Annotated in this window: 49 protein-coding genes and 1 pseudogene; 32 read left to right on the top strand and 18 right to left on the bottom strand. The window is 66.5% G+C overall.

All coding sequences use genetic code 11. The features are described 5' to 3' along the window. Window positions 1–62: 62 nt before the first annotated feature. Window positions 63–1,958, bottom strand: a complete 1,896-nt coding sequence (locus tag EFAMC1_RS06765) for a TerB N-terminal domain-containing protein (protein ID WP_154053545.1) — start codon at window positions 1,956–1,958, stop codon at window positions 63–65. A 192-nt stretch (window positions 1,959–2,150) separates the two neighbouring features. Here EFAMC1_RS06765 and EFAMC1_RS06760 point away from each other — a divergent pair, with 192 nt between their 5' ends. Beyond that, on the top strand, window positions 2,151–3,410 hold the full coding sequence (locus EFAMC1_RS06760; protein ID WP_222838664.1) for an O-acetylhomoserine aminocarboxypropyltransferase/cysteine synthase family protein: 1,260 nt from the start codon (window positions 2,151–2,153) through the stop codon (window positions 3,408–3,410). Between the two features lie 125 nt (window positions 3,411–3,535). Next, window positions 3,536–4,540 (top strand): 4Fe-4S binding protein, encoded by a 1,005-nt coding sequence (locus EFAMC1_RS06755; protein WP_154053544.1) that lies wholly within the window; start codon window positions 3,536–3,538, stop codon window positions 4,538–4,540. A gap of 185 nt (window positions 4,541–4,725) precedes the next feature. On the opposite strand, the gene EFAMC1_RS06750 is transcribed toward EFAMC1_RS06755, so the two are convergent. Then, window positions 4,726–5,043 carry a thioredoxin family protein gene (locus tag EFAMC1_RS06750; RefSeq protein ID WP_154053543.1) on the bottom strand — a complete coding sequence of 106 codons (318 nt, stop codon included), beginning with the start codon at window positions 5,041–5,043 and terminating at the stop codon, window positions 4,726–4,728. Window positions 5,044–5,047: 4 nt separating this feature from the next. Further along, entirely contained in the window at window positions 5,048–5,308 is a 261-nt protein-coding gene (locus EFAMC1_RS06745; protein ID WP_154053542.1) for a sulfurtransferase TusA family protein, read from the bottom strand. Window positions 5,309–5,538: 230 nt separating this feature from the next. On the opposite strand from EFAMC1_RS06745, the gene thiS reads away from it, so the two are divergent. From thiS to EFAMC1_RS06685, 12 genes are all read left to right on the top strand, one after another. Continuing rightward, a complete protein-coding gene (thiS, locus tag EFAMC1_RS06740; RefSeq protein ID WP_154053541.1) occupies window positions 5,539–5,745 on the top strand; it encodes a sulfur carrier protein ThiS in 207 nt (68 codons plus the stop codon). Continuing rightward, window positions 5,745–6,566, top strand: coding sequence for a thiazole biosynthesis adenylyltransferase ThiF (gene thiF / locus EFAMC1_RS06735; RefSeq protein ID WP_154053540.1), 822 nt, complete (start codon window positions 5,745–5,747; stop codon window positions 6,564–6,566). Before thiS ends, thiF begins: the two co-directional genes overlap by 1 nt. 131 nt (window positions 6,567–6,697) lie before the next feature. Continuing rightward, window positions 6,698–7,162, top strand: a complete 465-nt coding sequence (locus EFAMC1_RS06730) for a M67 family metallopeptidase (RefSeq protein ID WP_154053539.1) — start codon at window positions 6,698–6,700, stop codon at window positions 7,160–7,162. A 2-nt stretch (window positions 7,163–7,164) separates the two neighbouring features. Continuing rightward, window positions 7,165–8,589: a sirohydrochlorin cobaltochelatase gene (locus tag EFAMC1_RS06725; RefSeq protein ID WP_154053538.1), complete on the top strand. Its 1,425-nt coding sequence runs from the start codon at window positions 7,165–7,167 to the stop codon at window positions 8,587–8,589. Then, window positions 8,582–9,121 (top strand): uroporphyrinogen-III C-methyltransferase, encoded by a 540-nt coding sequence (locus EFAMC1_RS06720; RefSeq protein WP_187324601.1) that lies wholly within the window; start codon window positions 8,582–8,584, stop codon window positions 9,119–9,121. The genes EFAMC1_RS06725 and EFAMC1_RS06720 overlap by 8 nt, the downstream gene beginning before the upstream one ends. Beyond that, window positions 9,009–9,800 (top strand): ABC transporter substrate-binding protein, encoded by a 792-nt coding sequence (locus EFAMC1_RS06715; RefSeq protein ID WP_154053537.1) that lies wholly within the window; start codon window positions 9,009–9,011, stop codon window positions 9,798–9,800. Before EFAMC1_RS06720 ends, EFAMC1_RS06715 begins: the two co-directional genes overlap by 113 nt. Window positions 9,801–9,816: 16 nt before the next feature. Further along, a complete protein-coding gene (locus tag EFAMC1_RS06710) occupies window positions 9,817–10,830 on the top strand; it encodes a FecCD family ABC transporter permease (RefSeq protein ID WP_154053536.1) in 1,014 nt (337 codons plus the stop codon). Then, on the top strand, window positions 10,823–11,614 hold the full coding sequence (locus EFAMC1_RS06705) for an ABC transporter ATP-binding protein (RefSeq protein WP_154053535.1): 792 nt from the start codon (window positions 10,823–10,825) through the stop codon (window positions 11,612–11,614). Before EFAMC1_RS06710 ends, EFAMC1_RS06705 begins: the two co-directional genes overlap by 8 nt. Before the next feature lie 118 nt (window positions 11,615–11,732). Further along, a complete protein-coding gene (locus EFAMC1_RS06700; RefSeq protein WP_154053534.1) occupies window positions 11,733–11,996 on the top strand; it encodes a PqqD family protein in 264 nt (87 codons plus the stop codon). Continuing rightward, window positions 11,993–12,526, top strand: a complete 534-nt coding sequence (locus EFAMC1_RS06695) for a S24/S26 family peptidase (protein ID WP_154053533.1) — start codon at window positions 11,993–11,995, stop codon at window positions 12,524–12,526. Before EFAMC1_RS06700 ends, EFAMC1_RS06695 begins: the two co-directional genes overlap by 4 nt. Then, window positions 12,523–14,385, top strand: a complete 1,863-nt coding sequence (locus EFAMC1_RS06690) for an ABC transporter ATP-binding protein (protein ID WP_154053532.1) — start codon at window positions 12,523–12,525, stop codon at window positions 14,383–14,385. Before EFAMC1_RS06695 ends, EFAMC1_RS06690 begins: the two co-directional genes overlap by 4 nt. Further along, window positions 14,385–15,707 carry a nucleotidyltransferase family protein gene (locus EFAMC1_RS06685; protein WP_154053531.1) on the top strand — a complete coding sequence of 441 codons (1,323 nt, stop codon included), beginning with the start codon at window positions 14,385–14,387 and terminating at the stop codon, window positions 15,705–15,707. The genes EFAMC1_RS06690 and EFAMC1_RS06685 overlap by 1 nt, the downstream gene beginning before the upstream one ends. Window positions 15,708–15,945: 238 nt before the next feature. Here the strand turns inward: EFAMC1_RS06685 and EFAMC1_RS06680 are convergent, their stop codons facing one another. Both EFAMC1_RS06680 and EFAMC1_RS06675 read right to left on the bottom strand, forming a co-directional pair. Beyond that, window positions 15,946–17,256, bottom strand: a complete 1,311-nt coding sequence (locus EFAMC1_RS06680) for an ATP-binding protein (RefSeq protein WP_154053530.1) — start codon at window positions 17,254–17,256, stop codon at window positions 15,946–15,948. Between the two features lie 443 nt (window positions 17,257–17,699). Continuing rightward, window positions 17,700–21,296, bottom strand: a complete 3,597-nt coding sequence (locus EFAMC1_RS06675; protein WP_154053529.1) for a LamG-like jellyroll fold domain-containing protein — start codon at window positions 21,294–21,296, stop codon at window positions 17,700–17,702. A gap of 445 nt (window positions 21,297–21,741) precedes the next feature. Here EFAMC1_RS06675 and EFAMC1_RS06670 point away from each other — a divergent pair, with 445 nt between their 5' ends. The 4 genes from EFAMC1_RS06670 (at window position 21,742) to EFAMC1_RS06660 (ending at window position 26,081) form a co-directional block, all read left to right on the top strand. Further along, on the top strand, window positions 21,742–24,153 hold the full coding sequence (locus EFAMC1_RS06670; RefSeq protein ID WP_154053528.1) for a hypothetical protein: 2,412 nt from the start codon (window positions 21,742–21,744) through the stop codon (window positions 24,151–24,153). Window positions 24,154–24,182: 29 nt separating this feature from the next. Further along, window positions 24,183–24,314 (top strand): hypothetical protein, encoded by a 132-nt coding sequence (locus EFAMC1_RS11220; protein WP_261981810.1) that lies wholly within the window; start codon window positions 24,183–24,185, stop codon window positions 24,312–24,314. Between the two features lie 90 nt (window positions 24,315–24,404). Beyond that, window positions 24,405–25,091 carry a hypothetical protein gene (locus EFAMC1_RS06665; RefSeq protein WP_154053527.1) on the top strand — a complete coding sequence of 229 codons (687 nt, stop codon included), beginning with the start codon at window positions 24,405–24,407 and terminating at the stop codon, window positions 25,089–25,091. 468 nt (window positions 25,092–25,559) lie between these two features. Then, window positions 25,560–26,081 carry a hypothetical protein gene (locus tag EFAMC1_RS06660; RefSeq protein ID WP_154053526.1) on the top strand — a complete coding sequence of 174 codons (522 nt, stop codon included), beginning with the start codon at window positions 25,560–25,562 and terminating at the stop codon, window positions 26,079–26,081. A 155-nt stretch (window positions 26,082–26,236) separates the two neighbouring features. Here the strand turns inward: EFAMC1_RS06660 and EFAMC1_RS06655 are convergent, their stop codons facing one another. From EFAMC1_RS06655 to EFAMC1_RS06645, 3 genes are read right to left on the bottom strand one after another with little or no spacing between them, the layout of a single operon-like run. Continuing rightward, window positions 26,237–27,637, bottom strand: coding sequence for a hypothetical protein (locus tag EFAMC1_RS06655; protein WP_154053525.1), 1,401 nt, complete (start codon window positions 27,635–27,637; stop codon window positions 26,237–26,239). A 54-nt stretch (window positions 27,638–27,691) separates the two neighbouring features. Next, window positions 27,692–28,420, bottom strand: a complete 729-nt coding sequence (locus EFAMC1_RS06650; protein WP_154053524.1) for a DUF554 domain-containing protein — start codon at window positions 28,418–28,420, stop codon at window positions 27,692–27,694. Between the two features lie 9 nt (window positions 28,421–28,429). Then, window positions 28,430–28,735, bottom strand: a complete 306-nt coding sequence (locus tag EFAMC1_RS06645) for an AzlC family ABC transporter permease (protein ID WP_154053523.1) — start codon at window positions 28,733–28,735, stop codon at window positions 28,430–28,432. Between the two features lie 708 nt (window positions 28,736–29,443). Here EFAMC1_RS06645 and EFAMC1_RS11215 point away from each other — a divergent pair. Both EFAMC1_RS11215 and EFAMC1_RS06640 read left to right on the top strand, forming a co-directional pair. Then, window positions 29,444–29,578: a hypothetical protein gene (locus EFAMC1_RS11215; RefSeq protein ID WP_261981809.1), complete on the top strand. Its 135-nt coding sequence runs from the start codon at window positions 29,444–29,446 to the stop codon at window positions 29,576–29,578. A gap of 15 nt (window positions 29,579–29,593) precedes the next feature. After that, complete coding sequence (locus EFAMC1_RS06640; RefSeq protein ID WP_154053522.1) at window positions 29,594–29,881, top strand: hypothetical protein; 288 nt, start codon at window positions 29,594–29,596, stop codon at window positions 29,879–29,881. Between the two features lie 123 nt (window positions 29,882–30,004). On the opposite strand, the gene EFAMC1_RS06635 is transcribed toward EFAMC1_RS06640, so the two are convergent. Then, window positions 30,005–33,802: a phosphoribosylformylglycinamidine synthase gene (locus EFAMC1_RS06635; RefSeq protein ID WP_154053521.1), complete on the bottom strand. Its 3,798-nt coding sequence runs from the start codon at window positions 33,800–33,802 to the stop codon at window positions 30,005–30,007. A gap of 200 nt (window positions 33,803–34,002) precedes the next feature. Here EFAMC1_RS06635 and EFAMC1_RS06630 point away from each other — a divergent pair, with 200 nt between their 5' ends. The 4 genes from EFAMC1_RS06630 to EFAMC1_RS06615 all read left to right on the top strand — a co-directional run bounded on the left by EFAMC1_RS06630 (window position 34,003) and on the right by EFAMC1_RS06615 (window position 37,030). After that, window positions 34,003–34,173 (top strand): hypothetical protein, encoded by a 171-nt coding sequence (locus EFAMC1_RS06630; RefSeq protein WP_187324593.1) that lies wholly within the window; start codon window positions 34,003–34,005, stop codon window positions 34,171–34,173. Window positions 34,174–34,403: 230 nt separating this feature from the next. Next, entirely contained in the window at window positions 34,404–35,693 is a 1,290-nt protein-coding gene (locus tag EFAMC1_RS06625) for a peptidase U32 family protein (RefSeq protein ID WP_187324592.1), read from the top strand. Then, entirely contained in the window at window positions 35,686–36,477 is a 792-nt protein-coding gene (locus EFAMC1_RS06620) for a U32 family peptidase (protein ID WP_154053519.1), read from the top strand. The genes EFAMC1_RS06625 and EFAMC1_RS06620 overlap by 8 nt, the downstream gene beginning before the upstream one ends. A gap of 163 nt (window positions 36,478–36,640) precedes the next feature. Then, entirely contained in the window at window positions 36,641–37,030 is a 390-nt protein-coding gene (locus tag EFAMC1_RS06615; protein WP_154053518.1) for a hypothetical protein, read from the top strand. Window positions 37,031–37,356: 326 nt separating this feature from the next. On the opposite strand, the gene EFAMC1_RS06610 is transcribed toward EFAMC1_RS06615, so the two are convergent. Both EFAMC1_RS06610 and EFAMC1_RS06605 read right to left on the bottom strand, forming a co-directional pair. Then, complete coding sequence (locus tag EFAMC1_RS06610) at window positions 37,357–38,679, bottom strand: homoserine dehydrogenase (RefSeq protein WP_154053517.1); 1,323 nt, start codon at window positions 38,677–38,679, stop codon at window positions 37,357–37,359. Window positions 38,680–38,903: 224 nt separating this feature from the next. Next, complete coding sequence (locus tag EFAMC1_RS06605) at window positions 38,904–39,176, bottom strand: hypothetical protein (RefSeq protein WP_154053516.1); 273 nt, start codon at window positions 39,174–39,176, stop codon at window positions 38,904–38,906. 36 nt (window positions 39,177–39,212) lie between these two features. Between EFAMC1_RS06605 and EFAMC1_RS11465 the strand changes: the two genes are divergently transcribed. Further along, window positions 39,213–39,344 (top strand): zinc-ribbon domain-containing protein, encoded by a 132-nt coding sequence (locus EFAMC1_RS11465; protein WP_187324591.1) that lies wholly within the window; start codon window positions 39,213–39,215, stop codon window positions 39,342–39,344. Between the two features lie 55 nt (window positions 39,345–39,399). Here the strand turns inward: EFAMC1_RS11465 and recQ are convergent, their stop codons facing one another. The 6 genes from recQ to EFAMC1_RS06570 all read right to left on the bottom strand — a co-directional run bounded on the left by recQ (window position 39,400) and on the right by EFAMC1_RS06570 (window position 44,929). Beyond that, window positions 39,400–41,376 (bottom strand): DNA helicase RecQ, encoded by a 1,977-nt coding sequence (recQ, locus tag EFAMC1_RS06595; protein ID WP_154053515.1) that lies wholly within the window; start codon window positions 41,374–41,376, stop codon window positions 39,400–39,402. Window positions 41,377–41,421: 45 nt separating this feature from the next. Further along, window positions 41,422–42,096 (bottom strand): NUDIX hydrolase, encoded by a 675-nt coding sequence (locus tag EFAMC1_RS06590; protein WP_187324590.1) that lies wholly within the window; start codon window positions 42,094–42,096, stop codon window positions 41,422–41,424. A gap of 20 nt (window positions 42,097–42,116) precedes the next feature. After that, entirely contained in the window at window positions 42,117–42,500 is a 384-nt protein-coding gene (locus EFAMC1_RS06585; protein WP_154053513.1) for a hypothetical protein, read from the bottom strand. Then, on the bottom strand, window positions 42,493–43,830 hold the full coding sequence (locus EFAMC1_RS06580) for a DNA repair protein (RefSeq protein ID WP_154053512.1): 1,338 nt from the start codon (window positions 43,828–43,830) through the stop codon (window positions 42,493–42,495). Before EFAMC1_RS06580 ends, EFAMC1_RS06585 begins: the two co-directional genes overlap by 8 nt. A 180-nt stretch (window positions 43,831–44,010) precedes the next feature. Next, on the bottom strand, window positions 44,011–44,580 hold the full coding sequence (locus EFAMC1_RS06575; protein WP_154053511.1) for a 6-pyruvoyl trahydropterin synthase family protein: 570 nt from the start codon (window positions 44,578–44,580) through the stop codon (window positions 44,011–44,013). Between the two features lie 52 nt (window positions 44,581–44,632). Continuing rightward, complete coding sequence (locus EFAMC1_RS06570; RefSeq protein WP_154053510.1) at window positions 44,633–44,929, bottom strand: helix-turn-helix domain-containing protein; 297 nt, start codon at window positions 44,927–44,929, stop codon at window positions 44,633–44,635. 213 nt (window positions 44,930–45,142) lie between these two features. Here EFAMC1_RS06570 and EFAMC1_RS06565 point away from each other — a divergent pair, with 213 nt between their 5' ends. From EFAMC1_RS06565 to EFAMC1_RS06535, 7 genes and pseudogenes are all read left to right on the top strand, one after another. After that, window positions 45,143–46,393 (top strand): exonuclease SbcCD subunit D, encoded by a 1,251-nt coding sequence (locus tag EFAMC1_RS06565; RefSeq protein WP_154053509.1) that lies wholly within the window; start codon window positions 45,143–45,145, stop codon window positions 46,391–46,393. Then, the gene (locus EFAMC1_RS06560) at window positions 46,394–49,201 is read left to right on the top strand and encodes an AAA family ATPase (RefSeq protein WP_154053508.1); all 2,808 of its coding nucleotides are present in this window, start codon (window positions 46,394–46,396) and stop codon (window positions 49,199–49,201) included. Window positions 49,202–49,384: 183 nt separating this feature from the next. Beyond that, a complete protein-coding gene (locus EFAMC1_RS06555; RefSeq protein ID WP_154053507.1) occupies window positions 49,385–50,008 on the top strand; it encodes a restriction endonuclease subunit S in 624 nt (207 codons plus the stop codon). 96 nt (window positions 50,009–50,104) lie between these two features. Further along, on the top strand, window positions 50,105–50,425 hold the full coding sequence (locus tag EFAMC1_RS06550; protein ID WP_154053506.1) for a hypothetical protein: 321 nt from the start codon (window positions 50,105–50,107) through the stop codon (window positions 50,423–50,425). Between the two features lie 12 nt (window positions 50,426–50,437). Next, window positions 50,438–50,644 (top strand): annotated as a pseudogene (locus EFAMC1_RS06545) (ABC transporter ATP-binding protein); the annotation flags it as partial. Between the two features lie 369 nt (window positions 50,645–51,013). After that, window positions 51,014–52,054 carry a methionine ABC transporter ATP-binding protein gene (locus EFAMC1_RS06540; protein ID WP_154053505.1) on the top strand — a complete coding sequence of 347 codons (1,041 nt, stop codon included), beginning with the start codon at window positions 51,014–51,016 and terminating at the stop codon, window positions 52,052–52,054. Beyond that, complete coding sequence (locus EFAMC1_RS06535) at window positions 52,044–53,654, top strand: MetQ/NlpA family ABC transporter substrate-binding protein (RefSeq protein ID WP_222838661.1); 1,611 nt, start codon at window positions 52,044–52,046, stop codon at window positions 53,652–53,654. The genes EFAMC1_RS06540 and EFAMC1_RS06535 overlap by 11 nt, the downstream gene beginning before the upstream one ends. 528 nt (window positions 53,655–54,182) lie before the next feature. Here the strand turns inward: EFAMC1_RS06535 and EFAMC1_RS06530 are convergent. Continuing rightward, a complete protein-coding gene (locus tag EFAMC1_RS06530; protein ID WP_154053504.1) occupies window positions 54,183–54,518 on the bottom strand; it encodes a helix-turn-helix domain-containing protein in 336 nt (111 codons plus the stop codon). Between the last annotated feature and the right edge of the window lie 108 nt (window positions 54,519–54,626).

The raw sequence follows: 54,626 nt of genomic DNA, 5'->3' as shown, positions 1-54,626 counted from the left end.
GTACGAGACGATGCGACGGCATTGCGCTGGCGTGCCACATGTTGGGCGGCTCCGTCCCTTCGCTACCCCTCGTCCAGCGCCGCCCTGACGTCCTCGACGTAGTCCTCCACGAGCCGCAGCTCGGCATCGTCGAACTCCAGAGCCGTGTCGCCCAGCAGGTCGAACAGCTTCTCGTTGATGCCGTCTACCAGCATGTCCATGGACGTGCCCTGCGCCGCGTGGGCGGGCTTGCCGACAAGGAGCGACCGCAGCAGGGAGAGCTCGTCCGGCGTGAGGCCAAGCGGGGCGGACGCGCCGACCTCCGCCTGCGGGGTCTGCGTGGGCGGCTCCAACGTGCCCTGCGAGGTCTGGGTCGATGGCCCTGGCGTAACGTGCGGCGGGGTTTCCAGGTCCAGGGTCGCCTGTTCGGTCACCGTCGCCCCTGCATGTCCTGCTGCCTCCTCGGATGTGCTCTCGGCCTCGCTCTCGTCTGCCGCACCGCTGCCCTCCACGTCCTCACTCGACGAAACGGGCACTCCCTCGGACGCCTCGCCAGCCGCCGGCCCCTCCTCGCGCTCCTCGTCCACGAGCAGCGCCTCCTGCGTGAGGCTCGCCGCCGCGCGGATGCCCGCCAGTTGCGAGAGGTCCACGTGGATGACGCGCGCCTCCTGCTCCCGCTCCCAGGCAAGCCGGGCCTCGATCTCGCGGTCGATGATCTTGGCGAGGTACTTGGGCACCGTCTTCTCCACCAGCGGGTGCTCGTAGCTGATGGCCGCCCTCAGACGCTGGTCGGATGCGCGCAGCACTGCCCCCAGCTTGGTGCTCTTGGTGTGTGACCCGTGGTAGCCCTCCCAGTACCACCTCCCGCGCGCGCAGGTGTAGCGGTTGATGGCATCGAGCTCGTAGGTGGTGTCGGGGTGCGGCTGCTCGCTCCAGAACACCGCAGAGTAGAACATGTCGTAGGGCATGGCGAGCGGGCTGCCGAAGAGGCTCTCCATAAGGCCGCTCTTGCGGTGGGCATCGTAATGGCGGGCCAGCTGCACCACGACCGAGCAGCACACGTGGCGAAGCGTCTCCGGCCGGTCGCGGTAGAGGCGGCTCACGCGCGGCCGGTAGCTGGAGAGCACGTCGAACGACGAGAAGAGCCGCTCCTCAGTCGGGTTGTCCGCCCCGTCCCCCGCGTTGGCACCCCGCTTGCGCCTCCTCTTGGCGGAGGCGTCCTGGGCCGGGGGCGCAGGGTTCGGCAGCGCCGGCGCCACGCCACTCGGGGCGATGAGCGAGGCGGGCGTGGAGAAGCGCGGGGGCACCTGGCGGCCCTCCCAGGCGGCGATGCCGTCGCGCATCGCGATGAGGCCCTGGTCGAACTCGAGGTCGACGTAGGGGGCCACGAGCCTGGGGTCGAGCCCGTGGTAGACCACGTAGTCGCGAAGCCAGAGCCTGACGTGGCGGTCGAGCTGGGGCGCGTGGCCCCTCAAGCTCTGCCAGAAGTGCTCTATGTCATGAAAGCCCTGCTCGCCGGGGGTGGTGCCAACGCCTATGAGCAGCTCATAGAGATGGACGAAGGCAAACGAGAGCGGTGCCTCCTCCATCACGCCCGCGCGCACGGCCGTCCTCCACGTGAAGTAGCCGCGCAGCTGGCGGTCGCTCATGGCCTGGTAGGTGGGGAAGTACTGCTCGAAGTAGCCGTGGTAGGGGACGTCGTCCGTGTAGTCCTCCATGAGGCGCGCCTGGTGGTAGAAGACGCAGGCCTCGGGCTTGGTGCGGAGCTCTGGCGAGCTGGCGAGCGCGCGCATCTCCTGGCAGCGCTTGGGGAGGTAGCCCGCCATCTGCGAGCCGCGCCTGATGATGGGCTCGTCGGCGAAGGTGCGGCCGGCAAACGCGCTGTTTGCCCGCGCGCGGGGGCTTGCGAGGATGCGGTCGATGATCTGCTGAACTGCCTGCGGGCTCAGGGCGTCCGTTCGTCCCGCTCTTGGATTCACGTCGCACCTCCCGGGCCGTCGCTGACAGTATTTGGACTATACCATAGGGCGAACAGACGTTTGAGCTCGTAGTGTGAGGCCTTTTTGTATTCCTACCAACCCAGTAGGATGGTAGTATTGGAAACAACAAGTGGCAGCGACGGAGCACACGTCCCGAGCGGCCGGGCACCACGCAAACGAGGAAGCGAGACCATGACGTCCACGCCATCGGCTGACCCCAAGAAGATGCACCTCGCGACCGCCTTGCTCCACGCGGGCGGCCCGGACGGCGGCGTGACCCCCGCGGCCACGATGGTCCCCGTCTACCAGACGAGCGCCTTCCAGCAGGAGAGCGCCGAGCGTCTCGAGGGCATCTTCCACAACACGCAGCCGGGCTACTGCTACACGCGCGTGGGCAACCCCACCGTCTCGAGCTTCGAGCGCCGCATGGCCGCGATCGAGGGCGGCGTTGGGGCCCTGGCCTGCGCCTCCGGCATGGCGGCCACCTTCAACACCATCATGGGCCTCTGCCAGGCGGGCGACGAGCTCGTTGCCAGCAGCTGCCTGTACGGCGGCACCATCGAGCTGTTCGAGGACCTCGAGCGCATGGGCGTCACGGTGCGCCGCGTGAACGAGGTTACCCCGGCCGAGCTCGAGGGCGCCGTCACCGACCGCACGCGCCTCGTGTTCGCCGAGACCATCTCCAACCCGCGTCTCGGCGTGCTCGACGTGCCGGCCATCGCCGCCTGGTGCCACGAGCGAAGGCTGCCGCTCGTGGTGGACAACACCGTGGCCTCGCCCTACCTGTGCCGCCCGCTCGAGCTGGGTGCCGACATCGTGGTGGAGTCCACCTCCAAGTACGTGAACGGCGGGGGCAACGCCATCAGCGGCATCATCGTCGACTCCGGGCGCTTCTCGTGGGACGCCGAGCGCTATCCCGCGCTTGCCAAGTGGCGCAAGATGGGGCCGTTTGCCCTGCTCGCGCGCCTGCGCAACGGGCTTTGGCGCGACACGGGCGCTTGCCTCGCCCCGTGGACGGCGTTTCTCAACTGCGTGGGCCTCGAGACGCTCGACGTGCGCATGGAGCGCGCGTGCGACAACGCCCTCAGGCTCGCCACGTGGCTTTGCGACAGCGGCCTCGTGAGCGAGGTCGGCTATCCCGGCCTTCCCGATGCGCCCGACCACGAGCTGGCGGCTCGTCAGTTCGGTGGCAGGTACGGCGCGCTCATGACCTTCCGCGCCGGCTCGCGCGAGCGCGCGTTCAAGTTCGTCAACAGCGTGCGCTACGCCTACCGGGCCAGCAACATCGGCGACGTCAAGACGCTCGTGCTGCACCCCGACTCGACGATCTTCGCCGACAACACGCCCGACGAGCGAATGCTTGCCGGCGTCTTCGAGGACTCCATCCGCGTGAGCGTGGGCATCGAGGACGCCGGGGACCTGATCGAGGACTTTAGGCAGGCGCTTTCCTAGTGCGACCGCCTCGGGGACGGCTCTTCCCCGGGCCATGGCTCGCATGGCTCGGAGAAGAGCCGTCCCCAGGAGGATCGGGGAGGCGCCAAACGGGGCGTGGGGACGCCCCAGGAGAGGTGAGTGACATGGCAACTGCAACCGAGGACACGGCGGCGGCAACCGCCGCGCCCAAGAAGCCGACGAACAAGCTCAGCAGCGCCGCGCTCAAGAAGGGCGGCTTCATGGCGCAGAAGCAGAAGGGCTTCTACGCGCTGCGCATCCGCGTGGTGGGCGGCGACCTCACCACGCAGCAGTTCGAGGCGGTGGCCCGCGTCGCAAAGAAGTACGGCCGCGGCTACGCGCACCTGACGAGCCGCCAGGCCATCGAGATCCCGTTCATCAACATCGCCGACGCCGACGAGGTCAAGGCCGTGCTTGCCAAGGGCGGCGTGGAGCCGGGCTGCTGCGGCCCGCGCGTGCGCACCGTCACGGCCTGCCAGGGCTGCCGCATCTGCCCGTCGGGCAACATCGACACCTACGACATCGCCAAGAAGCTCGACGAGCGCTACTACGGCCGCGACCTGCTGGGCAAGTTCAAGTTTGGCGTGACTGGCTGCCAGAACAACTGCCTCAAGGCAGAGGAGAACGACCTCGGCATCAAGGGCGGCCGCAAGGTCAGGTGGCTGCCCGATGCGTGCATCCACTGTGGCATCTGCACCAAGGTGTGCCGCTTCGACGCCTGCCACGACGTGGACGGCAAGATCGTGGTGGACTACGACAAGTGCGTGAGCTGCGGCAAGTGCGCCCAGAAGTGCCCCGTGGACTCCTGGGAGAGCAGGCCGGTCTTCAACCTGCTGTTTGGCGGCCTCTTTGGCAACCACATCACCAAGGGCAAGGCAATCCTTCCGCCGTGCGAGACGGAGGAGCAGCTCTTCCGCGTGGCCGATGCCACCATCCAGTGGTTCGACGACCACGCCAAGCCCGGCGACCGCTTCAAGTTCACGCTTGACCGCGAGGGCTGGGATTCCATGGTCGAGGCCGTGACCAAGGCGTACAACGAGCCCGACACCGGCAAGGGCGAGGTTGTCGAGGTGCGTTACGTGCCCAACCAGGACGATCCCATCCCGATGGACTCGCCCGAGTGGCAGTAGGTGCCCACGGCACCTGCCTGCCTGGCTGACCCTGTTCTTCGGGCCGCCCCGTTCCTCGTGCCGAGGACGGGGCGGCCCGTTCTTTGAAGGCGGGCGTGAATCCATCCGGGTCAAAACAGGTGGCCCCGCCCAATCCTTCGATCGGGCGGGGCCACCTGGGGCACTTCGATGTGGCTTGGCTGTTCCTAGAGCGCCTTCTCCACGAGCTTGGCGAGGTCTCCCTTGGCCATGGTCCCCTGGTTTCTGGCAACCTCCTGGCCGCCCTTGATGAGCACGAACGTGGGGCTGGCCATCACGGCGTAGCGCTGGGCCAGGTCGAGGTCGAAGTTTACGTTGACCTTCACGAACTTGGCGCGCCCCTCGAACTCGGGCTCGAGCTTGCTGATGATGGGGTTCATGCGCTTGCAGGGAACGCAGGAGTCGGAGTAGAAGTCTACGAGCACGGGCACGGGGCTCTCGAGCACCTCGGCCTGGAAGGTGTCGTCGCTTACGCGCAAAGACATGGCCCTACGCCTCCTCGAGCTTGCGAACGTCGAGGTCATAGGTGTCGTCCCCCTCGTCGGACGGCTTGAGGGCAAGCACCTGCTGGCCATCGTCGCGGAAGCTCCTCGGCACGTTCTGCATCGGCTCGCCGGCGTTGAGGTGAACGCGCAGCACCTGGCCAATCTCGAGCTCCTCGAGCGCCGCCTTCGCGGTCACGAACGTCATGGGGCACACGAGCGGCGTGATGTCGACGGTGTCGTCAATCTTGTAGTCGGTTTCGGCCATGGTGAACCTCCGTTGGGTTGTGGGGCCTGCGGTCCCTCGTATGGGGACGAAGAAAACCGCGAGTTTGGCCTTGCGTCTCAAAAGGTGGTGCTAGTATATCCCTAAAACCTAGTAGATAGATAGGTTAAAGTGGAATCACGGGTGGGATAAGCGACAATGCCCCGCACGGGAGCAAAGCCAGCCTGCCCGCAAGGCGGGAAGACCAGGCCGTGAGGCCGAGGGGAGAGAACATGAACATCACCGTTGGCGGAGACAAGAAGACCGTCGAGGACGGCCTTACCGTGGCCCAGCTCATCGACCAGGAGAAGGTCGAGAACCCCGACTACGTGACCGTTGCCGTGAACGACGCCTTCGTCGACCACGCCGAGTTTGCCTCGCACAAGCTTGCTGACGGCGATACGGTGGAGTTTCTCTACTTCATGGGCGGTGGGCGCTAATGGCGTTCACCGGCGAGCAGCTCGAGCGCTACAGCCGCCACATCATCCTCAAGGAGGTCGGCGTCAAGGGCCAGAAGAAGCTCTGCGCCGCCAAGGTCCTCATCATCGGCGCGGGCGGCCTCGGCGCGCCTGCGGCGCTCTATCTCGCCGCGGCCGGCGTGGGCACCATCGGCATCGTCGACGCCGACGAGGTGGACCTCTCCAACCTGCAGCGCCAGGTCATCCACACCACGCCCGACATCGGCAAGCCCAAGGTGGACTCCGCGGCCGAGACCATGGAGGCCATCAACCCCGATGTCACGGTCAAGACCTACCAGGAGTTCGTGGACTCCACGAACATCATGGACCTCATCGCGGACTACGACTTCGTCATCGACGGCGTGGACAACTTCCCGACGAAGTTCCTCATCAACGACGCCTGCGTCATGGCCAAGAAGCCCTTCGTGCACGCGGGCATCATCCGCTTCAGGGGCCAGCTCATGACCTACGTGCCGGGCGAGGGCCCATGCTACCGCTGCGTCTTCAAGACCATGCCGCCCAAGGACGCCGTGCCCACCTGCAAGCAGGCCGGCGTGATCGGCGCCATGGCCGGTGTGATCGGTTGCCTGGAGGCGCTCGAGGCCATCAAGTACGTCTGCGGCATCGGCGAGCTGCTCACCGGCAAGCTCCTCACCTTCGACGCGCTCAAGGGCGAGTTCCACACCATCAAGCTACCGCCCGCGGACCCGAACTGCGCCATCTGCTCCGACCACCCGACGATCCACGAGCTGATAGATTACGAGCAGCCCGAGTGCGCGGAAGCGCACCACGGCCTCGCATAGCACGTCGTCTTGGTGCTCAATCGTCGGTTGCGTACCTAGTGCGCTTCCCTCCTCTTTCGGGCCAATACGACGCACGCTGCGAACCCGTGTTGGCTTCCGCGACGAACAGGCAAGAAGGACTGGTTGTGACAATGGTCGACAAGCTGACGCTCTTGCGGGCGGACTATGAGCGCATCCTGGGGCATGCCCGGTCGGGGCTGCCCAACGAGATGTGCGGGCTCATCGCGGGCACGGTGGAGGAGCTGGCCCCCGGCGAGCTCCTGGGTGCGGCTGGCGAGCACAAGGTGGGCCACATCAGGCACGTCTACCTGCTCACCAACACCGACGAGAGCAACGAGCACTTCACGATGGACCCGCGCGAGCAGCTCGCAGCGGTGAAGGACGCCCGTGCCAACGGCTGGGAGCTTTTGGGTAACTGGCACAGCCACCCCGAGACGCCGGCGCGTCCGTCCGACGAGGACAAGCGCCTCGCCTATGACCCGACGACCTGCTACCTTATCCTCTCACTCGAGGATGCGGAGCATCCGGCGCTCAATGCGTATCACATCGGCAAGGACGGCTTCGCGCCGCGCGTGTTTCTGGAGATAGAGGAGTAGCTGTGGCTGACGAGGGAACCGGCGCGGCGTCCTGTGGGAAGGCGGCCGCGCCTTCCCTCGACGCCGTGCTCTTTGCAAGCTACGGAACCTCGCGCGAGGAGGCACGGGCGGCGAGCATCGCGCCTGTAGCCGAGATGTTGCGCGAGGGCCTCGGGTGTGCGGCGGCAGGCGAGGCCGCCGATGCGGATGACACCGGTGTTGCCGTCGCCCGCTCGGCGAACGCCTTAGCTCGCCCGGCCTTTGCCGAGGCCTACACGAGCGCGAAGGCCCGCCGCGTGCTCGCGCGCCGCGGCGTCCGCGTCCCGGACGTCTCGGAGGCGCTGCACGAGCTGGCCCGTGCCGGCGTCCGCCGCGTACTCGTGCAGCCGGGCCACCTTGTCCACGGCACAGCGTTCGCGCAGGTCGAGCGGGCGGTGGCGTCCTGCCGGTTCCTCTTCTCCCGCATAGCGCTCGGCGAGCCGCTGCTCTCCTCGGAGGACGATCTTGCCCGTATTGCGCAGATCCTCGACGCTCGGCATCCGCGCCGCCCGGGCGAGGCGCTCGTGCTTGTGGCGCATGGCGTCGACGAGGGGTCGGCCGTGACGGGCTCCACCTATGCTTCGCTGGCGCTTCACCTGCGCGAGCTTGGCCGCGACGACGCGTTCGTCGGCTCCATGCACGGCTACCCGGGTGTCGACACTGTGCGGCGGCTCCTCGCGCTCGACCGCGAGCGCCTGGGCATCACCCGCGTCCGCCTCGTCCCGCTCATGCTTACGGCGGCCGCCCACGCCTCGCGCGATATCGCGGGCGAGGCGCCCGGCAGCTGGCGCACGGCCCTTGCGGCCGAAGGGTACGACGTCTCCTGCGAGCTCGAGGGCCTCGGTGCGTTGCCGGCGGTCCGCGAACTCTACCTCGAGCATGCGCGTGCGGCCCTGCGGGCGCTGGAGTCGAAGCCGGCCGGGCCCGATGCCTCCGCCACTCCCACCCACACCAAGTTCCCGCTCTTCAGGGACCTCTCGGGAGCCCGCTGCATCGTGGTGGGCCTGGGCTCCGTCGGCCTGCGCAGAGCCCGCATGCTTGTGCGTTTCGGCGCCAAAGTCACGGCCATCGACCCTTCGCCTGCCGAGGCGCGCGCCCGCGAGGCGGCGGAGACGGGCATTGCCCTCGAGCGCCGAGAGTGGCTTCCGGCGGACGTCGAAGGGGCGAGCCTCGTCGTGGCCGCGACGGACTGTCGACCGGTGAACTCGGTTATCGCCCGAGCCTGCTCGCGCACCCATGTGCCGGTGAGCGTGGCGGACAATGCCGAGGAGAGCACGTGCTTCTTCCCGGCCGTCTGCGAGACGGAGCGGCTCGTGGCTGGCATCGTCTCGGACGGGCACGACCACGAGCTCGTGGCACGTGCTGCGGCCGAGGTTCGCACGGCGCTCCGGGAGGTCGACCGTGCCTGAGGCAGTGAGCTACGGGCTCGTCGCGCTCGTCGGCGCCGGCCCCGGCAGGGCAGACCTCATCACCGTGCGTGGCCGCTACCTGCTCGAACATGCCGACGTGGTCGTGCACGACCGGCTCGACACGGAAGAGTTGCTGGCACGCGCCGGCTCCGCGACGCCGGCCGGTCGTGCCCGGCTCGTCAACGTCGGCAAGCAGGCCGGTGCCCACCCCGTCCCGCAAGGTGAGATCAACCGGATCCTCATCCGCGAGGCGGCAGCGGCGCGGCTCGTCGTCCGGCTCAAGGGCGGCGACCCGTACGTCTTTGGGCGCGGCGGGGAGGAGGCGTCCGCACTCGCCGAGGTGGGCGTGCCCTTCGAAGTGGTGTCCGGCGTCACGAGTGCGCTCGAGGCCTTCTCACCCGCAGCGTGTGGTGGTTGGCATGGGCAGCCTCGCCGACATCTGGCGCGACGCGGGCGGCTCGGTCGTGGGCGTGTCAGACGACGCGTTCAAGAACTTCGGCTTCGACCAGTCCCAGGTCGCGAGCATCGGTGACCACACGTCCATCAGCATCGAGCAGATCCTCGCCCTCAACCCGGACTTCGTGATCCTCTCCGGTAATTCCGACGATGACAGCTCCAACAAGGGCCCCAGCCAGGACCAGCTCAGGCGGTCGCTCGAGGCCTCCGGCATCCCCGTGGCCTTCTTCAAGGTCGACACCTTTGACGACTACCTGCGCATGCTCAAGACCTGCACCCAGGTCACCGGCCGTGACGACCTTTACAAGCAGAACGGTACCGACGTGCAGGACCGTGTGAACCAGGCGCTCTCGCAGTACTCCGTGGCCGACAAGCAGCCGACTGTCCTCGTGATGAACGCCTCCTCCAAGGGCGTGAGTGCCCAGAAGCCCGACCACATGGCCAGCGAGATGGTGAAGGCCCTCGGCGCCAAGCTCCTCACCGAGGAGAACCCGAGCCTGCTCACTGACTTCAGCATGGAGGCCGTGGCGGAGCTCGACCCCGACTACATCTTCGTGCTGCCGGCCGCCAAGGACGATGCGACGGCCAAGCGCAACTACGAGCAGGCCGTCGAGGGCAATGCCGCCTGGCAGGGCATCGGCGCCGTGCAGCAGGGCCACGTCACGGTGCTCGACATCGAGCACTTCTTCCGCAAGCCCAACGCCGAGTGGGACCAGGCCTACGTGACCCTGGGCCAGGCCCTTGCCACGCTGTAGCGGAAGGCCCGGACGGATGCGACTCCGCAGGTTGCCGCTGGCGCCCGTCCTCGCGGGCTCCCTCGTCTGCCTCGCCCTCGTGGCGGGGGTCGGGCTCATGGTGGGCGCCAGCAGCGTCGGCCCGTCTGAGCTGTGGGGCTTCCTCACGGGCGGGGAGATCACCCCGGTGGCCCGCAACATCCTCGTGAACATGCGCATCCCGCGTGTGGCGGCAGGGCTCCTCGCGGGGGCCTCGCTCGCCGTTGCTGGCGCGCTCGTGCAGGCGGTGCTCGACAACCCGCTTGCCAGCCCGAGTATCATGGGCATCAACTCGGGCGCCGGCGTGGTGGTTCTCGCCGCGTCGGCCCTCCCGTTTCTCGGCGCGGCCGGCGACCCGGCGCGCCTCGCGCTCGCGGCCTTCGCGGGCGCGCTCACGGCGGCGCTGCTCGTCTTCGCCGTCTCGGCCCGGGCCGGCGTCTCGCGTCTGACGGTCGTGCTCGCCGGCGTGGCGCTCAACGCCATCTTCGGCGCCGCGCAGAACGCCGTGCTCATCATCGTGCCGAACCTCTACGTGGGTGCCTCTTCGTTTCTCGTGGGCGGCTTCTCGGGCGTGCTGCTGGGAGACCTCGGCTTTCCCGCTGTGTTCTCGCTGGCTGGCTTTGCCGTGGCCCTCGTGCTGGCGCCCACCCTCAACGTGCTGACGCTTGGCAGCGAGAGCGCGCATGCGCTCGGTGTGCGCGTCTCGGCCGTACGCGTGGCGGCTCTCGCGGCAGGCTCGCTGCTGGCGGCGAGCGCCGTGAGCTTCGCGGGCCTGCTCGGCTTCGTGGGGCTCGTGGTGCCGCACCTCGTCCGGCGCGTGTTCGGCGTGGACGCGCGCCGTCTCGTGCCGCTCTGCGCGGTGTGGGGCGCCGCGTTCACCGTCGCGTGCGACACCTTCGCGCGGACCGCCTTCGCCCCGTACGAGCTGCCGGTGGGCATCGTGCTCGCCTTCGTGGGCGGACCCTTCTTCGTCTATCTCATCATGCGGGGGAGGGGATATCGCGATGAGTGACGCTCCTGCGCTCGAGTTCCGCAACGTCTCCTTCTCGTACGGATCGGCCCCGGTGCTCGGAGGCTTTTCCCTTGCAATCCCTGCTGGCGGCGTGACGGGCATCATCGGGCCGAATGGCTGCGGCAAGTCGACGCTGCTCAAGCTGGCGGACGGCCTCCTGGAGCCGAGCTGCGGCGAGGTGTTTGCTGCCGGCAAGCCCGTAAACGCCCTGCCCGCCCGCGAGCGCGCCCGCCTGGTCGCCCTGCTGCCGCAGGTGCACCGTACGCCGGCCATGATCGTGCGAGACCTCGTGATGTGCGGGCGCTATGCGCACATGGGCGTGTTCGGACGGCCCGGCGCGGAGGACGAGCAGGCGGTAGACGCGGCGCTGGAGGAGGTCGGCATCGCCAGCTTTGCCGGCAAGATGGCCCGCCGGCTCTCCGGCGGCGAGCGCCAGCGGGCCTTCCTCGCCATGGCCGTGGCGCAGGATGCCCGCATCCTGCTACTCGACGAGCCGACGACCTACCTCGACGTGCGTGCGGCGCATGAGACGATGCACCTCGTGCGCGAGCTGAGCGAGCGGCGCGGCACCTCGGTCGTTGCGGTGATCCACGACCTCGACCTCGCGCTGCGGAGCTGCGACCGCATCGTCGTGCTGGGGGGCGGCGGCGTGGCGGCCCAGGGCGCTCCGCGCGACGCGGCCGTGCTTGGCGCCATCGGCGACGCGTTCGGCGTCGACGTCTGCGAGGCGGAGACGCCCCACGGTCGCGCCTACGCCTTCTTCCCGAGGGCAACGGACGAATAAGGGAGGGTCTCAGAATCCGGGCGGCGCCCCCTCCGCACGGTCTATCATGGACAGGACGGGTCGCCCCCGCGATGAGTTTTCATCCGGGCTGGCGCATGGCTGCCGAGAGGGGAACGCTGTGAAGATCAAAGACGGGTTCGTGCTGCGCCAGGTCGCCGGGCAAGGCGTCGTCATCGCCACGGGCGAGGCCAGCAAGGAGTTCAGCGGCATGGTCAAGCTCAACGGCACGGGCTCCTTTATCTGGGAGAAGGTCGCCGAGGGGCTCGACGAGGACGCCATCGCCAAGGCGCTTACCGCGGAGTACGACGCGACGCCCGAGAAGGCCGCATCCGACGTCGCCAGCTTCGTGGCCAAGATGCGCGAGAACGGGTTCCTTGCGTGACGAGCACCGCTTCTGACCGGCAGACTGCTTCAGACCGGAACGCGCAGTCCGCGTCGACGCATGCCGCGACGGCCGCCGCGCAAGACGCCGCCCCGGCCGGCTCCCAGCCGCGCATCGAGGACGTGCTCCGCATCGAGGGGGTCTACGTCTCCACGACGGTGGGCGTGAGCATGTGGCCCATGCTGCGCAACCGGCGCGACACCATCGTCGTGCGGCCGGCGGCGGGCAGGCTCAACCGCTTCGACGTGGCCCTCTACCGCGCCCACGGCAACTACGTGCTGCACCGCGTCGTGCGTGTGCTGCCCGAGGGCTACATCATCATCGGCGACAACTGCATAACCGAGGAGCACGTCGAGGACTCGCAGGTCCTGGGCGTGCTTTCCGAGTTCTACCGCGGCGACAAGCACGTGGACATGGCGGGCCTGCCGTATCGGGCCTACGTCTGGCTCTGGGTGACGACAGCCCCCGCGCGGCATTTCGCCAAGCGCGCGAAGGGCTGGCTCGGCCGCCGCGTGAGGGGCAGCCGGTGAGTCGTCGTGGCAACAGCCGGGCGGGCTCGCGCGGTGGGCTCGTCAAGACCGAGCGCCCGGTGCGCGAGCTCTGGGCGTGGGTGCGCTCAGCGCTCGGTGGCAAGGTGTGGCGCATTGTGGGCCTGTGCGTCCTGCAAGGCTCCATGTCCGTCATTGCCGTCTCGTATGCCCTGCTCATGAGTAACGTGGTCGACTCGGCCACGGCGGGCGACGGTCCCGCGTTCGCACGGGCCTGCGTCGCCTTCGGCGTGGCGCTCGTCGTGCAGGTGGGGCTCGGCGCCGCGCAGAGCCACGTGGCCGAGCGCTCCCGCGGAGATTTCGACAACGCCCTCCGCGGGGCCGTCTTCACTGCCCTGCTCGGAGGTGAGGAGACCGGCGCCGCCCGCCATACCGGCGACCTCATGAGCGTGCTCACCTCCGACGTGACGGTGGTCACGAGCGGGCTTACCTCGCTGCCCATGACCGTCGTCTCCATGGTGGTGCGTATGGTTGGCGTGCTTGCCGTCATGGCCCTCATCGCCCCGGGCCTCGCGTTGCTGTTTCTCGTCGCGGGCGGTACCTTCGCCGTCGGCTCGACGCTGCTGCGTCGGCGCATCGGTGGGCTCCACCTGCGCGTCCAGGAGGCTGAGGCGCGCGTCCGAAGCTTCATGCAGGAGTGCCTCGAGGGTGTCACGGTGGTGCGGGCCTTCGGCGTGGAGGAGAAGACGAGCCGTGCAGCCGACGCCCTGATGGGCGAGCACCTGCGCGAGCGGATGCACAAGAGCGACGTCTCGACGCTCGCCACCTCGGGCTTCAACCTCGTGATGCAGCTCGCCTACCTCGTCGGGTTCGTGTGGTGCGGCCACGGAATCCTCGTGGGGACGGTCACGGCCGGTACCCTCGTGGCGGTGACCCAGCTCGTCGGGCAGATCCGCGGCCCGCTGGCCAGCGCGAGCGGCATCGGTCTCACGCTGGCGTCTACCTGCGCGAGCGTCGAGCGCCTGATGGGGGCGGAGGGCTCGTCCGAGGGGGAGGCGCGCTCGGTTCCCGCATGGTTGGGCGAGGGCACGCCCGAGGGGGACGGGCCCGCTCAGGCCGCCGTGCTCGGCTCGGCCCCGGACGACGCGTCCGAGACCTGGCCCCGAAGCCTCTACGCCGGGCTCGAGAGCATCCGGTTCGAGAACGTCTCCTATGCCTACGCCAGCCGCGAGGTGGTGCCCGCAAAGAGAGCCGTTGCCGAGAATTCCTCCGCTCCCGCGTCGCGCCCCACCCTCAGCCACTTCTCCGCGACGGTCCCCAAAGGCTCGTTCACCGTGGTCACGGGGCCGAGCGGCGTGGGCAAGTCGACCCTGCTCATGCTGCTGATGGGTCTTCGCCGCCCAACGTCCGGGCGCGTCGCGCTCGCGTGCGCGGACGGCCCTACCGTGGACGTGTCCGCGCTGCCGGCCGGCATGTTCGCCTACGTTCCACAGGGCAACGGCCTCATGTCCGGCACCATCGCCGAGGCGGTGGCCTTCTCCGAGCGCGGCCCCGAGCCGGACATGGCGCGCGTCCGCTCCGCCTGCCGCGCCGCCTGCGCCGCCGAGTTCGTGGAGCGCCTGCCACGCGGCTACGAGACCATGCTCGGCGAGCACGGCCACGGCCTCTCCGAGGGCCAGATGCAGCGGCTCGCCGTGGCACGCGCCCTCTACAGCGGCGCCCCGATCCTCGTGCTCGACGAATCCACCTCGGCGCTCGACGCAGACACCGAGTGCCGCCTGCTTGACTCGATCCGCTCCATGAGCGACGTGACCGTGTTCATCGTGACGCACCGCCCCCAGGCAGTCTCCCTGTGCGACCAGGAGCTGCATCTGGGCGGCCAGACAGAAGGGGGCCGCTGATGGCGGCAAAGCAGCAGCAAGTCGTGGCGAAGGCGTCCCAGGGCACAACGCCGGCGGCCTATTCGGGCGCCACGAGGCTGACCCCGGCGCTCCGTGCGGCCGGCCTCGCCCTCGCGCAGCTCATGCGGTCGGGCATGCTCGGCGCCCCGCTCGAGGGGCTGCCTGCGCTCCAAGACGGTGCCACATGGGAGAACGTCCGCGCGCTCGCCAAGCACGACAGCGTGGAGGCCATCGCTTGGGCCGGCCTCGGCGAGGCGGCGCGCGCGGCCCTTCCCGAGGAGCTGCGCAAGTCCTGGGGCTCCGCGGCAGACCTCACCCTGCTCCGCCAACTTCAGTTCGACGTGGAGCGCGAGCGCATCACGGCGCAGATGGAGGCCGACGGCCTCTCGTGGCTGCCGCTCAAGGGCGTGCTCATCGGCGCGTACTACCCGCAGCCTGGCCTGCGCTCCATGGCGGACAACGACATCCTCTACGGCTTCGTCGAGCCGGAGCCGGACGGGCGCGGCTTCCGCATCAAGGGTGCCACCGAGGCCGAGCGCGCGGAGACGGTCGAGCGCGGCACCGAGGAGATCGTCCGTATCATGAAGGGTCTCGGCTACCGGGGTGAGCACGTCGGTGCGAGCAAGGACGACTGCTTTTACAAGGAGCCGATGTTCAACTTCGAGATGCACCGCGGCCTGATGGACGACATGGACGAGGACATCCCGGCGTTCTGCGCGTACTACGAGAACCCGTGGCTGCGCGCCCGGCAGGACGGAAACGAGCCCCTGCGCTTCCTGTTCTCGCCGGCGGATGAGTACCTCTACTTTCTCGCCCACGCCTACAAGCACTTCAGCCGCGCCGGCTGCGGCGTGCGCTTCATTGCCGACGAGTGGGTGCTGCTCGGCCATTACGGCGAGGCGCTTTTCGGCCCGTACCTGGAGGGAGAGCTCGAGAAGCTCGGCCTCGCGGAATTCGACCGGCTCGTGCGCGACATGGCGCAGACCCTCTTCGGCGGCGAGGGGGCCGCGCCAGAGCTCACGGAGGACCAGCAGCGCCTCTGGTTCTACCTGCTGGGATGCGGCACCTACGGCACGACGGAGAACCGCGTCGCACACCGGTTGCAGGAGCTGGCGGAGGAGGGTAAGTCTGCGGGGGAGGCGCGGGCCGAATACCTCGGCAGTCGCTTCTTTCCCAGCTATACGTGGTGCTGCCTCTACTACCCGGTGCTGCGCGGCCGAAAGTGGCTGTACCCGGGCTTCCTCGTCTTCCGCATCGTGCGCGGCGTGGTGGTGCACCCGGGCCGCCTCCTCGGCGAGTTGCGCGTCATCCTGCGGCGGTAGGGGGCGGGCTCTGGCTTCTGCATAGTCGCAGGTAGATGGACTAACTCGGTAAAATGCGAGCTAGTCATTCGGTAAAATACGGATAATTCACTCAGGAAATTACGGCAATCTCATTCGGCAAAATACGAGTGCCCCATCCAGTAAAAAACGGACCCGGGAGCCGTGGGGCTTCCGGGTCCGTCGCGTCCGGCTGCGGGGGCCAGGCGCCATGCCGATCAAGATGCGTCTGGGGTCGGGCTTATGCTCCGAGGGCCGCCGCCGGTATGACCATCACTCCGTCGTCTCGTGTGTATGCCAGGCTCCCGCGCCCAACGATGACGGCAAGGAAGGCGGGTTCGGCGTTTCTCGCTGCCGGGTTGGAGAGGATTTTCTTTTTGAGGGCCAGCAGATTTTTGGCCCCCTCGTCGGCCTTCGTGTCGCTGAGCTTGATCTCGATGCCGGCCCAGCTACCCTGATACTCGAGAATCGCGTCGACTTCCAGCCCTGATTCGTCACGGTAGTACCGGACATCGTTGCCGATGCCGGCATACGTCGACAGGAATACCCGAAGATCTCGAATCACAAGGTTCTCGAAGAGCATGCCAAGGGTCTGCGTGTCCTTGAGGAGCCGCGCTGGGGTTGCGCCAAGCAGGGTGGCAGGGAGCGAAGGGTCGCAGAAGTAGCGCTTCGGCTTCACCCTCACCCGCGCCTTGGAACGCATGGGAGGCTCCCATCCATAGAGGTCCTCAATAAGCTGCAAGCGGCTGAACAGCTCGAGATAGGCCGAGAGCGTGCCCTCGTCCGGCCCCTTCTCCCCGCCAGCCATATCCTTTGCGAGGGTCTTGTAGGTCACGGCCTGGCTTTCGTTGAGCGCGAGGGCCCGCATGAGCGCGAGAGCCAAAGCCGGCGAGCGGCCGTCTTCCAGAACGTTGACGTCCAGGACGGCTTGGATATATTGGGCCGCCACCTCCACTGCCGTCTCGTCGGACAAGCCGAGGGCTGCCGGCCAACCTCCCCTGCAGCACCAGCGCGCTACATCAGAAACCTCGGTATCTGAGCGTGCGGGCTGCGGCGGTTCGCCTTCGAACAGTTTCTTGAGCGAAACGGTGGGGGAGGACTCTCCTGCTTCGGAGAGCGTCATGGGCCGCATGGTAAGCCGCGCTATCCTTCCCGCCCCGCTGTGCCGCACCCTTCCCCGTTCCGCTTTCTTGAGGGCGGTCGACCCCGTAAGCAGCAACAAACCGTGCTTGTCTCCGGCATCGTCGACGAAGCGCCTTGCGGCGTCCCAGACTTCGGGAACTTCCTGCCACTCGTCGACGAGGTGAGGAGGCTGCCCGACCAGAGCGAGCTTGGGGTCCATCTCTGCCGCTTCACGCTCGGTGGGGCTGTCGAGCTTTGCGATGCTTGCACAGCGGGTCATGGCGGTCCACGTCTTGCCGCACCACTTCGGCCCGGTGATCTCGACACAGCCGAAAGTCGCCATCAGCGTGTCGAGCCTTTTCTCGATGAGACGGGGCTTGTAGCCATGGGGAGTGAGGTTGGTTGTGTCTTGATTGGTCTTATCGTTCATCAGGGCCTCCTAACTGCATATTCGGTATTTTACGTGAGTTATGTTCGGTAAAATGCGAGAACTACATTCAGAAAAATACGAGTTAGACATTCAGGAAGATACGGAGATTCCATTCCATAAATAACGAGAATATCGTTCGGGATAATCCGGAATCCTATTTTGGAGAAAACGAAGGGCCTGCTTGACGATACGGAAGAGGGGATGGGCATGCAGGGACAAACGCCACGCCCCGACCGCCCCTTTTATCACGTGAAGACCATGCGTGCTCCGAAAGCCATGCCTGAGCGCTCACGCTAGACAAAACGGACCCGGGAGCCGTGAGGCTTCCGGGTCCGTCGCGCTCGGCTGCGGGGTCCGGGCGCCATGCCGAAGTGGCAGGAGGGTTCGGGGCGCTTACGCCTAGCCGCCCTCGCGTAGCGGCGGCTCGGGCACAGGGCGCGTCGTTACTGCTGCTGCAGGCCGCTCTTCGCGTAGAGCGAGGCCGCGTCATCGGCCGAGAGCGCCTTGCCGTAGATGCGCGCGAAGGCGATGGCCGTGTTGCGGACGGCCGGGAACTCCGGGCCGCCGTTGTTCATGGACTCCTCGGCGCCGATGTAGATGGTGTTGGACTTCTCCTGGCTTCCGACGGCCTGAGCGTCCGGCGAGGAGGTGCCCTGCGTGCCGTTCACGTAGAGCGTCATCTGCGCCTGGCCGGAGACGGTGCCTGCGTTGTCGTTCACGGCGACGACGTGGTACCAGGTGTTGGCCTTGACACCGCTCACGCTCGCGGTCTTAGACGAGCTCGCGCCCTTCTTCACCTCGAAGGTGAGCTTCGCGCCGTCGTCCTTGTCGAGGTGGAGGCCCATGCCGTCGTTCTGCACGTTGTCGAACAGGCCGCGGTAGTTCTTGCCGTCGGCCTTGGTGTTCGGCACCTTGAAGAGCAGCTCCATCGTGAAGCCGTTCTGCATCGCCGAGTAGTCGTCGGCGGTGAGCTTGTAGCCCAGGCCGCCCTTGCCGTCCATCATCGCGACGGGCTGGCGCAGCGTCTTGTCCATGCGCGTGCCGCCGCTGTAGTGCGAGCGGTCGGCAGCGTGCTTGCCCGTCCAGTCCTGCGCGGAGCGACGGCGGAAGTCGACGTTGAGGATGTCGGCGCCGGCGACCTCGGCCGCGACGACGGTGACGGCGACGTTCGCCGTGGCGCCGTTGACCATCGCGCTGATGTTGGCGGTGCCGAGCGCGACGGCGGTCACGAGGCCGCGCTGGGCGTCGACCGTCGCCACGGCCTCGTTGTCGGAGCTCCACTTGCCGTCGTAGGCGGCGTAGGTCTGCGGGGCGTTGCTCTGGTAGGTGGCGGTGAGCTGGAGCGTCTTGCCGAGCTGCAGCTTGGCGGCGTTCTCGCTCACGCCGTCGCCGGAGATCACGACCTCGCCGGTCAGCGCGCCCGTGCCCACGGTGAAGCCGAAGTGGTGGTCGCCCTGGTTCTCGAGGCCGGCCGAGGGGTCGACCTTCGAGGCGTCGGGCTCGGTGCCGCTCTCGGCGTCATCGCCCGGCTTGGCGGCGTTGTCATCCTCGGTGAGGGTGTAGAGGATCGGCATCACGAAGGTGCGCAGCGCCGGGATGTCGGGAATGGCCATGCCGGGGGTGCTGTCCGAGCCGGCGAGGGCGGAGACGAGCTTGTCGGCGGTGCCGAAGTTGCTCGAGAGGATATTCTTGATGATGGTGGTGAAGACCGCGCCGGCGTCGATGTTCGCGAGCTTGGTCGCGTCGGTGTGGATCGCGGCGAGGATGAGCATGAGGTCGGCGGCCTTGGCCTGGCCGGCGTCGTTGGCGTTGCCGTCCACGGCCTTGCGGACGAACGAGATGAGCGAGCCGTCATTCTCGACCTTGTTGCCGTCGGCGTCCACGCCCGTCTTCGTGTTCATCGCGTCGAGGGCGGTCTGCACCCAGGCGTCGCGCTGCTCGTCGCCCTTGAGGTGGTAGGCGTAGGCGTAGTTGATGATGCCAAGCAGGTTCTCGCTGGTGTTGGCCGGGATCGGGGCGTCGCAGGCGTCGACGAGGATGCGCTGGATCATGTCGAGCAGCTTGGCGCCCTCGACGCCTTTGTTCTTGATGATCGTGTCGAGGTCGGCGAACACCGTGTTGAGGAAGGTGTTGAGCGAGACGTCGCCCGCGGCGGAGATGGTGGCGTTGAGGTGCACCACGGCGGCGGGCATGACGCCGCCGTTCTCTGCCACGGCGTCGTTCACGATTTGTGCGGCGCGCGCGTCCTGCTCGGGCGTGGTCGAGAGCGTGAAGGCTGCGGAGGCCGCGTTGTCGGTGTTGTTGATGGTGATGAGGCTGTTCGCGGTGTTGTACCAGATGCTGATGGCCTTGCCGAGCACCGTCTGGTACGTCATGCCGGGCGTAAGTTGCTTGTCCGGCACGGCAATCTTCAGCCCCGTGTCCACGCTCGTGTACCCGGCGTCCGTCAGGTACTTCGCCAGGAACTTGAAGACGGCGCCGTTGAGCTGGTCGGCCGTGAGCTCCTCGGTCGCGTCCGGCGCGAGGGTCGAGCTCAGCATGCTCGCGAGCAGCGCCTTGATGCCGCCACCGGGGATCTTCAGGCTCTCGATGAAGTACGGGCCGTCCGTGGCCTCGATGTACTCGAGCGCCATGGTTCCGTACACGCTCACGATGTTGGTGAGCAGCGCCTTGGTGAGGAGGCGCTCGTGGCCGAACTCCGTGATGTCGGCGATCGTGCCCTGCGCGGGTGTGCCGGCGTCGTCCCAGTCGGCCAGCTTGTCGCCGTTCTTCAGCGTGTAGGTCACCGCTCCTAGCTTGTGCGAGGCGAAGGCGAGGGTCGCGCCCGTGGCGCCGTCCGCGTCCCGGCCGAAGTTCAGCGTGAGGTAGCGGATGTCGGACGGGTAGGTGACGGTGGCACAGGTCTCGATGTCGTAGATGGCGGGCACGGCGGTGGGGTACGTGTTGGTGTCCTGGAACTCGGGGAACTGGTGCGCGGCCACGTCGTTGGCGTGCATGTGGCCGGTGAGCACGCAGCTGATACCCGCCCACGCATAGTACTGGGCCACCACGTCGTAGTCCTCGACGAGGTAGTCGGCAAGGATCGTCGGCTCCTGGCCGAAGTGCGCCACGATGCCGTGGTGCTGCATGGCGAAGACGACGTCGCCGTTGTTCTTGGCATCCTGGGCCTTCTTGACGATCCAAGGCAGCAGGCCCGTCGTGCCGAGCTGGCTCGGGTCGAACACGGCGTTGCCGTCTGCGCCCTTGGGCACGCCGGTGATGCGGCCGTGGGTCTCGTGCTCGTCGGTGCCGGTGTCGGTGGTGTCGTAGGAGTAGCGGCAGGAGTCGACGCAGATCATCGTGACCCTGGTGCCGTCCGTGCCGGCGAAGTGCGTGACGTAGGAGGCGGCGCCGGCCGTGGCGTCGTGGCCAGACTTGGGCTGCAGGTAGTACGAGCTGTTGACGTAGAGCTCGTCCGCGTCGTTGTAGCCGCACTTGCCGTAGTAGGCGTCGCTGCGGAACTCGGAGGGCGTGACGGCACCGGCCGGGGCGGCCTTGCCGTCGGCGCCGATCTTGGTGAAGTCGCGGCCGTCGACGTTGTTGTTGATGTCGTGATTGCCGTTGATGATGCGGACGACGCAGTCCTTGGCGCTGTCGCCGGCTGTCTGGAGCAGCTTGGTGCGCACCTCGTTGTGGCAGACTTGCTCGCCGTCCTTGGTGAGGTCGCCGGAGACGAAGATGGCGTTCGGCTTGTAGGCGCGCACGTCCTGGAGCGCCTTGTCGAGGATGTCGGCGCTCTGGCGGAAGAGTTTGCGATCAGAGTTCTCCGCGGAGTGGAACGCGTCGTTCTCGGCGAAGAGCGTGTGCGACATGTAGTGAATGTCGGAGAGAATCGCGATCTTCACGGTGTTGGCGTAGGGCGCGGCGGCAGAGGCCTCCTCCGCTGCGAAGGCGGCCTCGGGGTCCTGGGCGAAGGCCCAGGCGAATGCGGCGGAGCCGGCTCCGGCGAGCGCTAGGCGCATGAAGCCGCGACGCGAGATGTTCGGGTTGAGTTGGGCCATGAACGTCCTTCTTTCTCGTTTTGGGAGGGGTGTGCCGGTCAATCAGCATTGGCCTGCAGAAAGGCCAGACGGGCCTAGCATGGACGCTCGCGTGCATAAAATTGAAACAGGCCTGTATGGAATCTGTAATGCTTGCGTAAAGGCGGCAAATCTGTTCCGCGTTTCTCGAGATGCGAACCTGGAAATCACCAATTAAAATGGAAAATAGGTAAACAAGCTGGTAAACAGGTATCCCTTAAATGTAGGCGAAAGAAGTTGACCAGAAAGCGGTAGCCCTTACGCAAGCGTTACAAAGTATGAGGAGAATCACTTTTGAAACTGCCTATACTATGGCCTGTTTCATTCCTGAATTCATATTCGGGTGTTTCGGATGAGCCGTCACAAGGGTGGCGCACCGTTGACGAGGGGAGCAAGAAGGACATGAAGAAAATGCTTGGGGGGGGGGGTGGCTCCTCGTATCACGCGCGCCGCTAGCGCCGTAGTCCTTGGTCTCGCCCTCACGGCCACGCCCGTGTTCGCGGTTGCCGCCGAGCAGCCCTCGACCACTGCCGCGGCCACCACGCAGGAAGCCGCGACCACCGAGGCAGCCCAGTCCGCGACCACGGCTGCGACCACGGCCGCTGCCACCACGCAGGCGGCCTCGAGCGCCTCGGCCACCCAGCAGGCCACGGCCGCCGCTGACAACGGTGCGACCGATGCCGCCCAGCCCGCGGCTGTTGCGGCCGGTACCGTCCAGGTAACCGGCGGTGGCAAGCAGTTCATCGATGCTGTCAAGAGCGGGGCTTCCACCATTGAGCTCACCGGTAACGGCGAGGATGGCAATGGCCTGTTCAACTTCTTCTATACCAACGTTTTTGGTACTCACAAGTATAGTGCAACGAGTGGCACCACCCCCGAGTCCGTCAACATCAACCACGACGTGACCATCGTCAACAAGACCGGCAACTCGTATGCGTACCTCTACGGCATCGAGTTCAACGTAGCCGATGGTGCCAAGCTCACGTTCCAGGACGTCAATGTCAACGACGCCCGCAACGTGGGCTCGCCCTTCAATGCGGTCAAGCCCATTACGGTCCAGCCCGGCGGCTCTTTCGAGACCAAGGGCACCGGCGACATCGTGACCGATAACGGTAGGGGTGAAGGCTACGCCATCAAGCTTGTCTCGAGCAGCGAGGCCAGCAAGCCTGCGACGGCCGTGCTCGGTGCTGCCCCGTCGGGCTTTATGGCCAAGGTCGAGGGCAGTACGGGCTGGGCGGAAGACAACAAGGGCAACTACGGCGGATCCTATTGCGTAACCGCCGGAACCAACAGCAAGCTGACCATCACTGACGGTCGCTTCACGGCCGAGAATGCAAAGCACCAGGCAATCCAGTCGTACGGCACCGTCGTGATTGACCCGACCGACGATGCAAGCTTTAATGCGTATGGCAACGCTGACGACCTCGGCACCGTCCGTATCGACGGTACGAATAACGGCCAGCCGACGGGTGCGAAGCTCGTTGCGCATGACACCCAGTTCGGCTACATCGCGCCGGGCGGGCGTGCCAATGTCGGAGATGTGGAGATCAAGGCGACGCTCCAGCTCGAGGGCGCCGCAAAGGCGTATCTGACGGACAGCGCCGTGTCCACCATCTCCGATAGCAAGGTCGGCGAGCTCCCGGCTGTCTATCTGGATACGGCCGCGAATCTGTACGAGCAGGAGACAACCGAATCTAACGGCCCGGCTTCCTACAGCACGAACTTCGACACCCCGAGCTTCGCCAACATCAAGTCCGAGTACGTCGGCGATTACCTCACGTCCGGCCAGTACAAGGCGTCCGCGCACTTCGACAGCCAGAACGCGGTATCCGAGAGTGTGACGGATGCGAGCAAGAGCCGTGGTCTGTGGAAGCTCGATGACCAGGCGAGCGTTGATGACCTGGAGAAGCTGGTCGCTGCGAAGGCAGACAAGCTGACCGACGGGGCCACGGAGTCTGCGAGCGATCCCAGCGATGCCGCTCAGGGCGCCACGGTGACGGCGAATCTCCCGCTTGGCAAGTCTCAGGTGTACGGCAAGTACGAGATTGCCAAGAATGATGGAACGAGCATCAAGGGCGATGGCCACGCGTATGCCTACAGCCCGGTCCATGACCTCCAGGCCGGCTGGGACGTGAGCGCCTACCGTGCCAAGGGCACCTTCACCGCGCCTGAGGCCGGCGCCACCTCAGGCATCGGGGGCGACGTTGCCCCCGAGGGCTATGTCTTCGCCGGTTGGTACACCCAGGGCGGCGACCTTCGTACGGGCGAGCCTAACAACAGCGATAAGTTCACGTCGGGCATCGAAGGTATCAAGGCTCTGAGCAAGCCGGGTCTCGACAGCTATGCTGCCCAGCACGTGCTTGCCAAGGACGTGAAGTCGGGCTATGCCTATGCCAAGTTCATCCCCGCATCCCTCGTTGATGCAAAGGCTCAGTACAAGACCGAGGGCGCTTCCTCTGCCGTCCGTTTCCTTGGCGCTGTTGAGTCCTACAACTACAATGGCATGGCGTTTGACGTTACTCAGTACGACGCGGATGGCAAGCAGCTTGGTTCCAAGTCGTTTACGACCACCACGGCCTATGACTACGTGCTTGCCAACGTCAATGGCCAGGAAGATCAGAAGCAGTACGGCACCGATATCTTTAAGGCCACTGCTTACGGCTCCAAGGATCAGCTCCCGCTTCTGATCACCCGCGCGTATTGGAAGGGTCTCGGTCCCTCCTTCAACGGAAAGTTCAAGGTTACTGCGTCGCTAACGACTCCTGATGGGACTGTCGTCAAGGGACCTGCCAAGACGTTCATTGTCAACAACGGCAAAGTTACTGCCGATAACCAGTAAATCAATTAGTGAAAAAGGGGAGTTTGGTAATGAAGAAGTATCAGAAGCCTGAGTTCGATCTCGTACGTATCAATGGTTCTGACGTCTTTACTCAGTTGAGCGGTGGCGAGGAGGGCGACGAGTCCGGTCTGGGTACTGACGGTCCTCTGACTCTTAACTAACTAGGTCCGTCAAAGCGAGCGAGTTTTTGATTGCTTGCGGGCCAGCTGGGTTTGTCCGGCTGGCCCGCCTTGTCTTTGCTGGAGCGCCATATGAATCGTGAACTAAAGCATGGAATTGGCAGTGCAAAAAAAGGTGGATCGTTTGACCGTTTAAGCCGCCATGCCGGTTCCGTTTACCAAGTCCACAGGTCCCATGATGCTTCCGCTAAACACTTAGCAGAGACCCGAATTACTCCGGCAATGGTTGGCATATCTATAGTTGCTGTCTTTTGTGTCGTTGTGGGCGTCGCTGTTGGTGTAGCAACGTTATCCACCAACAGGCCTGCAGTTATACTGTCGGCGTCGACAACGTCTCCTTCTACTCAGCCAACTGCGGCTAGTTCGCAGCCGGCAATTGCTGAATCTGCCGGAGTGAAGAACCCGGCTACGTCAGCACAAGATACCGATGCCTCCGGAGACTCTGGTACCTCACAAAACTCTGGGCAAGGTTCTGGGGTAAAGGGCGGAACTAATTCAGGCGGCCAAACAGGCCCTTCTCAGAATGAGGCCAATACCTCATCGCATGGAGCTGCATCCGATTCTGGTGTGTCTGGGGATTCTCATGGTGGACTGAACGGCGGAGAAGATGCCTATGACGGTTCAGATGGCGGAGACGAGGACTCTGAAGGAGGGCCGACGAATCAACAGCCTGGAAACAATAATCCGGGTGCGTCGACACCCAACGGCTCTGACAAGTTCGGCGATAACGAAACTGGCTTTGGAGAAATCGTCGGTTAGATAGGGAGTAACGCTATGCGACTCGAAGAGTATCAAACCCCCAGGATGGATTTAATCAACATTAACGAGGCAGATATCCTAACTGCCAAGAGCTCTACTAATGGTGACCATGGGGATACTGATCCAGGGTGGGGCCCCATCGTGGGAAGCGTTGGAGAAGAGTACTAGGTGGATGAGGGGTTCGCATTCCAATCCGTCGACAGTGCTTCGTTTTTGCGTGTCGGTGGACTCACGTGCAAAGTGACGGGTGCTTTTCTTCCGGTTTCTTTTCAAGCTTTTTTGTGGAAGGACGGATTTCAAGATATTGGCGCGCGTCCTTTGCTTGATGACTTCGATGGAAAAAGGTCAGAGCTTTTCTTGGATCTTACGTCTCTCGGTGGTACAAGAAGCACTCGTTGTGCTTGCGTGCCGGAGGCGACTGTCGAAGATCTTGAAGGTGAAAAACTCTATCAGGCCTTTGGGAATGCGTTGCCCCTCCGTTACCGCGTCATCTTCCACGGCGTTGCGGTGAAGTATCGCGGTGCCGGGTACGTGTTCACCGCTTCAAGCGGCACGGGTAAGAGCACGCATGCGTTCCTCTGGCAGCGCTACCTCGGTCGTGCGGCGCATATCCTCAGCGGTGACAAGCCTGTGATCTCCGGGGGTGGGGAGTGCGGCTCAAGTGTCACCGTCTGGGGTTCGCCGTGGGGCGGCAAGGAACGGATCTTCGAAAACGGATCCGCCCCGCTGCGGGGTGTCTGCCTCATCGAGCGCGGTCGCACCTGCGCCATCGAACGGGTCGAGGCGGCCGAGTTCCTCGAGACGATGCTCCGCCAGACGTTCATGCCCTCCGAGGACCCCGCTGCCACCCGTACGCTCGAGGTTGTCGACGCCGTGCTGGCGAACGTGCCGCTCTGGCGCCTTACCTGCGACATCTCGGAGGACGCCGTCCTCACCAGCTTCGAGGCCCTGACCGGACTCGACTATGACGCCTGCCGCGTGGGGGAGTAGTCGCAGGCGGCAATGGCTGCCGTGCGGGCGCGAGGGGCTGCGTTGCCCGCTCTGTGGTGAATAGCACAACTGGCAAACTTAGATTCTCTGGATGAATTTACGCCACCTGCTGCTTAGTGTGTGCTGTCCTCGCCTTCAGTAGCCGTTACGCCCCGTCATGCCCGAAGACGGGTCACGTCGGCGACAGTGCTCTCTAGCGCCGTCGCGATGCCCGAAAGCCTTCCGGGCATGTCCTTGAGCGCGCGGCTGAACTCGAGCACGCCGATTGCCTCGTCCACGAATCCAACAAGCCTGTCTGCCTCGAGCCATGAGAGGCCTTGCGCATACCGCTCAAGCTGTGTCTCGATCTTGCGGGCAAACGGCATCGGGCACTTCATGCGGTAGGGCGAGAAGTCGTTTGCCAGCGCCCGGTCGCACCACAGCGCCTCACCCATGTCGAACAGGGGCGCCATTCGAACCCACTCGCGCGTCTCGCTGTCCATGAGCACGCCGAAGTTGCCCCAGTGACGGTCGGAATTTGCGATTATGTGATCCACCACAAGCATCTTCGCGAGTTGCTCGCGCGCGTTGTGCAGCCCTCGCGTCTCGCAGGCGGCTGCGAACGCCTCGTAGCGAGAGAGTTCGTTGCGAACCTTCATGGAGCGAATTACGTCTGCGGCTGGGACGAACTCTGTGTTCTCGTCGACCATGCAGGGACATGAGGACAGGTAGCGGGGATAGCCGTTCTGCACGAGCTCGTAAGGCACGTAATCACCGGGAGTGAGGATGCGTCGGCACAGTAGCGTGGCGACGCGTTCGTTGAGCGGTTCTTGGAAGAGGTTCTCGGGCTTTCCCGACTTGACGAGATGCGGCAAGCCGCCGATGAACTCCCAACGCTTGGGGAGGTTGCCGTTGAGCGAGGAGTCTGGCGCGCTCGTCGTTGTGGTGTCGTCGCCGAGCCGTGCAAGTGACTCGGCACCGGAGTCGGGATCGTGCGGTGCCAGCGCTTCTCCCAGAGCGGTCGAAAAGGGATTGTTGAAGTAGTTGACGCTCTGCCAGGCTCCAGTGAACCCCTTGGGCCTGAGCCAATACTGGTCGGAGAGGGAGAGGCCAAGGCTCGCCGCCATAAGCTCCTCTGGCGTATCGAGGTCAAGGCGCTGCAGCACGCTCGATAGACCGGGCCTTGTCGCGGGGATGGCCCTTGAGCTCAGCCATTGGGCGAGCCTGGCCGAGCTGAACGTGCCCGAGTTGTCGAGGCAGCCAAGCGGCAGGTGCCCGGGGGCGGGTATGTTCGGCTTCCCCACCACGGTGCGAAGTGCCGGATCGTACGCGAAGTGCAGCACCTCATGGTCGCGGCACATGAGGGTGCGACTGATGACGTTACCCATGGCCACCTCCCGGAAGCGTTCCTCTGCGTTTACTGCCATGAACTCGTACGATACAGCCAGCACGATGGGAAGTAGAGCGCTCCTCTGAATGTACTGGCATGATACCAACAGAGTAGCGTCTATCGCGGTTGCTTTCCCTGCGTGAATGCCAGCGTCGCCGCGAGAGCCCAACCACGCGAACGCCGGCATCTCGCTGAGTATGCTCCGTGTTACACGAAAGTTGGCACTGGTGCGGTGTCCCCGCTACACAAATGCCAGTGCCGCCGCCACGACCATCGCGGGCAGCATGTTCGCCGGCTTGAACGTGCGCGGCCAGATGAGGTTGACACCCACGCAGAAGATGAGCACCGACCCCACGAGCGAGAGGTTCGCAAGCGCCGCCTCGGTCATGACGGGGTGCAGCAGCGTTGCCAGGGCCGTGACGCAGCCCTGGAACACACCCACGGGCAGCGCCGAGAACGCGCAGCCCTTGCCCATGCTTGCCGCCATGGCGCACACGATGATCGCGTCCATGACACCCTTGAGCGCGAGCGTCGAATAGTCGCCGGTGAGGCCGTCCTGTATCGAGCCGACGATTGCCATCGCGCCGATGCACACGGTGAGCGACGCCGTGACGAATCCGTCCACGAAGCGCGCGTCGCCGTTGCTACCGGTCTTGTCGCGCAGCCAGGTGCCGAGACCCTCGAAGCGCCCGTCGAGGTCGGCCGCCTCGCCGAGCACGGTTCCGACGGCCATGCTCGCCACGAGCATCATGCTGTCTGCGGTGCCGAATGCGACGGTGCCGTCTGTGCGGACCAGTCCCGTCAGCATCTTCTCGAGCGCGCCGGCGATGCCCACGAACATCACGCACGCTCCGCACGACTTCATGAGTGCGTCCTGCAGCCGCTCGGTGACGAGCGAGCTCGCGAAGAGCCCCACGAGTCCGCCGCCGACGATACACGCGACGTTGATGAGCGTTCCGAGCCCGACCATGGCGGCCCCTTACACGAACACGAGGTTCACGAGCGCCGTGAAGAGCGCCGTGCCGGCGAAGATGCTGATGAGCGTGGCGAGCGGGTTGAACGGCTCCACGAGCATGCTGGCCACGACGAACTCCGCCGAGCCGGCAAAGATGGCGACGGACATGAACGTGGGGGACCACCAGGGCAGGCCGAGCGAGGTGGTGTAGATGCCGCAGGTGGCGTCGGTGAGCAGGAACCCCGAGAGGATGGGGAAGGCGAGGGGAAACGCCGTGCGCAGGGCCGATGCATGCCGCCCGGACTCGACCGTCATCTGGTTGTGGCTCATGGATTCGCTCCACTCGAGTTGCTTGCCGGGCGTGACCCGGCAAAACGTGAGTGAGTCGAAATCCTATAGTTCCGTCGGGACGCAGTCAAACGCCCAGCCACACATTTCCTTCCGGATGATTCGTCACATTTTCACGGTGCGAACACGGTGGGGCCCGCCCGCAGCGGCGGGGGAGGCCGTGATTTGTTGCGCAACTAATTGTCCGGCAGTGAGGTTACGCTCGGCAGGGCGGCATGCGAATCGTGACATGCTCCGGACGGGGAGGTCTCCATGTATTGCACGCGATGCGGCGCGTAGCTCGAGGATGGCGTCTAGTTCTGCACCCACTGCGGCGCCAGGGTCGAGCCGCTCGCGTCGGTGGCCCTGCATCCGGCGACGGCGGCCAGGTACCGGCGGCGGGTTCTTGCGCCGGTGTGGCGCCCGAGGTCCCCGTCGGGGAGACCTTGGTGACGCGGCCCGTGTCGGTGTCCGTGACGGAGCCGGTGACGGTGCTTCCCAAAGTCGGGGCCCCTGCGCCTGCGGCCCCAGAGTCCGCGGCTGCCCCAGAGCCCGCGCCCGTGCCAGAGTCTCCCGCCCCGAGCCATCTGCTCTCACCCGGCCGTTCCCGTTCCGCCAGCGCCCGCAGCCCCAACTCCCTCCGCCGCATCCCCCGCCCCGCAGGGCCCCGAGCGCGCCTTTGCTCACGAACACGAGAACGAGGGCTCCGGAGTGGAGCGCAGGCACCCCAGGCGCGGCCGAGGCAACATCGTCGGCATCGCCACCCTGGTCGTGGCACTCATCGCCGTCGCGGCAGTCGCCGGCGTGCTGTTCGTGGGGCCCATGGCCAATGCCGCGCCGAATTAACGCGGCTCGCTCTCCATGGACACCTCCATCAAGGCGAACGACAAGTGGATCGTCGGGGTGGTGGGCTTTGGCGTCTCTGGCGACGGCACCATGATGAGCGCCGAGCTTGGCAGCCTGCGCATCTCGGGCAGCTACGACCCCTTTGGCGAGGCGGGCAAGGCGGCCGTCGCAGCCAAGAGGGGCGAGGCGTCCGGAGGAGACTTAACCTGGGAGCATACTGACCAGGGCTGCAAGGTGACCTGGCCCACCAAGAACGCCCACCTCGGCTATGCGAACGCCTACCTGCGCACGGTGGGCAGGTAGGCGTCCTGGCTCGTGATGTGACGTATCATACGGATGAAAGCGTGCATGGATAAACGGGACCCAGACGCGCGCCTGGGTCCCGAAATGTGACAAATCATCCGGAAGGAAATGTGACAGCGGGGGTTAGGCGAAGTAGGACACGCCGCTCTCAAAGATTGGCATGAACTTCTCGCCTGGCACGTTGGCGTAGAGGCCCTCGCCGCGACGCTCCACGTGGCCCATCTTGCCGAACACGCGGCCGTCGGGGCTCGTAATGCCCTCGATGCAGTCGAGCGAGCCGTTGGGGTTCACGGCTAGGTCCATGCTCGGCTTGCCGTCCTCGCCCACGTACTGCGTGGCGATCTGGCCGCCGGCGCGCAGCTGGTCGAGCGCGGCGTCGCTCGCCACGAAGCGACCCTCGCCGTGGGAGATGGCCACGGTGTAGACGTCGCCCGGCTTGCAGGCACTCATCCACGGGGAGAGGTCGCTGGCCACGCGCGTGCGTACGAGGCGGCTCTGGTGGCGGCCGATGGTGTTGAACGTGAGTGTGGGCGCGGCGGCCGTGGCATCCACGATGTCGCCGAACGGCACGAGGCCCAGCTTGATGAGGGCCTGGAAGCCGTTGCAGATGCCGAGCATGAGGCCGTCTCGGGCCTGGAGCAGGTCGCGCACGGCCTCGGTGACCTCGGGCGCGCGGAAGAAGGCCGTGATGAACTTGGCCGAGCCGTCGGGCTCGTCGCCGCCGGAGAAGCCACCCGGAATCATCACGATCTGGCTCTCGCGGATGCGGCGCGCAAGCTCCGCGGTGCTCTCGGCCACGGCCTCGGGCGTGAGGTTGTTGATGACGAAGGTGTCGGCCTCGGCGCCGGCGGCCTCGAAGGCGCGCGCGGAGTCGTACTCGCAGTTGTTGCCTGGGAAGACCGGGATGATGACGCGCGGGCGGGCAATCTTGGCGCCGGTGAAGACGGCGGGCGCGGTGCCATGGTCGGCCGCGAGCCAGGTCTCGGCGGGCACCTCGGGCAGCTTGGCGTCGGCGGCCGTGCGGTAGGGGAAGACGCCCTCGATGCCGCTCTCCCAGGCCTCCTGCAGCCTCGCCAGGTCGACGCGCTCGCCCTCGGCCACGAGCTCGTAGGCCTCGGTCGTCTCGCCGATGACCTCGACGCTCACGGCATCGGTGTGCTCGGGAAGCTCGGCGTCATCGACCAGCTCCACGATGAAGCTGCCGTAGGCCGGCACGAAGAGGCTGTCGGTGGGTACGCCCTCGTCGAGCGTCACGCCGATGCCGTTGCCCACGCACATCTTGAAGAGGGCCTCGGCGTCGCCGCCATAGCCCGGGGTGGAGATGGCCAGGGCCTCGCCGCGCTCCACGAGTCCCTCCACCAGCTTGAAGGCCTCGAGCAGCCCCTCCACGCCCGGGCGCCAGTCGTCGCCGTACTCGGCCGGGTCGATGCAGATGACGCGATGGCCCGCGCCCTTGAACTCGGGGGAGGTGGCGCGCGCGGCCTTGCCCACCGCCACGGCGAAACTGATGAGGGTGGGCGGCACGTTGAGCTCGGCACCGTCCTCCTCGAAGCTGCCGCTCATGGAGTCCTTGCCGCCGATGGCGCCCACGCCCAGGTCCATCTGTGCCATGAGGGCGCCGAGCACCGCCGCCGTGGGCTGGCCCCAGCGCTCGGGCACGTCGCGCAGGCGCTCGAAGTACTCCTGGAACGAGAGGTAGGCATCCTCGTGGCCAAAGCCGGCGGCCACGAGCTTGGCCACGCTCTCCACCACGGAGAGGTAGGCGCCCGCGAACTGGTCCTGCTCCATGAGGTAGGGGTTGAAGCCCCAGGCCATGGCGCTTGCCGTGGTGGTCTCGCCGTCGACGGGGAACTTGGCCACCATGGCCTCGCTCGGCGTGAGCTGCCTGCGCCCGCCAAACGGCATGAGCACCGTGGCCGCGCCGATGGTGGAGTCGAAGCGCTCGGAGAGGCCCTTGCTGGAGGCCACGTTGAGGTCGGTCACGAGCGAGGTCATGCGCTCGGCGAGGGTGTCGCCGGCCCAGCTGGGCTCCCAGTGGCCCTGCTCGCCCACGTGAACGTCCGTGTGCTTGGGGGCGCCGTTGCTGGCGAGGAACTCGCGGGAGAGGTCGACGATGGGGCTGCCCTGCCACGAGAGGCGCACGCGCGGCTTCTTCGTGACGGTGGCGATGACCGTGGCCTCGAGGTTCTCCTCGCGCGCGTAGCGCAGGAACTCGTCTACGTCGGCGGCGGCCAGGGCCACGGCCATGCGCTCCTGGCTCTCGGAGATGGCGAGCTCGGTGCCGTCGAGGCCCTCGTACTTCTTGGTGACCTTGTCCAGGTCGATGTCGAGGCCGTCGGCCAGCTCGCCCACGGCCACGCTCACGCCGCCGGCGCCAAAGTCGTTGCAGCGCTTGATGAGGCGGCAGGCGTCCTTGCGGCGGAAGAGGCGCTGGAGCTTGCGCTCGATGGGGGCGTTGCCCTTCTGGACCTCGGCGCCGCACTCCTCGAGGCTCTCGACGTTCTGGGTCTTGGAGCTGCCGGTGGCGCCGCCGATGCCGTCACGGCCGGTGCGGCCGCCGAGCAGCACGATCTTGTCGCCCGGTGCGGGGCACTCGCGGCGCACGTGGTCGGCCGGCGTGGCGCCCACGACGGCACCCACCTCCATGCGCTTGGCCATGTAGCCGGGGTGGTAGAGCTCGCTCACCTGGCCGGTGGCGAGGCCGATCTGGTTGCCGTAGCTGGAGTAGCCGGCCGCGGCGGTGGTCACGAGCTTGCGCTGCGGGAGCTTGCCGGGAAGCGTCTCGGACACGGGGCGCGTGGGGTCGGCCGCGCCGGTGACGCGCATGGCCTGGTAGACGTAGCTACGGCCCGAGAGCGGGTCGCGGATGGCGCCGCCGATGCAGGTGGCCGCGCCGCCGAACGGCTCGATCTCGGTGGGGTGGTTGTGGGTCTCGTTCTTGAAGAGGAAGAGCCAGTCCTGGTCCTCCCCGTCGACGTCGACCTTGACCTTGACGGTGCAGGCGTTGATTTCCTCGGACTCGTCGAGGTCCGTGAGCTGGCCCGTGTGCTTGAGCCACTTGGCGCCGATGGTGCCCATGTCCATGAGGCAGACGGGCTTGGCGTCGCGGCCCAGCTCGTGGCGCACCTCGAGGTACCTGTCAAAGGCGGCCTTGACCGTGGCGTCGTCGATCCGCACGTTCTCGAGCTCGGTGCCAAAGGTGGTGTGGCGGCAGTGGTCGGACCAGTAGGTGTCGATCACGCGGATCTCGGTGATGGTGGGGTCGCGCCGCTCGCCGGCGAAGTAGTCCTGGCAGAACTTGATGTCGGCGAGGTCCATGGCTAGGCCGCGCTCGGCGATGAGCGCCTCGAGGCCTGCCTCGTCAAGCTCGCGGAAGCCGTCGAGCACCTCGACGGGCTGGGGCGTGGCCACGTCCATCTTGAGTGTGGCCTTGGGGGCGAGCGACGCCTCGCGGGCCTCGACCGGGTTGATGACGTAGTGCTTGATGGCTTCGACGCCGGCCTCGGTGAGGTCGCCGGTGAGCACGTAGACCGTGGCCGAGCGCACGTCCGGGCGCTCGCCGGCACTCACGAGCTGCACGCACTCGCTCGCGGAGTCGGCGCGCTGGTCGAACTGGCCGGGCAGGTACTCCACGGCAAAGACGTGCGTGCCGGTGGGGGCGGAGTCCACGAGGCCGTTCGCGTCGAGGCGGAGGCTCGGCACGGGCAGCTCGCGGGTGGCAGTGTCCACCTGCGGCTCGCTGAAGACGATGGGCACGCAGCGCTCGAAGAGCTCGTCGCTCGCGCCCTCGACGTCGTAGCGGTTGATAAGGCGCAGGCCCTCGAGGCCCTTCACGCCCAGGATGGTGCGCAGCTCTGCGAGCAGCTGCTGCGCCTCCACGTCGAAGCCCGGCTTCTTCTCCACGTAGATGCGTGAGACCATGGGTCCTGCCCTTCTTGGGTTGTCCGTGTCCAGATTCCACGCGCGCCCCTCGCCCCTTGCGTGGGGCCGACGGCACGCGACGGCCGCCGAGGCGCAGCTGGGCGGCCTCGGCACTACCCTCCCATTATGACGCGACGGGCGCCGGGCGGTAGGCTCGCGCGACCTCCCGCCCAATGCCCGACCGCCGTGGTGTGTGTGGGATGGGCGTGCTCAGCGACCTCGTTCGACGCGAGCGCGAGGATGCCGCCTCTGAGGCCCATGTGCTCGAGAGCGTCGGTCGAGGCGTTGACGACCTTGCGGAGGGGCACTTCGTGACGTCCCGCTCGGAGATGTTCACCGAGGCCGCCGGGCGGCGTGAAGCCCGTGCGTAGGGTGCGCTACGCAAGCGAGTTCATCGATGGCGTCGCATCCATTCGCTCCGAGCGGCTCGACTTTCTTGCCCTCGTGCACGAGAGAGGCGTGAGGTGACGGGGCCATCGGTGGAGTGCGCATGCCGGGGAGCGTTTGGTTGCAGGCGGTCGTCCTGCGGCCGGGGCATTGCCGGGGCATGCGCCCGGAGCGGGTCCTGTCGTAGACTGAGGCCATGACGACGAGACGAGACATGCCCGAGCTGCTGGCCCCCGCGCGCGACCGGGAGGCGTTCCTGGCGGCGCTGGCCGCCGGGGCCGATGCCATCTACTGCGGCGTCACAGGCGGGCTCAACGCGCGCCGTCGCGCGGCCGGCATCGGCGAGGACGAGCTCGCGGGGCTCTGCTCGCTGGCGCACGCGCACGGCACGCGCGTCTACGTGACGACCAACATCGTGGTCAAGCAGGTCGAGCTCGCGGGTGCCGTCGAGGCGGCCGCGCGCTACGTGGCCGCGGGTGCCGACGCCCTCATCATCCAGGACTGGGGATTCCTCTCACTGGTGCGGCGCGAGCTGCCGGGGGCCGAGGTGCACGTCTCCACCCAGGCCAACGTTCATGACGTGCGCGGCGTCGCACTCTGTGCCGAGCTGGGCGCGGCGCGCGTGACCCTCTCGCGCGAGCTCTCGCTCGCAGAGATCACGCGTATCGCGGCCGAGGAGGCCCGCCGCTCGGCCGGCTTGGGCGTTGCTCCCTGCGAGCTGGAGGTCTTTGCACATGGGGCAATATGCCCCAGCTACTCGGGGCTGTGCATGCTCTCGAGCTTTTTGCGCGAGGGGCGCTCTCCCAACCGCGGGCTCTGCGCCCAGCCGTGCCGGCTGCCCTTCGACCTCGTGGGTCGCGAGGGCGTGCGCCTGCAGCCGGCCGAGCGCGAGCGCCCCCTCTGCACGCACGACAACTGCGCCATCGACGACGTGGCCGCGCTTGCCCGGGCGGGCGTGGCATCGCTCAAGCTCGAGGGACGTATGAAGCCGGCGGCCTACGTGCACGCGGTGGCCTCCGCCTGGCGCGCGAGGCTCGACGCCATTGCTGCCGGCACCGACACGCCCGAGCTGGACGAGAGGTGTCGCCGTGCCCTCAAGCGCAGCTTCAACCGGGGCCTCACCGATGCCTACCTGCGCGGGACCTCTGGCAACGAGCTCATGAGCTACGAGCGCTCGGGCAACCGTGGCGAGCTCGTGGGGGTGTCCTTAGGCTTCGAGCCGGAGGCGGGCTTTGTGCCGCGCGACGGGCAGCAGGTTCGCGGCGAGGTTGTCGTGCGGCTCGATGCCCCGGTGGGGACAGGCGATTCCATCGAGCTTAGGCACCCGGCTGAGCCGACGCGCTTCCTCGTGGTCGCGGCGCCGCACGCTGCCGCGGCCGGAGAGCTCCTGCGTCTGCGCACGCCCCGGCCGATGCCGGTGGGCTCTGAGGCCCGCGTCACCAAGAGCGCGCGGCTCGAGCGCGCGGCGGCAGAGGCGGTGACGGCCCTTGCAAGCCATGCCTGAGATCTGCGCGATTGTGTCGTGCGTGGGTGATGCGCGAGCCCTCGCTGCTGCGGGGGTCCAGCGCGTCTACCTCGACGTCATTGACCTGGAGCCAACGGATGAGGTGCTGGGCGAGGCGTGGGCCCAAGGCCTCGTGCCCCTTCTGGACGAGGTCTGCCGCGAGAGCGACCACGCCCGGCTCGACCCGTGGGTCGTGCGCGACAGGCCCGTTGCCGTGGGAAACGTCTCCGAGCTTTCCCTTGCCCGGCAGTGCGGGGCCCAGCCCGAGCTCAGGAGCTGCGTGCCCGTGCACAACCTGGCGATGCTCGAGGCCATGGCGAGCCTGGGCGCCCGCTTTGCGTGGCTCTCGCCCGAGCTCTCGCTTGCGGAGGTCCGCGAGCTGGCGCAGGCCACGCCCATCCCGCTCGGCATCAGGGTGTTCGGCCGTCCCCGGCTCATGACGTGCGAGCACTGCGTGCTGCAGGTTGCCCATGACTGTGACGGGCGGCACGAGACCTGTCCCTATCGCGGGGAGCCGCACTGGCTCGTGAACATCGACGGGCGCCGGCTGCCCGTCTCGACCGACCGCCTCGGGCGCTCCCGCGTCTTTCTCGACGAGCCGGTCGACCTCATCCCCGCTGCTGCGGAGCTTGCCGCGATGGGGTTGGCACGCCTGCTCGTGGATGCGCGAATGGTCTCGCCGCGGGAGGCGGCCGACGCCTGCGGGCGGCTGGCGGACGCACTCGCCGGAGGGCGTGTCGGCGCCGTGGGAACGATGGGACTTGCGCGGCTGGGCGTCGAGTAGCGCCTGCGCATAGGGCATGCGACGGCCGGAATGCCACGGTTTTGGTCGCATTAGTGCAAAAGAGATGCCTTTCAGGGTAGCTTTATGGTGACATTAGCGATAACTTTGCTATTATCGCGGTAGCTGCTTTACTATCATTGCTATGAAAGGAAGGAACACAGCTATGTCCGCAACGCTTACTGATCTTTCTGAGAAGTATGGCATCACTAAGGTCACTGCCAAGACGCGTCTCGTGAACCTGGGCGTGTGGGACGGCCACACGGAGAAGCAGGGCCGCGCCTACGTCATCGACGACGAGGCTGTCGAGGAGTTCGCCAAGCACTACGAGCCCGCGGCCCCCAAGGCCCAGCCTGCCGAGCACGCCGTGGCCGCCGCGGCGCCGGTCGTGGTCTCCCAGTCCAGCGAGGAGCTCATCGCCGAGCTGCGCGACATGGTCGAGTACCTCAGGCAGCAGCTCGCGCAGAAGGACGACCTTGCCTCCAAGCAGCTGGCCGAGAAGGACGAGCAGATCGCACGGCGCGACGATCAGATTTCGCAGCTCATCTCCAAGTAGCGGCTGGGTTTTCGTACCTGGCGGCCGGACGGCATGGGCCTTCGCGCGAGGTCACTTGCTTTGCAAGTCCCTTAGCCTCGCGCTTCGGCTCATGCCGTCCGGCCTTTTGGTTACGTTGTTGGGCTACTGGGAGGCTGCGGGGCTGCTGCCTTCTTTGGATTGTTGGGGCTTTTGCCTTCGGGGTTCTGCTTTCTCAGCCCCACGAACACCGCCCCACACCCCACCTTACATCCCACACACTCATGACTTTGCCTTTGACACAAAGGGGCGACCGCTGGCTTTTTGGCTGGCGGTCGCCCCTTTGTGTGGCTTGTTGTGGAGACGGGCTAGTTGGCGAAGACGCCCTTGGTCCACTTGCTGATGTCCTCGATGCGGATGACACTGGCCACCTCGCGGACGCCGTCGAGGTCGGCGAGGGCCTTCTCGGCCTTGGCCATCGCGGCCTCGCTGGCCTCGTGGGTGATGAACACCACCGAGCAGGCGCCGTCGGTCTCGGTCTCGAGCTGGTTGATCTGGGAGATGGAGATGCCGGCGTCGGAGAACGCGGCGACCGTGGGCGCCAGGGTGCCCACCTCGTCGTTCACGCGCAGGCGCACGTAGAAGCTGTTGGTGAGCTCGTCGATCCTGCGAATCGGCAGGACGTGGCCAAAGGGCTCGACCTCCGCCAGGGGCTGCTCGCCGCGGCTGAGCGGCTCGGCCAGGGCAAAGATGTCGCCCACGACGGCGCTCGCGGTGGGGAAGGAACCGGCACCGGCGCCGTAGAACATCGTCTCGCCCACGGCGTCGCCCACCACGTAGACGGCGTTCATCGCGCCGGACACGGCGGCGAGCTGGTGCGTGCTCGGGATCATCGTGGGGTGCACGCGAGCCTCGACGCCCTCGGCGGTGTTGCGCGCGATGCCCAGCAGCTTGATGGTGTAGCCAAGGTCCTTTGCCACGGCGATGTCCTCGGCTGTGATGTTGCGGATGCCCTGCTGGTAGACGTCGTCGGTGGTGACGCGCGTGTGGAAGCTCATCGAGGCGAGGATGGCTGTCTTGCTCGCGGCGTCAAAGCCGTCGACGTCGGCCGACGGGTCCGCCTCGGCGTAGCCCAGGCGCTGCGCGTCGGCGAGAACCTCCTCGTAGCCCAGTCCTTCGGTGGTCATACGGGACAGGATGTAGTTGGTGGTGCCGTTGAGGATGCCCGCCACGGTGAGGAAGCGGTTGCCCATGAGGCTGTGCTCGATGGCGTTGACCACCGGGATGCCGCCGGCTGCCGCGGCCTCGCAGCGAAGCTGGACGCCCGCCGCGCGCGCCAGTCCGGCCAGGCGTTCGACATGGCGGCCAAGCAGGGCCTTGTTGGCCGTGACCACGTGCTTGTGCGCGGCGAAGGCCGCCTCGTAGATCTCGGTGGCGGGGTGCTCCCCGCCGATGAGCTCGACCACGACGTCGATGTCGGGGTCGCTCACGACCTCGTGCCAGTCGTTGGTGAAGGCGTCGCCGGTGATGCCGCAGGCGGCCGCGGCGCTCGCGTCGAGCGCGCAGCCACGCTTGATGCTGAGATCGATGCCGTAGCTCTTCACGTAGTCGTCGTGGTGCGACAGGATGAGCCGGGCGACGCCGCCGCCCACGGTGCCGAGGCCGATGATGCCGACGTTCACGGTGTGCATGTGGTCTCCTTCGTGTTGGCGCGGCATGCCTGCCCATGCGGGGGCGCCGCGTGCGTTTCCCAGCAGATTGTAGCGGACGCATGGCAGGCCTGCGCCTCGTTGCCCCCGTATGCCGTTGCCCTCCGCGCGCGGGTTGGGCGCGGCTCTTGTCTGGGGCCGTCCCGAGCCTCTGACCTTACGCGCGGGGCCATGGGGCGCGGGACGCCGGACGCCGGGCCGTGAGGCTATCCGCGCTCGAGGCGCCCCTCGCGCTCGGCCGCAATCTCGGCGTTGATCTCGCTGATCTCCTTGATGCCGTCGATGTAGGGCTGGTAGGTGCTGTAGGGGTCACCCGAGCCCAGGCGGCACGCGCCGCAGTTCTCGCAGCTCCCCTCGCCGCACCACGACAGCGACTTGCGCACGATCTCCTCGCGCTCCTCGCGCGTGGTGTCCTTGATGAGTCTGCTCTGCCCGAGGCCCAGCTTCGCCAGGGCTGCGGCGACCGATTCCTTCGACATGTCTGCTCCCCCTCCGGGGCTTCCCCAAGCCCGTCGGTGCCGACTATAGCGCTTGGTGCGGACAGGACGGGGCTCCTTGGCTCGTTGTCCTGCGCGAATTGCGGCCATGAGGTCAAGGACGGCACCAAGCTCTGCCCAAGCTGCGGTGCTGCGGTCGCGGCGCTGTGAGCGACTGGCCCATGCGATGCGTGGTGGGTGCCTGCGCCTCACGCCATTCGCCCATCTAGCCCGCGGCGTGCTCGACGATCTTCTCGAGGAAGGCCTCCCCGTAGCGCTCGGCCTTCTTGGCGCCCACGCCGGGCACCTCGAGCAGGGCCTCCGGGGTGGTGGGGCGCTGACGGCAGAGCGCCTCGAGCGTTGCGTTGGAGAAGATGAAGTACGGCGGCACCTCCTGCTCGCGGGCGAGCTTGGTCCTGAGGGCGCGCAGCTCCGCGAAGAGGGCCTCGTCGTCAGGGGTGGGCTCGAAGGGCTCGGCGGCCGTCGTGGTTGCCGTGGTGCCTCCCGACCTCCTTGGCCGGGCAGCGCCCCAGGCCGACCTCTTCTCGCGCGGCTTGCCCTTGGCCACCTTGACCGTAAACGGCTCGTCAGAGGTGAGGAAGCCCTTTGCCCCGCCACCGAGCATGACCACGGGGTACTTGTCGCTCGAGCGGGCGAGGATGCCCCGGAAGACGAGCTCGTCGATGAGCGAGCGGATCTTGGGCACGGGCACGTCGGCCATGATGCCGTAGGTCGAGAGCGTGTCCCAGCCGCGGTCGAACATGCGCTGGGCACGCGAGCCTCTGAGGATGTCGACGATGGTGCCCACGCCCACCGCATCGGCAAACGCGCCAGTCTCACGACAGCGCTGCCGCACGCGCGCCACGCAGCTCACGATCTTGAGCGCGTTCGTGCGCTCGTCTGTCTCCTCGAACTCGGCGAGGCAGTTCGAGCAGTTGCCGCAGAAGGCCGGGGCCTCCTCGCCAAAGTAGCGCAGGATGAAGGCGCGCAGGCAGTCCGTCGTGGTGGCGTAGAAGACCATCTGGCGCAGGCGCTCCGCGTCGTGGGCGCGCAGCTCCTCCATCTGTTCGGGGGAGAGGTCGTCGCGCTCGGTCTTGGAGAGCAGAAACTCGGCGGTGTGGACGTCTCCGGGGGTGTAGAGCAAAAGGCACTCCGCCTTGGTGCCGTCGCGTCCCGCGCGGCCGGCCTCCTGGTAGTAGTTCTCGAGCGAGAGCGGCAGGTTGTAGTGGATGACGTAGTTGACGTTGCTCTTGTCGATGCCCATGCCAAAGGCGTTGGTGGCCACCATAACGGTCTTGCGGTCGTAGAGGAAGTCGTCCTGGTTGGCCTCGCGCTCGGCGGGGGCGAGTCCCGCGTGGTAGCGCGTGGCTGTCATGCCGTGCTGGCAAAGCATGTCGCAGACGTCCTCGACCGCACGGCGGCTCGAGCAGTAGACGATCCCCGACTTGTCCGTGCGCTCGCGCACGAAGGCGAGCAGGGCCCGGTCCTTGCCGGCCCGGCCGCTCGGGCGCTCGACGGCGAACGAGAGGTTGGGGCGGTCGAAGCTCGCCACCACGCGGAAGGGGTCTCGAAGTCCGAGCGAGCCCTCGATGTCGTCGCGCACCTGGCGTGTGGCCGTGGCCGTGAGGGCGACCACGGGAGGCCGCTGGGGCAGGGCGTCGATGAAGTCGCGGATGTGCTGGTAGCTGGGCCTGAAATCGTTGCCCCACTGGGAGATGCAGTGGGCCTCGTCGACGGCGAGCAGGGAGAGCCCCTGTGCGCGGACGAGGTCGAGGAACCCCGGCTCGTCAAGGCGCTCGGGCGCGACGTAGAGCAGGCGCAGGTAGCCCGCGGCGGCATCGTGGAGCACGCTGTCGCGCTCCGCTGGCGTGAGCGAGCTGTTGAGACAGGCCGCCGCCACGCCTAGCTGCCGCAGGGCCCCCACCTGGTCCGTCATGAGCGAGATGAGGGGCGACACCACGACCGTGAGGCCGCCCAGCACGAGGGCGGGAACCTGGTAGCAGATCGACTTGCCCGCGCTCGTGGGCATGACGGCAAGCACGTCTTGCCCGCCCAGCACGGCGTCGATGACCTCCGCCTGGTGTGGTCGAAACGAGGGATAGCCAAACGTCTTGCCCAGCACGGCAAGCGGGGTGACCCTACCTGTCTCGCTGGCCTTGCCCGTTTCGCCTGTCTCGTCGGGCCGTCCGGTCTCTTCTGCCATACGCGCGTCCTCACTCGTCATGATGCGGGGCCTGCCGTGCGGACCCTAGATGAGGTCCCGCGCCGTGGCGCGTGCCCAGGCGGCGATGCCGGCGCCGTGGCAGAACTCTCCCGAGCCGATGAGCCGGGCCAACTCGGCCATGGGGACGCGCCTGTGGCGTATGTCCTCCGCCGGGTCGAGGCGAAGCGAGCCCTCCCGTGCGTCGCAGCGGGCGAGGAAGAGGTAGATGGTCTCGTCCGTGGCGCCGGGCGACGGGTGGAAGGCTCCCAGGTCGACGAGTTCTCGGGCCGTGTAGCCGCTCTCCTCTGCAAGCTCGCGTGCCGCAGCCACGGCCGGCTCCTCGCCCGGGTCTATGGCGCCGGCGGGAAGCTCCGTCTGCCAGGCCCCCACGGGAAAGCGATACTGGCGGATGAGGACGGTCTGGGCGCCGGGGCCCTCTCCCACCACCGGCAGGATGCAGACGCCGGGTTTGACGCGCATGAACGAGTAGGGAAACTGGCCGCCGTTGATGAGGGCGCGACCCACCGACACGAAGAAGCGATCGGCCGGCTGGCACTCGTCCTCGACGTAGCGAGGGGCCTCGTGGCCGGGTGCCTGTCCCGGCTCCCGGGCGGATGCCTGCGCACCCTCCCGGCCGGCTGTCTTGGCGGGCCTACCGACGATTCCGTTGGCGCGCGTGCCGTCGGCCTCGTGCCCGCATGCCCTCTCGTCGTGCGTCATGTCGTCTCCTCCCCGTGTGCCTACGCCCATTGTAGGTCCCAGATGTCCTCGAACAGGATGCGCCTCCCGCCCTCGAGCTCCAGCACCCGCAGCACCGCGTTGACCTCGCGCACGGTGCCCACGGTGGTGGCGTAGGCCCTGCGGTCGTAGTGCTCTACCTCCACCTCGTCGCCCCGCTGCAGGCGCACGAGCATGCGCGAGACCTGCTCGGCGCGCTCCTCGGTGGGGACCCGCCGGGGCTCCCGCGACGGGCGCTCCTGGTCCCTCGCCATCTCCTCGAACCCGGTGAGCGCGGCAAAGGGCATGAACTGTGCCGCGTCCGTGGCGCTTCGGGCCGAGGCACCGGCCTGCCGTGCCACCTGGGGCCTGCGTGCGTCTGCGCGAACCGTCCTGTAGCTATGCATGGTGTCCCCCAACCTGTGCGTTGCGCTCGCGGCCGGTGGCCTCCGGGCGGAGGCTCCTGCCCCGCACGAGCGCGTTCTTCCCAAACCTTCCCTTGACCTCGAGCGTGGTCTGCCCAAGCCTGCGCTCGGCGGCCTCGGCCTCGACGTCCGTGAACAGCGTGAGCTCGGCTGTCCCCTCGTCCACGAGGTCTCCCAGCCCGATTACGATGCGCTTGACCTTGCGCCTCGGGTCGACCGACGCCCGCCACTGGCGCACCACCTCGCGCATGAGCGCCTCGCGCGAGCAGGTGTGGTCCGACAGCTTGCGCGACGTTCCGGTGTGCGGTCCCGCGCGGCGGCAGACGAGGTCCCAGTCCACGTGGGTCATCTCGTAGCCGACCCAGAGCGACACGTGCCCCGAAGCCTGGCGTTTGGAGATGAGGCCGAGCACCGCCTCGTCCACCATCTCCCGGGCCACCGTGAGGGCCTCCTCATAGGTGTAGGGGTGGGCGAGCACCTGGCCGGTGCTGATGGAGTGGCGGGCAGGCTCGTAGGCCTGTATCTCGCCGATGGTGCAGGGCTCGAGGCCGTGCGCGTGGTCGATGAGGTGCCGGGCGTTGACGCCGAACTCCCGGAAGAGCGTGGCGTCGTCTATCGCGGCCACGCCGGCGAGGTCGAGGGCGCCAAGCCGGGCGAGGCGGGCGGCGATGCCGGGGCCTATCTGCCAGATGTCGGTGATGGGACGGTGGTGCCATATCCGGCGGCGGAAGCTCTCCCCGTCCAGGACGGCCACGTGACCGGGCTCGTGCTTGGCCAGGACGTCGAGCGCCACCTTGGCGAGGAAGAGGTTGGGCCCCACGCCGGCCGTGGCGCAGATGCCGGTCTCGGCCCGGACGACGTCCATGAGCATGGTGGCAAGCCCCCTGGCCGTGAGGCCGTAGAGCGCGAGGTAGGGGCTCGCGTCGATGAAGCACTCGTCGACCGAGTAGACATGGATGTCCTCCTTGGCAATGAACCTGAGGTAGATGCCGTAGATTTGGGCCGACACCTCCATATAGCGGCGCATGCGCGGCCGCACCGCCCGATAGCGGACCTCCGGCGGGAGCTGGAAGAGGCGAGGCCGGCCCGAGACGCCCAGCCGCTTGATGGCCGGCGAGAGGGCGAGGCAGATGGTGCCGGGGCCACGGCTGGTGTCTGCCACCACGAGGTTGGTGGAGAACGGATCGATGCTGAGGTCTGCGCACTCCACCGACGCATAGAAGCTCTTGAGGTCTATGCAGAGATAGGTGCGCTCACCTGGGCATATGCCCACCGTGCGCGCGGTGCCTTCCCGCTGGCTGCTCCGTCCCATCGCTCGCCTCCCCTCGCGTCAAACAGATGTTCGTAACTCGTGGCACCATCTTGCACGGGAAAGCGGACAAAAAATAGCCACAAGCCGCGCCATCACAGAGTCGGCACGGCTTGTTCGTAGCAATCTAGCTGGTGAAACGTTATCTACCAGCGGGTTTTTGTTATCTACCAGCGGGTTTTCTCAGCGGCCCACATGACCGTCTGGGGCGTAGAAGGCACGGTTGTCGGGCGTCTCGTCAACCTCGACCTGGGAGACGGGCAGGCCCCGCTCGGCCAGACGGTCGAAGAACCAGCGCGCGAGGTTCTCGGCGGTGGTCCGGAACGGCAGGACCGAGAGCGTGAAGCCCTCCTCGCGGAGCGCGGCGACGGTGGCGGGCCTCAGGGACCCCTCCTCGACGAGGAAGGTGTGGTCGAGTTCATCGGCGACCTCCTTGACCGCCCGCTTGAACACGCCAAAGTCGAGCACCATCCCGCGCATGGTGCCGGTCGCGGTGCTGGTGCCGTCCTCGCGGAGCTGGCCGGCAGCGTGCAGGTCGGTCTCGCCGGCTGTCGGGGCGCCGTCTCGGCCGAGGTGCGCGTAGGGGCTGGCGTCGGGCCCCGCGGGCATGGGGGCGTCGTCTTGCTGCAGGCCGTCCACCTCGATGGTGGCCACGACGCGCCAGCGGTGCCCGTGCAGGTTCTCGCACTTGCCGTAGTAGTCGGTGAGGAAGTGCGCACCGTCGAAGTGCGCCTCCGCCTGGAGTCCGTACATGGGGCCTCGCTTTGGTAGGGATGGTCATCCGGCCTGCGCCGGGCTCACGGAGTTATACCGCGTTTGGCCACCCGTCGTCACCGGAGGCGTCGAAGTCTATGGAGAGGAGCTCGCGCACGTCGATCTGGAAGGCGCCTGCCAGGGCGAGCAGCGACGAGAGCGTGGGGTTCATGGGCGCGCCGCGCTTGGACTCGCCCTTCTCGTACTGCTGGTAGGTGTAGGAGGCAATGCCGGCCCTGCTGGCGACATCCTCCTGGGTGAGCCCCTGGGATTCCCTGAGCATGCGGAGCCGGTGCGCGAGTCCGCGCACGTATTCGGACCGAGTGGGATGTCGTTCGCTGTTCTCCATTCCACCAATATGTCCAGCGAGCATGTGGCAGACCACCAGACATGTCTGGGTAAAACGGTTTGCTTACAGACTTCGAACCTTCCCCTGAAGACGACGTTTTGGCTTCTGAGCTGCCGTGGGAGAAACCAGGTTGATTAAATGTCCGCTAAGGCCCGTAGAATCATGGCAACGACAAGGCGGCCGGGAAGGTCGCCAGGAGGAGGGGGCGAGGGTATGAGACTGCTGCACATCGCGGACCTGCACATAGGCAAGCGCGTCTGCGAGTTTTCGATGCTCGAGGACCAGAGGCACGTCCTGCCCCAGGTCATCGACATGCTTGGCGCACACGAGGCGGACGCCCTGCTCGTCGCGGGGGACCTGTACGACAAGGCCACGCCCAGCGCCGAGGCCGTGGCCCTCGTCGACTGGTTCCTCTCCGAGGCGGCGGAGACGGGCGTGCCCGCCATCGTGATTCCCGGCAACCACGACTCGGCGGAGCGCGTGGCCTACGCGGGGGCGATGCTGGCCCGGCAGGGAATCCACGTGGCGCCGGTGTATGACGGCACCATCAGGCCCGTCGAGCTTGCCGACGACGATGGCCCCGTGCGCATCTGGCCCATCCCCTTCGTGCGGCCGGCGACCGTGCGCCACTTTTTCCCTGACGAGGACATCTCGGATTACATGGATGCCCTGCGCGTGGTGGTGGGCTCGTGCGCGCTCGACCGGAGCGTGCGCAACGTTGCCGTGGCGCACCAGTTCGTGACGGCCGGGGCAATGTCTCCCGAGCTCAGCGACTCCGAGGTCTCGGTGGGCGGGCTGGACAACGTGGACGCGGGCGTGTTCTCGGGTTTCGACTACGTGGCCCTCGGGCACATCCACAGGCCCCAGCGCATCGGGTCCGACACGGTGCGCTATGCGGGCTCGATCCTCAAGTACTCCTTCTCCGAGGCGCTTGGGTCAAAGTCTGCCGTGCTGGTGGAGCTGGGGGCGCCGGGCGCGGACGTGGAGGGTGCGCCTGGTGCGGACGCGGCCGAAGTGGGGGAGTCGGATGCGGCGGGTGCGGACATGGCGCGCGCGGGGGAGGGCCACGCTTCGGGCGCGCGGGTGTCGTGCGAGCTTCTGACGCTGGAGCCCCTCCACGACCTCAGGCGTATCAGGGGGCCGCTGGAGGCGCTCGTGGCCCCAGACGTGGTGGCGGCCGCCGATGCCGAGGACTACCTGCAGGTGGTGCTGACCGACGAGAACCCCAAGGTGGACGCCATGGCGCGCCTCAGGGCCTCCTACCCGAACGTGATGAGCATCGAGTACGACAACGCCCGCACCCGGGCGGCCGGCCTGGCCGGCACCGAGGCGGCGACAGACGCGGACGCCTCCTCTCCCCTCGAGCTCTTCGAGGAGTTCTTCGAGCGTCAGAACGGAACGGCACCGAGCGACGCCCAGCGCGACATGGCGCTTCAGGGGTTCGAGAGGATCGGGGTGATGTAGGTGAGGCCACTCAGGCTCGTGATGAGCGCCTTTGGCCCCTATGCGGGCGAGGTGGAGGTCGACTTCTCCAAGCTGGGGAGGACGGGGCTCTACCTCGTGTGCGGGGACACCGGCGCCGGCAAGACCACCATCTTCGACGCGATATCCTTCGCGCTCTTTGGCCAGCCGAGCGGGACGGACCGCACGCCGAGGAGCCTCAGGAGCGACTTTGCCGAGGCATCCACGCCCACCTTTGTGGAGCTCGAGTTCGAGCACGCGGGCGCCACCTACCGCGTGCGTCGCAACCCCGAGTACGAGCGGCCCAAGAAACGCGGCGAGGGCACCACGACGGAGGGTGCCGGGGCAGAGCTTAACGCCCCCGACCGTCCGCCCGTCACGAGCCCGCGCGCGGTCGACGCGGCCGTGGTCGAGCTGCTGGGCATAGACCGGGGCCAGTTCTCGCAGATCGTGATGATTGCCCAGGGAGACTTCAGGCGCCTGCTCTCGGCCGAGACGAAGGACCGCGCGGCCATCCTGCGCAAGCTCTTCGGCACATGGCCCTACGTGGAGTTCCAGCGCGACCTCGAGGCGCAGCGGGCCAAGCTGGCGGGCCAGGCCGCGGCCGTGCGCCAGCGCCTGGGCGAGCTCGCGCGGCTCTGCACGCTGGAGGGGGATGCCGCCGCCTGCCGCGACGAGATGCTCGAGCGCGAGGTCGATGCGCGGGCCCTGCTCGAGCTGCTCGAAGGTGCGATCGACGAGGACGCGCGAGTGGGCAAGGAGCTGGACCGGCAGCTCACGGAGCTCTCGCGCCTCGTCGACGCCCGCGCGCGCGAGGCCGAGCAGGCCAAGCGCTACGCGGAGCTGAACGGCCAGCGTGCCGAGGTGGAGCGCACCCTGCCCGACGCGCGCGCGGCGGATGCCGCGGCGGCAGACGAGCTTGCCCGGGTGGCCGGGCGCGGAGACGAGCGGACGGCCCTCGTGGCACGCATCGGCGTGGCCCGGGAGTCACTCCCACGCTATGCGGAGCTGACGCAGGCCCAGAGGCTCGAGGCAAAGGCCAAGGAGGAGCTCTCCCGCGCCCAGGAGGACGAGCGGGCCGCGTGCGAGGCGAGGGAGGACATGCAGGGAAGAGCCCGGGAGCTCGGCAAGCGCGTCGAGTCACTCGGCAGCGCGCCGGAGGAGCTTGCGCGGGCGACGTCTGCGGTCCGCGAGGCGTCTCACGAGGTGGACGATGCCGAGAGGGGACTCAAGGAGGCCCGTGCGTCCCTGGAACGGCTCGAGGAGCGCCAGACCAGCCGGGACGAGGCGGCACGCCTGCTTGAGAAGGCTGCCGGCCGCTTCGAACGCACCCGAAGCGCCTTCGTCAAGGCCGACGAGGCCCATCGCTCGCTGCAGCTCGCGTTTCTCGACGGCCAGGCGGGTGTGCTCGCGCGCGGCCTCAGGGACGGCGAGCCATGTCCCGTCTGCGGGTCGACGACGCACCCCAGCCCGGCCGCACAGAAAGACCAGGTTCCCACGCAAGTGCAGGTCGAGGCTGCGTGCAGGCGGAGGGACGATGCCGAGGCCGCGGCCCGCACGGCCTCCGAGGAGCGCGGGCGCGCCGAGGAGCGACTGGCCTCGTGCGAGGCCGAGCTTTCCGAGCTCGCGTCGCAGGTGGGGACGCAGGCCACCGCGTCAGACAGGGTCAAGGCCTGCGAGCGGGAGCTGGGGAGGGCCAAGGAGGCCTCGGCTGCGGCCGTGGCCGCCGAGCTGGGGGCCAAGAAGAAGGTCCGAGGCCTGGACAAGGCAAAGGCGCAGCTTGCGGATGCCGAGGCGGCCTTGGCCAAGGGCGAGCGGGCGGCAACCGAGCTTGGGGAGAGGCTCGCCTCGGCGCGGGAGGGGCTCGTTGCCGCACGGGGTCGCTCGGCGTCTCTCGCCGAGGCCCTGCCGCACCCCAGCGAGGCCGAGGCCCGCTCCGAGATCGCGAGGCTCGAGGATGCGGTCTCGGCCATCGACGCCGAGCGGGGGTGTGCCGAGGAGGCAAGGGGTGCGGCGTCTGCGGCGCTCGAGCGGCTCCTTGCGCGGCGCGAGACCCTGTCGCAGCAGCTCGATGCCTGGTCGGACAAGCCACCCGTGGCACCCCAGGAGGCGGAGGCCGCGCTGGCCTCCGCGCAGGAGGAGCGCTCGGCGCTCGTCGCGCGGGCGGCGGAGGTCTCGGGACGGGCAGCCCACAACGAGACCGTCGCCAAGCAGGTGCGCACCTGCGCCCGGGAGGGTGCGTCCGTCTCCGAGCGCTATGGCGAGGTGGCTGCGCTGGCATACACGGCAAATGGGCGCCTCGCGGGCAAGGAGCGCGTGAGCTTCGAGACCTACCTGCAGGGACGGTGGTTCGACCGGGTCCTCGTCGCGGCCAACCGCAGGCTGCTCGTCATGACCGACGGCCGCTACGAGCTCGTGCGCCATCGCGGTACGCGCGAGGGTGGCGGCACCGCCCAGACGGGGCTCGACCTCGACGTGCGCGACTCGTTTACGGGCCGTCCGCGCTCGGCCTCGTCGCTCTCGGGCGGCGAGTCGTTCAAGGCGTCGCTCGCCCTCGCGCTGGGGCTCTCGGACGTGGTGCAGGCGCATGCCGGCGGCATCAGGCTCGACACGATGTTCGTGGACGAGGGCTTCGGCTCGCTTGACGAGGAGTCGCTCGCCCTCGCCATCCGCACGCTCACCGAGCTCTCGGGATCGGACAAGCTCGTGGGCATCATCAGCCACGTCGACGAGCTCAAGGAGAGCATCGACCGCAAGATCGTGGTCGAGCGTGGCCGCACTGGCTCGACCCTGCGCATAGAGCAGGGCTAGATTGGCAGGGTGTCGGTGGCCGTCTTCCATGGCGGCCACCCACCCGGTTCGCGAGGGAGGCCACATGCACCGCATCCTGTTCGTCTGCCACGACAACTAGAACGCCTGACATATGATTGTGTAGCCGAGATGGCCATGGCGCTTTTTACTAGAGAGTGTCCGCAGTCAAACGAGCCTAATGCGATGCTGTCAGACATCGCACAAATCACCATGGGTCAGTCTCCGTCCGGGTCTTCGTACAACGAAAGCGGGAATGGCGAGGTCTTTTACCAAGGTCGTGCCGAGTTCGGAGCCTTTTTTCCACGTAGGCGCCTGTTTACCACGGAGCCAAAGCGTATGGCGCAGGAAGGCGATACGCTCATGAGCGTTCGCGCGCCTGTTGGCGATTTGAACATCGCAAATGAGAACTGTTGCATCGGCAGAGGCCTTGCGGCAATCCATTCAGAGGGCAATCAGAGCTTCATCCACTATCTCGTCCGTGCTCAAGGAAGGATCCTCGACACATTCAATGGTGGCGGCACCGTGTTTGGGTCAATCAATGGAAAGGCTCTTAAGGAGCTCTCGGTTTTTCTTCCCGGCAATGATGTAATATCCCACCTCGAATCCCAGGTAAATCCTATCGATGCGTTGATTCGTCGTAATGACGATGAGATGCAAGCTTTGGAACGAATGCGCGACACCTTGCTACCAAGGTTGTTGTCCGGCGAAATAGACGTCTCGCAAGTCGAAGCGCCTATGCAGCTACATAATCATTTGTCGCTCATGGCAATAGAGATGCCTGATCTGAGCGACTTATCGAGTTCTTAGATTTCTGCTGTTATCCTCGATGAGCTGCGACCGAAGTCCATCGGATACGCCGGCCTCCTTCGCATCGCAGATTCGCATGCGCTGGAGCACGAGGTCATGGCTCTCTCTCGCTATTTCGATAAAGCCCTTGCGGCTGGGCTGATTATCGTTACCAGCCCTTATGTTCCTTTGCAATTTTACAGCGAAAAGGTCGGCGACATGCGTACCCTGCGCAGCTACGACACAGTCGATGGCTTCGGGCAGTTTGAACGTCGCCTGGGCCTTGTGGTAGAGATGCAGCGGCAAGAGATCTGCGAATCCCGCTTTGATATGAAGCTGGGTAGGTATTGGCCCGTCAAGGATTCCGAGCGCCCGGATCCCTTTTCCAGCTTCGGGCGTGGCGCCCAATCTCAAGGCCACAAAAGCGGACAGCTCTAAGAATCGCTGCTTCCCGCGATGACCTTCGGCGAGGCCGCGAGCTCCATCGACACCCGCACCGAGGCCATCGTCCAGCGCGGCATGGACCGCCTGATGGAGGGTCGCGCCACGTTCGTCATCACCCACCGCCTCTCCACGGTGCGCAGCTCCGACGTGATCATCGTGCTCGGCCGCGGTCGTGTCATCGAGCGCGGTATCCACAACGGCCTCATCGCTTAGCGGGGCTACTACTACCAGCTCTGCACCGGTGCCTTTGAGCTGGAGTAGAGCGCCCCGATTGTTTCGAATTGATTTTTTGCTTGTGCGAAGACCTATTCCCCTGTAAGGTGATGCACCGCAATACGACGTGCTTTGAGAGGGGCGAGAGATGACCGCAACGACCATGATGAACAACATGATGGTCATGCCCATGGGCATGATGATGCCCGGTGCCTCCTCGCCGTCCCTCGCGCACGTGCAGCGAATGATCTAGCCCGCACGGCATACGGATTTCCAAGGCGAGGAACCCCACGGGTTTCTCGCCTTTTTTTTTTCGTGCGGGCCCAGCTTTTCTTCCACCTGTAGCATCCATCCCAGAAAGGGACCACCGTGATCGAACTTTCCCACATCATTAAGGAGTACGGCAGCGCCGGGCACGTTCTGCGCGCCGTGGACGACGTGACGCTGTCCATCGCCGAGGGCGAGATCTTTGGCATCATCGGCTACTCGGGCGCCGGCAAGTCGACGCTCGTGCGCTGCATCAACCTGCTCGAGCGCCCCACATCGGGTACCGTCACCGTCGACGGCCGCGACATCACCGCGTTGTCCGACGCCGAGCTGCGTGTCGCGCGTGCAAACATCGGCATCATCTTCCAGCACTTCAACCTGTTCCCCAGCCGCACCGTCGCCGACAACGTGGCGTTCCCGCTGGCCAAGGCGGGGCTTTCCGACGAGGCGAGGAAGGCTCGCGTGGCCGAGCTGCTCGGGCTTGTCGAGCTGTCCGACAAGGCCTCGGCCTACCCTGAGCAGCTTTCCGGCGGCCAGAAGCAGCGCGTGGCCATCGCCCGTGCTCTTGCCACCAACCCGCGTGTGCTGCTGTGCGACGAGGCGACGAGCGCCCTTGACCCGCAGACCACTCACTCCATCCTCGCTCTGCTCAAGCGCCTCAACCGTGAGCTGGGCCTTACCGTGGTGGTCATCACCCACCAGATGAACGTCGTGAAGGAGATCTGCGACCACGTGGCCGTCATGGAATCGGGCCGCGTCATCGAATCGGGCGACGTGTTCGAGGTGTTCTCGACGCCCAAGCACGACCTTACCCGCGAGTTCATCGCATCCACCTCGAGCCTCACCCGCGTGCACGACCTCGTGGCCGAGAACAGCCCCGTCGTTGCCTTGAAGCCCGGCGAGGTGCTCGTGCGCTTCAACTACCTCACGCGCGACGTGAACGAGCCCATCATCAGCTCCATCTCGCGTACGTTCGACATCGACGTCAACATCATCTTCGCCGACATCGAGGTCGTGAACGGCTCCCCTATCGGCGGCACTATCGCCAAGCTGTCCGGCCAGCGCGCAAAGATCGACGCCGCCCTGGACTACCTGCCCGACAACGAGAACGTCCACGTAGAGGTGATCGCTGATGCTCGCTAGTCTTTCTTCCTTCATCCCCAACGTCGTGGCCCAATGGGACACGTTCACCACGTCCATCGTCGAGACCATCATCATGCTCGCGTGGTCGGGCGTCTTCGTGTTCGTGCTCGGCCTCGTGCTGGGCATCGCGCTCACCGTCACCCGCGAGGGCGGCATCCTCGAGAACCGCCCTCTGTGGCAGGTACTCGACAAGGTGACCAACGTCTTCCGCTCCATCCCCTTCATCATCCTGCTGGCTGCCCTGCTGCCCGTGTCGCGCGCCATCATGGGCACGGCCATCGGTGTGCCCGGCGCCATCGTCCCGCTCGTGGTGGGCGCCATCCCGTTCTTCGCCCGCCAGGTAGAGGTCTCGCTTGCCGAGGTCGATCCGGGTCTTGTCGAGGCCGCCGAGGCCATGGGTTGCTCGCCCGTCGACATCATCTGGCGTGTGTACCTGCGCGAGTCCATCTCGTCGCTCGCCCGCGTGACCACCGTCACCCTCATTAGCCTGCTCGGCCTCACCGCCATGGCCGGCGCCGTGGGCGCAGGCGGCCTGGGCAACTTCGCCATCCAGTACGGCAAGGACCGCAACCAGCTCGATGTGATCTACGTGACCGTGGTCGTGCTCGTGGTGATGGTCTCCATCATCCAGATCGTGGGTAACGCCGTTGCCCGCACGAGCAGCCCCGCGCACCGCGCCGCGAAGGCCGCGGCCGCCAAAACCGACGATGCCGCACCCTCCCATACGCGCCGCAACGCCCTTATTGGTGCCTCCGCGCTTGTCGTGGGCGTCGCGCTCTACTTTATCGTGAACGGCTTTACCGCTGCGCCCGCCGAGCGCGTCACCGTGAAGATGGGCGTCACCGGCGCCATCTACGAGGAGCTGTTCGCCCCTGCCAAGGCCAAGCTCGCCGAAGAAGGCATCGACCTCGAGATCGTGCAGTTCTCCGACTACACCACCCCCAACGCGGCGCTCGCCGACGGCGACATCGACCTCAACAGCTTTCAGCACCGCATCTTCTTTGCCACCGAGCTCGAGAGCAAGGGCTACGAGCTCACGAACATCGCCAACACGTTCATCCAGCCGCTGCACCTGTACTCGGCCAATCTCGACTCCATCGACCAGCTCAAGGCCGGTGACCAGGTGGCCATCCCCGACGACGTAACCAACGGCGGCCGCGCCCTGAAAGTGCTCGAGTCCGCAGGCCTCATTAAGCTGTCCGAGGACGCCGGTTTCAACCCTACCGTCAAGGACATTACGGCCAACCCCCGCGGTATCGAGATCGTGCAGATCGCGGCCAACAACATCCCCTCGATCCTGCCCGATGTCGCTGCAGGTATCGTCAACGGCAACTACGCCATCGACAACAACCTCTCGCACGACGACGTGATCTTCGAGGACGCCAATCTCGATGAGGAGCAGTACTGGAACCTCATCGCCTGCCGCACCGAGGACCTCAAGGATCCCGAGAAGGTCGAGGTCTACCGCAAGGTGATCGAGGCCTACCAGTCCACCGACACCACCGACGTGTACGACAACACCTACGGCGGCAACTTCATCGCCGTGGGCTGGGACCAGGATCTGCTCAGCGACGCTGCGGCCGAGGCCCAGGGCAAGTAGCCGGTCTATCTACACTCATGCAAGCCTTGCGGGCGGACGAGGTTTCTCGTCCGCCCGTTTTCTCAGCATTCGATTGGGCTCGCCACAGCTCGACGGGAATCTGGATGCAGCAGAAATCCTCTTGGTGGGACTCGTCATAGCTCGTGGTATCGAATGCGCTGCGTGACCCATGAGCCGAAGACCGAGAAGGGCATCCGATTCGTTCCGATGTCCGACGAGGTTGCCGAGTGCTTTCGCAAGGTCATCGCGCAGAGGCCCGCCCCGGGATGAGAAAACCAGTTCGTATATGAGAGGAAGCACGTTACGGAGTATCGGAAACCGAAGTAGGATATATGCCGTTATCTGCACTTTTGCTCATATATGAAAGGGTTTGGGACGATGCAAAGAATCCTCTTCGTCTGCCACGGCGACATCTGACATTAAGGGCAAACCGCCTCATAAATGAGCGGTTTGCCCTTATCTTTTGAACCTTGTGCAACTTTTTTACAACTTTTGTCGGGTGCAAATCTGATTGCGTGAAACGCCCTCCTAGTCGCGTTGCTTCGCGAGCGCGTTTCTGAGCGCACACAGAACCTCAATTGCCACGGGCAGTTCGTTGGCCTCAAACGAATCTAGAATCTCCTGCACCCCCGCCGAGAGTGCGGCCTTGTCGGGCTTCGGCGCGTCCGACAAAAGCGCGTCTACCCCAACTGAAAGCTCGTCGGCGATTTTCGCCAGGACGGGCAGGCTCAGCTTCGTATTTCCAGTCTCGATATGGCTCATATGCGTGACGGAGATGCCGACCCTTCCCGCCAGCGCCTCCTGCGACAGACCGCATGCCTTGCGGTAGCGCCTAATCCGCTGGCCTATTTCGAAGTACTTCATCCAATCACCGCCCATAAAAATCAAGTTGCCTTGAATCCTATGGGCGATTTCTGTCGGCTATAATAGCCTATATAGGCTGTTTTATGCCTATATAGTTTAATTATGAAA

Source organism: Olsenella uli, assembly GCF_901212675.1.
In the GTDB taxonomy this organism is placed as follows: domain Bacteria; phylum Actinomycetota; class Coriobacteriia; order Coriobacteriales; family Atopobiaceae; genus Parolsenella; species Parolsenella uli_B.
This window is presented reverse-complemented; position numbering and strand designations above follow the sequence as displayed.

Bases quoted from the DNA above. Each gene is read 5' to 3' on its own strand.
- EFAMC1_RS06625 (WP_187324592.1), top strand. From the start codon at position 34,404: ATGCCCGAGCTGCTGGCCCCCGCGCGCGACCGGGAGGCGTTCCTGGCG.
- EFAMC1_RS06610 (WP_154053517.1), bottom strand. From the start codon at position 38,679: ATGCACACCGTGAACGTCGGCATCATCGGCCTCGGCACCGTGGGCGGC.
- EFAMC1_RS06550 (WP_154053506.1), top strand. From the start codon at position 50,105: ATGGCTCTCTCTCGCTATTTCGATAAAGCCCTTGCGGCTGGGCTGATT.
- EFAMC1_RS06655 (WP_154053525.1), bottom strand. From the start codon at position 27,637: ATGCCGGCGTTCGCGTGGTTGGGCTCTCGCGGCGACGCTGGCATTCAC.
- thiS (WP_154053541.1), top strand. From the start codon at position 5,539: ATGAACATCACCGTTGGCGGAGACAAGAAGACCGTCGAGGACGGCCTT.
- EFAMC1_RS06580 (WP_154053512.1), bottom strand. From the start codon at position 43,830: ATGGGACGGAGCAGCCAGCGGGAAGGCACCGCGCGCACGGTGGGCATA.
- EFAMC1_RS06705 (WP_154053535.1), top strand. From the start codon at position 10,823: ATGAGTGACGCTCCTGCGCTCGAGTTCCGCAACGTCTCCTTCTCGTAC.
- EFAMC1_RS06710 (WP_154053536.1), top strand. From the start codon at position 9,817: ATGCGACTCCGCAGGTTGCCGCTGGCGCCCGTCCTCGCGGGCTCCCTC.
- EFAMC1_RS11220 (WP_261981810.1), top strand. From the start codon at position 24,183: ATGAAGAAGTATCAGAAGCCTGAGTTCGATCTCGTACGTATCAATGGT.
- EFAMC1_RS06570 (WP_154053510.1), bottom strand. From the start codon at position 44,929: ATGGAGAACAGCGAACGACATCCCACTCGGTCCGAATACGTGCGCGGA.
- EFAMC1_RS06590 (WP_187324590.1), bottom strand. From the start codon at position 42,096: ATGACGCACGACGAGAGGGCATGCGGGCACGAGGCCGACGGCACGCGC.
- EFAMC1_RS06605 (WP_154053516.1), bottom strand. From the start codon at position 39,176: ATGTCGAAGGAATCGGTCGCCGCAGCCCTGGCGAAGCTGGGCCTCGGG.
- EFAMC1_RS06755 (WP_154053544.1), top strand. From the start codon at position 3,536: ATGGCAACTGCAACCGAGGACACGGCGGCGGCAACCGCCGCGCCCAAG.
- EFAMC1_RS06535 (WP_222838661.1), top strand. From the start codon at position 52,044: ATGCTCGCTAGTCTTTCTTCCTTCATCCCCAACGTCGTGGCCCAATGG.
- EFAMC1_RS06575 (WP_154053511.1), bottom strand. From the start codon at position 44,580: ATGTACGGACTCCAGGCGGAGGCGCACTTCGACGGTGCGCACTTCCTC.
- EFAMC1_RS06635 (WP_154053521.1), bottom strand. From the start codon at position 33,802: ATGGTCTCACGCATCTACGTGGAGAAGAAGCCGGGCTTCGACGTGGAG.
- EFAMC1_RS06585 (WP_154053513.1), bottom strand. From the start codon at position 42,500: ATGCATAGCTACAGGACGGTTCGCGCAGACGCACGCAGGCCCCAGGTG.
- EFAMC1_RS06750 (WP_154053543.1), bottom strand. From the start codon at position 5,043: ATGTCTTTGCGCGTAAGCGACGACACCTTCCAGGCCGAGGTGCTCGAG.
- EFAMC1_RS06665 (WP_154053527.1), top strand. From the start codon at position 24,405: ATGAATCGTGAACTAAAGCATGGAATTGGCAGTGCAAAAAAAGGTGGA.
- EFAMC1_RS06650 (WP_154053524.1), bottom strand. From the start codon at position 28,420: ATGGTCGGGCTCGGAACGCTCATCAACGTCGCGTGTATCGTCGGCGGC.
- EFAMC1_RS06530 (WP_154053504.1), bottom strand. From the start codon at position 54,518: ATGAAGTACTTCGAAATAGGCCAGCGGATTAGGCGCTACCGCAAGGCA.
- EFAMC1_RS06685 (WP_154053531.1), top strand. From the start codon at position 14,385: ATGGCGGCAAAGCAGCAGCAAGTCGTGGCGAAGGCGTCCCAGGGCACA.
- recQ (WP_154053515.1), bottom strand. From the start codon at position 41,376: ATGGCAGAAGAGACCGGACGGCCCGACGAGACAGGCGAAACGGGCAAG.
- EFAMC1_RS06760 (WP_222838664.1), top strand. From the start codon at position 2,151: ATGACGTCCACGCCATCGGCTGACCCCAAGAAGATGCACCTCGCGACC.
- EFAMC1_RS06620 (WP_154053519.1), top strand. From the start codon at position 35,686: ATGCCTGAGATCTGCGCGATTGTGTCGTGCGTGGGTGATGCGCGAGCC.
- EFAMC1_RS06615 (WP_154053518.1), top strand. From the start codon at position 36,641: ATGTCCGCAACGCTTACTGATCTTTCTGAGAAGTATGGCATCACTAAG.
- EFAMC1_RS06745 (WP_154053542.1), bottom strand. From the start codon at position 5,308: ATGGCCGAAACCGACTACAAGATTGACGACACCGTCGACATCACGCCG.
- EFAMC1_RS06555 (WP_154053507.1), top strand. From the start codon at position 49,385: ATGCTGTCAGACATCGCACAAATCACCATGGGTCAGTCTCCGTCCGGG.
- EFAMC1_RS06715 (WP_154053537.1), top strand. From the start codon at position 9,009: ATGGGCAGCCTCGCCGACATCTGGCGCGACGCGGGCGGCTCGGTCGTG.
- thiF (WP_154053540.1), top strand. From the start codon at position 5,745: ATGGCGTTCACCGGCGAGCAGCTCGAGCGCTACAGCCGCCACATCATC.
- EFAMC1_RS06640 (WP_154053522.1), top strand. From the start codon at position 29,594: ATGGACACCTCCATCAAGGCGAACGACAAGTGGATCGTCGGGGTGGTG.
- EFAMC1_RS06730 (WP_154053539.1), top strand. From the start codon at position 6,698: ATGGTCGACAAGCTGACGCTCTTGCGGGCGGACTATGAGCGCATCCTG.
- EFAMC1_RS06675 (WP_154053529.1), bottom strand. From the start codon at position 21,296: ATGGCCCAACTCAACCCGAACATCTCGCGTCGCGGCTTCATGCGCCTA.
- EFAMC1_RS06680 (WP_154053530.1), bottom strand. From the start codon at position 17,256: ATGAACGATAAGACCAATCAAGACACAACCAACCTCACTCCCCATGGC.
- EFAMC1_RS06630 (WP_187324593.1), top strand. From the start codon at position 34,003: ATGGGCGTGCTCAGCGACCTCGTTCGACGCGAGCGCGAGGATGCCGCC.
- EFAMC1_RS06565 (WP_154053509.1), top strand. From the start codon at position 45,143: ATGAGACTGCTGCACATCGCGGACCTGCACATAGGCAAGCGCGTCTGC.
- EFAMC1_RS06645 (WP_154053523.1), bottom strand. From the start codon at position 28,735: ATGAGCCACAACCAGATGACGGTCGAGTCCGGGCGGCATGCATCGGCC.